The organism is Pantoea sp. PGP6 (genome assembly GCF_053474785.1).
On sequence record NZ_JBQBMA010000001.1, the window covers coordinates 3,588,471 to 3,646,141 of the forward strand.

Consider the following 57,671-nt stretch of genomic DNA (forward strand, 5'->3'; position numbering starts at 1 on the left):
TTCTCCAGCGCATTTTACTGGATCGATCCGCACGCCACGCTGATGGTGGTGATCGCCTACTTTGTGCTGAACATCCTGCATCAGATTCCGTCGCCGCTGCACTGGTCGCTGATGGCCGATGTCGACGACTATGGCGAATGGAAAACCGGCAAGCGCATCACCGGTATCAGCTTCTCCGGTAACCTGTTCTTTCTCAAAGTGGGACTGGCGGTCGCCGGGGCGATGGTTGGCTTCCTGTTGTCGATCTACGGCTACAATGCCGGGGCTAAACAGCAGTCGCCGGAAGCGATCAACGGCATCATGCTGCTGTTTACCGTGATTCCGGGCGTTGGCTATCTGATTACGGCGGGTGTGGTACGCCTGATGAAGGTCGACCGTAAAATGATGATCACTATCCAGCAGGATCTCGCGCTGCGCCGCGAAAATTTCCGAGACTTACAGACTACTCGCCCACGCGACGGCGTTGTCCCGCAAACCGGAGAAGTAAAATGACCGCTACCTGGCCTAATCCCTTTATTGAACAGCGCGCCGACCCGTTTATCCTGCGTCATGATCAGCAATACTATTTTATCGCCTCGGTGCCGGAATATGACCGGCTGGAGATCCGGCGTGCCGATACGCTGGCAGGCCTGCGCAGCGCTGAACCGGTGGTGGTATGGCGCAAACCGGACAGCGGCCCCTGCAGCGAGCTGATCTGGGCGCCGGAACTGCACGTTATTGATGGCCAGTGGGTGATCTACTTCGCCGCTGCTCCGACACGCGACATCAAAGATGGCCTGTTTCAGCACCGGATGTATGCGCTGGTGTGTGATGCCGCCGATCCGCTGCAGGGTGAATGGCAGCCGTGTCGTCGGGTATTCAGCCAGTTCGACAGTTTCTCGCTTGATGCCACGCACTTCGTGCATCAGGGTAAGAACTGGTATCTGTGGGCGCAGAAAGATCCGGCCATCCCGGGTAACTCCAACCTCTACCTGGCCGAGCTGCTCAATCCCTGGACACTGAAAGGCACGCCGGTGATGCTGAGCCGACCTGAATATGAATGGGAATGTGCCGGATTTAGCGTTAACGAAGGCGCGGCGGTAATCAGCCATGGCGATCGGCTGTTCGTGACCTACTCTGCCAGCGCCACCGATGAGAATTACTGTCTGGGTTTACTGTCGATTGCGATTGATGCCGATCCGCTCGACGTCACCGCCTGGCAGAAATCTGCTCGGCCGGTGTTTGTATCGAGCTGGGATAATCATCAGTATGGACCGGGCCATAACAGCTTTACCCAGGATGAGGCGGGACGCGACGTGCTGGTTTACCACGCGCGTAACTACACCGAAATTGAAGGCGATCCGTTATGGGATCCGAATCGCCATACCCGGCTGAAGTACTTTGACTGGCGGGCAGATGGCACACCTGACTTTGGCGTGCCGCCCGCCGATCACACCAGCGTGCCGTAGATCGTCAGCAACGCAACGGCCACCACCAGCACCAGCGACGTTCGTTTCGCTAACGCCACGGCAACCCGTGGCGTTTCCACTTTATCAGTGTGCGGATCGCGCGACAGCGAGAACTGGGCCAGGCTGGTCAGCACCTGATACTGCGAACGATGACGGTCGGTCAGCGAGGCAAACCATGCCGGCAACGCTTTCTCGCCGTGTCCCAGCAAGGCGTAGGCCACACCTGCCAGCCGCACCGGGATCCAGTCGAGCACATGCAGTATGCTATCCACGCCCGACTGCGCACGCGCCATCGGCGTGCCCTGTTTTGCCAGCCAGCCCTGCCAGGCGCGCAGGAATGCGTAACCCACCAGCAGCACCGGTCCCCATGCGCCGCCCACCACCAGCCAGAACATCGGCGCGAGGTAGAAGCGGAAGTTAATCCAGATTAGCGCATTCTGCAGTTCGCGCAGGAATTCACGCTCGCTGCACTCAACCGGCACACCGTGGATCAAGGTCAGCTCTGCCGCCATCGCCTGATGGGCTGCGGCATCATCGTGGCTGGCCGCCTTCAGATAGGTGTGATAGTGCAGACGGACCGATCCCGCGCCGATACATAACAGCCCAATGACGATCCAGAACAGCAGTTGCAGCACGCCAAACAGCAGGCCTTTCAGGCTCCAGACCACCAGCGCCGTCACGGCCATCGCCAGCACCGTCATCAGCAGGGTGCGCATCAGAGAGAAATGCTGACGACGACGAAAAAACGGCTCCAGCCGATGTTCGAGTTGCCAGTGCTCGCCCAGCTTAAACAGGCGCTCCCAGCCTAAAACCAATAACAAGGTAAACAACGTCATACTGACTCCGCAAAAATCACGATTTTTGCTGCGTTAACAGCTGCTTATAGTAGTCCCAGTCAAATGCAGGTCCGGGATCGGTTTTGCGCACCGGCGCGATATCACTGTGTCCGGTAATGCGCGCAGGCGTGATGGGATAGTGCTGCAACAACACCTGTGTAACCTGTTGCAGCGCCCGGTATTGCGCCTCGGTATAGGGTTGGTTATCCGTCCCTTCCAGTTCAATGCCAATCGAGAAGTCGTTGCAGTTTTCCCGGCCGTCGAACTGTGACACGCCCGCATGCCAGGCGCGTTTATCAAACGGCACATACTGTACAATCTCACCTTGCCGGCGAATCAGGCAGTGCGCTGCCACGCGCAGGCTGGCGATATCCGCAAAATAGGGATGAGCATCCGGCGGCAGCGTACCGGTGAACAGTTTGTCGATCCACGGACCGCCAAATTCGCCCGGCGGCAGACTAATATTGTGGATCACCAGCAGCGAAGGCGCCTCGTCGTCGGGTCGATCATTGCAATGCGGCGAGGGGACCTGACGCACCCCGGTCAGCCAGCCATGTTCAAGTTTCATGCTGCATTTCCTTGTTCAATCAGGCTGAGAATAGCATGAATAGTAAGGGTTTCTTGCGTCTTAATGCGTCATCAGGCCGCAGTCCGATCGGCTCTTGTTAAGGATACTAAACAAAATTCCGCTCATCACTGGTACGCTGCGGCGGTTCAGGCTATTGTGGACGCCTTACTCATCATCCCTTTTTGGAGTTGATCGCTTATGTCTTCGCGTGGTTATGATCCGGACAGTCGCCGCCAGGCGCTGATTAGACGCATTGAAGGTGACATCCCTGAGGCTGTCGCACGCGCTTTACAGGAAGATCTCGGCGGCGAAATTGACGCCGACCGTGATATCACCGCCCAGCTGTTACCTGCCGAAACGCAGGCTCATGCTCAGGTGATTACCCGTGAGGCGGGTGTTTTCTGTGGTAAACGCTGGGTTGAAGAAGTGTTTATTCAGCTTGGCTCGCACGCCACCCTGACCTGGCATGTAGAGGATGGCGATCGCATCGAGCCTGACCAGCCGCTGTTCGACATCGACGGTCCGGCGCGACTGTTGCTGACCGCTGAGCGTACCGCGCTCAATTTTGTCCAGACGCTTTCAGGCGTTGCCACCGAGGTCAGCCGCTATGTGGCGCTGCTGGCGAACAGCCAGACGCAGCTGCTGGACACGCGAAAAACCCTGCCCGGGCTGCGCACCGCCCTGAAATATGCCGTACTGTGCGGCGGCGGCAGTAACCATCGCCTCGGCCTGTCCGATGCCTATCTGATTAAAGAGAATCACATTATTGCCAGCGGATCGATCCGTCAGGCGGTAGAAAAGGCGCAGTGGCTGCAGCCGGATGTGCCGGTAGAAGTTGAAGTCGAATCGCTGGAGGAGCTGGACCAGGCGCTGGACGCAGCGGCGGATATCGTCATGCTGGATAACTTCAGCCTGGAGCAGATGCGGACGGCGGTGGAGCGTAATCAGGGTCGTGCGCTGCTGGAAGTCTCTGGCAACGTCACGGAAACCACTCTGCCTCAGATTGCGCAGACCGGCGTCGATTATGTCTCGGTAGGGGCGCTGACCAAGCATGTGCGCGCACTCGATTTGTCGATGCGTTTTCAGCAACAGTAAGACATTACGCCGTGTAACCGCACGGCGTTTTCTGCGATCCCGCTTCCATGACCCTTTCGGCTGTACTGCAAGCCACAAATATGTTCTCGCCCCCTTTTCCATTGTTTCATTCTGCGTCTGTGATTCTTCTGCCCGCCTTTTTAGTCTGACGTTTTCTTAATCAGGAGGCGATGTGATGAATTATCAAGGCGGATTTACGCTGGTTGAACTGATGATTGTGGTGGGTATCGTGGCGATCTTAAGCGCTATTGGCCTGCCCGCTTATCAAAACTATCTGCAGCGCGCGGCGCTCACCGACATGCTGCAAACCATGGTGCCGTACAAAACGGCAGTGGAACTCTGCGCCATGGAGCGCGGCGATCCGGCTCAGTGTCAGGCTGGCGAGCACGGTATTCCTGCCGTCAGAAGCTCACGCTACGTTTCTGCCCTTAGCGTGACCAAAGGCATCATCACCCTGACCGGTCAGGAAAATCTGAAGGGCTTAAGCGTGGAGATGCTACCGGTGTGGGACAGCACGGAAGGTAGCATCAGCTGGCAACGGAGCTGCACCAGCAGCAATATCAGCCTGCGTGACAACTGCCTTGCTCAGTTCCGCTTTGCCGATAAAGGGGCGAATGATGAACAAGCCTGATGCAGCGATTGCAGCATTATGCCAGCGCTATCGCGCTCTGGTGCTGCACCACGATGCCAGCCAGCTACGGGTTGCCGTAGCGGAAAGTGTGCCGCAGGGGCTGGCTGAAGCGCTTAACTTCGCCAGCCAGTGTCAGATTGAGATTGAGTGCTGGCCGCAGGCGCGCCTCGATCAGCTGCAGCATGCTGAAACGCCGCTGTCAGCCCGCGAAGATGCACCGGCAGAGTCAGCCGTTGAGGCAACGCAACAGATACTGCATCAGGCGCTGGAACGTCGCGCGTCTGACATTCACATTGAGCCCTGGCGGGAGGGTCTGCGGGTCAGGTTGCGGATTGACGGCGTCCTGCATCCGCTCTCCTCACTGCCCGCCACCCAGCCTGCGGCACTGCTGGCGCGCCTGAAAATTCTCGGCGGACTGGATATTGCCGAACGCCGGTTACCACAGGATGGTCAGTTCAGCCTGGAGATTGCGGGCAAACCGGCTTCTTTTCGCCTCGCCACGTTGCCGATCCATGGCGGTGAAAAAGCGGTGGTGCGACTGTTGCAGAGCGAAAGCGCGGCATTATCGCTGGATAAACTGGGGCTTCCTGCCGCCCAGTTACGCCTGTTGTGCTCAGCGCTGGCCCAGCCGCAGGGGCTGATCCTGGTGACCGGACCCACCGGCAGCGGCAAAACCTTTACGCTTTACAGCGGGCTGAGCGCGCTGAATACGCCAGACAAAAACCTGTGCAGCGTCGAAGACCCGATTGAAATCCCGCTGCCCGGCATCAATCAGACCCAGATTAACAGTAAAAGCGGGCTCGACTTCCATCGCGTACTGCGTGCGCTGTTGCGCCAGGATCCGGACGTGATCATGGTCGGCGAGATCCGCGATGCGGAAACCGCTGAAATAGCCGTTAAGGCCGCGCAGACCGGACACCTGGTACTCTCCACGCTGCATACCAATTCAACCGCCGAAACCCTGACCCGCTTACGCCAGATGGGTATTCCCGGCTATCTGCTGGGATCGGCGCTACGGCTGATCGTTGCGCAGCGTCTGGTACGGCGGCTCTGCCCGCACTGTCGTCAGCCGGCTCAGGCGGTGGCGCACTATCCTTCCGAACTCTGGCCCGGCACCCTGCAGACCTGGCGCGCGCCTGGCTGCGATCACTGCTTCTCAGGCTACTTTGGTCGGCTGGCGCTGTTTGAGCTGCTGCCGGTAAACGCCAGGCTGCAAAATGCCATTGCAGCAGAAATGCCGCTTGAAAATCTGCTCAGTCTGGCAAAACAGCAGGGGCTGCGTACCCTGCTTGCCTCCGGGCTGGAAGCGGTAAGCCGCGGTGACACCTCGCTGGAAGAGATGCAGCGTGTTATCGGGCTGGAAGATGGCTAATCCAGCGTTGTTTCGCTGGCAGGCGGTTGACAGCCAGGGCGCGCTACAAAGCGGTCAGCTACTGGCTCTCGACAGTGAGAATCTGCTGCTGATGCTGGCGCAGCGCGATCTGCTGCCGGTCAGCTGGAAATGCGAAAAGGTCTGGCGGCAGTCCGCCTGGACGTGGCAGCACAAAACCGATCTGATACGCCAGCTGGCAACTCTGCTTAAGGCGGGCTTACCGCTGGCGGAGAGTCTGATTCTGCTGGCTGAGGGACATCCGCACGCGGGCTGGCGGGCACTGATGCTGGCGTTGCATCATCGGGTTTTGAGCGGTCAGCCTTTTTCACAGGCGCTGCGTGAGTGGCCGCAAATCTTTCCGCCGCTCTATCCGGCCCTGATGGAGGTCGGCGAGCTGACCGGGCAGCTGGATGTCTGCTGCAGCGAACTGGCACAACAGCAGACCCGGCAGCAACAGCTGTGGCAACAGGTAGTAAAGGCGCTACGCTATCCACTGTTCATTCTGTTAGTCGCGATCGCTGTCAGCTGTGGCATGCTACTGTTCGTGCTGCCGGAATTTGTCACGGTGTATGCCTCGTTTGACGCACCGTTACCGGCGTTTACCGCTGCGGTGATGCAGCTTTCTGCCACGTTGCAGCAGTGGGGACTGTTGTTAGCCAGCGTGCTGCTGCTGGTACTGGTGGGCTGGCAACAGCTGCGGCGACGTTCAGCCAGCTGGCAGCGGCGGGAGCAGCGTTTTTTTCTCCGCATCCCGCTGCTTGCCGGACTATGGCGCGGTTCGCAGCTAACGCAGATTTACACCATCCTGCAGCTGACACAGCACGCCGGACTCACCCTGTTGCAGGGTCTTGCCGCTGTTGAGGTTACCCTCTCCTCCCTGCTGTGGCGGGAAGCGATTGCTGCGCTGCAACAGCATATCGCCGCAGGTAAACCGCTGCATCAGGCGCTGGCGCAGCATCCGCTATTTACTGCACTTTGTGGCCAGCTGATTCGCGTCGGTGAAGAAGCAGGGGCGTTAGATCTGATGCTGGCCCGACTGGCGGAATGGCATGAAGCAGAGACCCGTGAGCGTGCTGACACGCTTGCTGCCTCACTGGAGCCGATGATGATGGTGGTGATAGGTGGCATTGTCGGTACGCTGGTGATTGCGATGTATCTGCCGGTGTTCGGGCTGGGTGATGCGATGCATTAAGGGGCGCGTTATGCGCCCCTTAACATGAAATCAGGGGAGTAATTGATGAAGTCTGATCAGTGACACCGCATAAGTAGCTGTCGAGGCTGAGCATCAATGGGCCACTGCCGGTGCGTCAGTATCGGAAATATCATCAAGTGCCTGATTGTCATTGAATCTCCATCAGTCACTGTCGGCCACTCCCTGACCCTGAATCGCTGACAACCGGCAGCTAACTATCGGTTAAACACCCGGTTTTCCTGCTCAGTCACCCGGATAAAAGTGGTGCGCTTGGTCAGTTCCTTTAGACGCTCTGCCCCTACGTAGGTACAGGCTGAACGCAGGCCACCCAGAATGTCGCGTGCCGTATCAGCTACCGGACCACGTAATGGCAGCTTCACGGTTTTGCCTTCTGCTGCACGGTACTCCGCAACGCCACCTACGTGACGCTTCATTGCCGACTCCGAACTCATGCCGTAAAACAGCATGAAGCTTTCGCCATTCTCTTCGATGACCTTGCCTTCACATTCATCGTGCGCTGCCAGCATACCGCCCAGCATTACAAAGTCGGCACCGCCGCCAAAGGCTTTAGCAATATCACCCGGCACCGCACAGCCACCGTCACTGACAATCTGTCCACCCAGTCCGTGCGCCGCATCAGCGCACTCAATCACCGCCGAGAGCTGTGGGTAGCCCACGCCGGTCTTTACGCGCGTGGTGCAGACTGAGCCAGGGCCAATGCCCACTTTGACAATATCGGCACCAGACAGAATCAGCTCTTCCACCATTTCCCCGGTTACTACATTACCGGCACAGATCGTTTTGCCAGGAAACGCTTCGCGGGCACGCTGCAGAAAATCGACAAAATGCTGCGAGTAGCCGTTAGCCACATCAATGCAGATAAACTGTAATTTCTCTGACAAGGCCATAATGGCGTTCAGCTTGGTAAAGTCCGCTTCAGAGGTGCCGGTAGAGACCATCACCGCGTTCAGTACCGGCGCGGGCACACGCTGAATAAACGCTCGCCAGTCATCTACGCTGTAATGCTTATGCACCGCCGTCAGGATATTAAAGCTGGCCAGCGCTTCTGCCATCAGAAAGGTACCGACGGTATCCATATTGGCGGCAATGATTGGGACACCGCTCCAGCTCAGGCCGGAGTGCTTAAAGGTAAAACTGCGCTCCAGCTCAACCTGTGAGCGGCTTTTCAGCGTGGAACGTTTTGGGCGAATCAGAACGTCTTTAAAGCCCAGTTTCAAATCTTCTTCAATACGCATGTGTCATGTCCTGGTGAGTGGCAACGAACCGCAGTTCGCGAAGCCAGCACGGCTCCAGTGACCTTATGATACGCGCCTGCCGTCCGGCGACAAGACTGCGAATTTCACTTTATTTACGCTACAATCCGTAAAATTTAGCTGAGCATTATCGTTGTGATCTGGCCCGCATTTTTGCGTTACTGATCCAGACCATTAACATGAACCTGTGTCCAAAAGAGAAGTCAGATGGGAAATAGGCCCTACACCATAGCGCTGACAGGGGGAATCGGTAGCGGTAAAAGCTCGATTGCCAGACAGTTCGCTGCGCTCGGGGTCGACATTATCGATGCTGACCTGATTGCGCGCGAAGTGGTTGAGCCAGGGACGCCGGCTTTACAGGCGATTGAAGCACGTTACGGTGCCGCGATCCTGACCGAACAGGGCACCCTGGATCGCGCGCGGTTACGCGAGATTATTTTTCAGACGCCAGAAGAGAAAAGCTGGTTAAACGCGCTGCTGCATCCGCTGATTAACGCCCGCACCCAACAGTTGATCGCTGCCGCCTCTTCACCTTATGTGCTGTGGGTGGTGCCGTTACTGGTGGAAAATCAGTTACAGCACCAGGCTGACCGGGTACTGGTGATTGATGTCGACGAAGCGACACAGATAGCCCGGACTCAGCAACGCGACCAGCTTTCTCTCGCCCAGGTGCAACGTATTCTTGCGGCACAGGCCACGCGGCAGCAACGCCTCGCCTGTGCTGATGACATTATTGATAACAGTGGCGAGCCTGAAGATGCATTGCCACAGGTTGCCGAACTCCATCAGCGCTACCTCAGGCTGGCGGCAACGAAACAGGATTAACACCATGAGCACACCCGTTCTGTTTGAACATCCCCTGAATGAAAAAATGCGAACCTGGTTACGGGTTGAGTTTCTGATTAATCAGCTGGATGAGACCACCCCGCTGGATAAAACCGTTAACGCCCTGACCTTTTTTCGTCTGATCGGTGAACTGCTCGATATTTTCGAGCGGGGCGACATGCGTACCGAGTTGTTGAAAGAGCTGGAGCGCCAGCAGCAGAAATTGCGCGCCTGGGCTGATGTGCCTGGCGTAGATATGACGCTGGTAGATGCCCTGCGTGAAAAGTTAAAAATGCAGTCAACCCAGCTGATGAATGCGCCGCGGATGGGGCAGCAACTGCGGGAAGACCGTCTGATTGCGCTGGTGCGTCAGCGCCTGAGCATTCCTGGCGGCTGCTGCAGTTTTGATTTACCCGGCCTGCATATCTGGCTGCATTTACCCCAGGAAGCGCGTGATGCCCAGGTGGAAGCCTGGATGCAGACGCTGGTGCCGCTGCATCATGCGCTGGCGATGATCCTCGACCTGATCCGTCAGTCCGGGGCGTTTCGCAACCAGACCAGCCTGAATGGCTTTTATCAGGACAACGCTGAGGGTGCCGACCTGCTCCGCCTGCAGCTGTCGCTGGAGGATGCGCTTTACCCGCAGGTCTCCGGACATAAAAGCCGTTATGCCATTCGTTTTATGCCGCTTGATAGTGAGCGTGGTGAAGTACCAGCCCGACTCGACTTTCAACTGGCCTGTTGTTAGAGGTGAATATGCAGCAAGAAGTTATGACCGTCGCCTGTCCACAGTGCGGCAAAGATGTTATCTGGGATGAACTCAGCCCGTGGCGGCCGTTTTGCAGTAAGCGCTGCCAGCTGATTGATTTGGGTGAATGGGCCGCTGAAGAGAAACGTATTCCCAGCAGCGGTGATCTGAATGACAGCGATAACTGGAGCGAAGAAGACCATTAATTGCCGGATGGGGTGAGTCGCCCCATCCTGTCAAAACTCGCCGGCAATCAGGCGGGCAATCAGTTGATGATTCGCCGGAGGAAACTCTTCGGCGATCAGCGCCTGTTGATCAACCCAACGCTGCGGCTGCCCCTCCTTGCCCCACGGCTCTCCCTTCCAGCCTTCAACCAGGAAGAAATGCAGCGTTACCCGCAGATCTTCATAGCTATGATCAGCCTGACCAATCGGACGCGCTTCGGTGACCTCAATGCCGGTCTCTTCCTGCAACTCGCGAATCAGACCCTGTTCGGCGCTCTCACCCGCTTCAATCTTGCCGCCGGGAAACTCCCATTTATTGGCCATATAGGATGTCGCCGCGCGCTGGGCAAGGAAAATCTGTTTATCGGCATTGCGGATAATACCAACCGCGACCTGCAGGTGCTTCATGAAGAATATCCCGAAATTATTGGGTGAATGAGCAGTGAGTTTAAAACAGGGTGTGGCGGAAGTTAACCGCTTTAACCTGCTGCAACAACCAAACTCAGCGTCTGCCGCGGCCAGGCAGCAGCCAAAAAAAAGGAGCCAGTGGCTCCTTTTTCATCAGCGGTTAATCTCAGGCCAGGCGGCCGTGACACTGCTTATATTTTTTACCTGAACCACATGGGCAGGGATCGTTGCGTCCGACTTTGCGTTCACCACTCTGCTGCGCCAGCGCTTCGGCTGCCAGCGTCTCTTCCTCAACGTGGCTCAGTTGTTGCTGCTGAGCCAGACGTTCAGCCTCTTCGCGACGCTGCTGCTCCATCGCTTCAACTTCTTCCGGCATCCGCACCTGGACCTTGCTCAGGGTGCTGATCACTTCATATTTCAGTGACTCAAGCATGGCGGCAAACATAGCGAACGATTCACGTTTGTACTCCTGCTTCGGATCCTTCTGCGCATAGCCACGCAGATGGATGCCCTGACGCAGATAATCCATCGCCGCCAGATGCTCTTTCCACAGCGAATCCAGCGTCTGCAACATCACGCCTTTTTCGAAGTTACGCATCATCTCAGCACCAACCACCTCTTCTTTGGCGGCATAGTTCTCCATCGCATGGGTCATGATGCGCTCACGCAGCACTTCTTCATGCAGATCGGGCTCTTTATCCAGCCACTCCGCAATCGGCAGATTAAGATCGAAGTCAGTACGCAGGCGCTCTTCCAGCCCTGGTACATCCCACATCTCTTCCAGTGACTGCGGTGGAATATAGGTATCAATAGTCGCTTTGTAGACGTCATGACGGATGCTGTTGATGGTTTCGCTCACATCCGACACATCCAGCAGTTCGTTACGCTGGCTGTAGATGGCACGACGCTGATCGTTGGCCACATCATCATATTCCAGCAGCTGCTTACGAATATCGAAGTTACGGCTCTCAACTTTGCGCTGCGCATTGGCAATCGCTTTGGTCACCCACGGGTGCTCAATCGCTTCACCCGGCTTCATCCCCAGTTTGCGCATCATGTTAGAGACGCGATCCGAGGCGAAAATACGCATCAGCGCATCTTCCATCGACAGGTAGAAACGGGAAGAACCGGCGTCGCCCTGACGGCCAGCACGACCACGCAGCTGGTTATCGATACGGCGCGACTCGTGGCGCTCAGTACCCACGATGTGTAAACCGCCGGAGGCCAGTACCGCGTCATGGCGAATCTGCCATGCGGCTTTAATCTCTTCGATCTGTGCTTCGGTCGGGTTTTCCAGCTCGGCCACTTCGGCGTGCCAGCTGCCGCCCAGCATGATGTCAGTACCACGACCGGCCATGTTGGTGGCGATGGTGACCGCGCCCGGCTGACCTGCCTGTGCCACGATTTCCGCTTCGCGGGCGTGGAATTTGGCGTTCAGAACGTTGTGTTTGATACCGGCACGTGTCAGTTCGTTAGAGACCACTTCCGATTTCTCAATCGAGATGGTCCCGACCAGCACCGGCTGGCCGTTGGCGGTACGTTCACGAATATCTTCGATGATCGCGTCGATTTTCTCTTTCTCGGTCATATAGACCAGATCGGCCAGATCTTTACGCACCATTGGACGGTTAGTCGGTACCACAATGGTATCGAGCTTGTAGATAGAGCTGAATTCGAACGCTTCGGTATCCGCGGTCCCGGTCATACCGGCCAGCTTTTCGTAGATACGGAAGTAGTTCTGGAAAGTGATAGAGGCCAGCGTCTGGTTCTCGTTCTGGATCTCTACCCCTTCTTTGGCTTCAATCGCCTGATGCAGTCCGTCTGACCAGCGACGACCCTGCATGGTACGACCGGTGTGCTCATCAACAATCACCACTTCGCCATCTTTTACGATGTAATCCACATCGCGGGTAAACAGCGCATGGGCGCGCAGCGCCGCAGTAACGTGGTGCATCAGCATAATGTTGGTCGGTGAATAGAGTGATTCGCCGGCTTCCATAATGCCCTGGCTGACCAGCAGCTCTTCGACCTTAACCAGTCCACGTTCAGACATGTGCGCCTGACGGGCTTTTTCATCCACCCAGAAGTCGCCTTCACCCTGATGGGTTTCAGTGTCTTCTTTATCCTGACGAATCAGGTGCGGAATGATTTTGTTTACTTTGGTATAGAGCTCAGAACTGTCTTCCGCAGGTCCCGAAATGATCAGCGGGGTACGCGCTTCATCGATCAGGATGGAGTCAACTTCATCCACCAGTGCGTAGTGCAGTTTACGCTGCACGCGCTCTTCCGGGCTGAAGGCCATGTTGTCGCGCAGGTAATCGAAGCCATATTCGTTGTTGGTACCGTAAGTAATGTCAGCGGCGTAAGCTTCACGCTTCGCTACTGCAGGCAGACCCGACATGTTGATGCCGACGGTCAGACCGAGGAACTCAAACAACGGACGGTTATTCTCGGCATCACGCTGTGCCAGATAGTCGTTGACGGTAACGACGTGAACCCCTTTACCGGAGAGCGCATTCAGATAGGCTGGCAGCGTGGCGGTCAGGGTTTTACCTTCACCGGTACGCATCTCGGCGATGCAGCGATCGTTCAGTACCATGCCGCCGATCAGCTGGACGTCGAAGTGACGCATGCCGAACACGCGCTTACTCGCTTCACGCACGGTAGCAAAAGCTTCCGGGATCAGGCTTTCCAGCGTCTCGCCTTTTTTCAGGCGTTCACGGAACAGTTCGGTTTTGCCTTTCAGTTCATCATCAGAGAGCTTTTCAAAGTCCGGCTCCATCTTGTTGATGACATCCACCACTTTACGCATACGACGCAGAGTACGATCGTTACTGCTACCAAAAACCTTGGTTAACATTTTGATTAACATAGTAAATATATTCTCAATTCAGCCGAATCATTCCGGACTGCAAAATCTAAACAGAGTGAATAAAACCAAAAATATTAGCAGGACAATTGGGTGGGTCCGGCGCGGATGCCATGAACGCGGGCATGCCATTCAACCCATGAGCGGGTTACAGCCGTAAACAGCGGTGGAGTCGGGGTCGTCTGCGGCACAGCACGCAACGCAGAGTGTGACGTCAGTAAGTCATGCAGCGAATCGATCAGCGCCAGCTTTTGCGCCGCCAGCGGCAGAGTTTGTTGTTCCGCCTGCGCCTGGGGCGTTAGCGTGAAAGAGAGGTGTCGAATAACGGTGCGGATGGCGTGCTGGTGCCAGTAATCCACATTGAAGCTGGGGCGGCGTGCCGCTTCCTGCAGGCGAATCAGGTGATCAAACCGCGCGGCGTTGCCCATGAACAGGCTACTGGCCGGCGATTCAGATGAAGCATTGAGTTCAGAACTTTGCGCACAGGCAGGTAAGCCGAGACTGGCCGCGACCATCCCTAACAGGAGATGAGGCCAGAAATAGCGTCTACCTAATTGTCGCCAGCGCAGAAGAATTCCGATCACAACCTTTCCATCGCGCATGCTCTGTTGCGCTTCCGTTTTCGTTCGCCCGCCGCGAGCGGCAGCGGTATTCAGCCTGTAAAAGCGCCAGAGATAGTATCACTAATGTGGGGCATCCACACCTGGGATTAAAGTGGCGGTGCGAGAAATTGCGCGCGTTTGTTCAGCAATTCAGCAAAACGGACGGCGCGATGCGAGCAGGCTCGACATCAGCAGAGGCGGGGACCGGAGCAATAAAAAAACGGCTGGCGCCGCTGACCGGAGAGGGTGTCAGCATAACCAGCCGTTTCACGTTCTGAGGTGATTAAGCCAGAACCAGATTCGGTGCTTTGAATGCCAGCGGCAGTTCAGCTTCGTCTTCGAAGGTTGCCCATTCCCAGGCTTCCTGCTTAGCCAGAACCGCTTGCAGCAGCTTATTGTTCAGCGCATGACCCGATTTGAACGCCGTGAAGGCGCCAATGATATTGTGGCCACACATAAACAGGTCGCCGATAGCGTCCAGCATTTTGTGACGGACAAATTCGTCCTCAAAACGCAGGCCTTCTTCATTCAGTACGCGGAAATCATCCAGACCTATCGCACAATCTAAGCTACCGCCCAGGCACAGGCCTTTAGACTGCAGATATTCGATTTCACGCATAAAGCCAAATGTACGCGCCCGGCTGATTTGACGAACAAAGGCGTCAGCAGAGAAGTTCATCGCATAACGCTGCGAGCTGGAATCGATCGCCGGGTGTTTGAAGTCAATGGTGAAGTCGAGCGAGAAACCGTTGTACGGTTTGATCTCGGCCCATTTGTCACCCTCTTCCACACGCACGGTCTGCTTAACGCGCACAAATTTCTTCGCGCTGTTGAGCTGCTCAATGCCTGCATCCATCAGCAGATAGATAAACGGTGCTGCGCTGCCATCCATAATCGGGATTTCCGGTGCATCGACTTCAACAATGATGTTATCGATACCCAGACCCGCCAGGGCGGCATTAAGGTGTTCAACCGTTGAAATACGCACGCCTTCATCATTCACCAGGCAGGTACTCAGCATGGTGTCGCGCACGTATTTTGCATCAGCCGGAAAATCTACCGGTGGATTCAAGTCGGTGCGACGATAGATGACCCCGGTATTAGCCGACGCAGGGCGTAATGTCAGTGTGACTTTCTTGCCGGTATGTAAACCGACACCAGTCGCCTGAACAATACGTTTTAGTGTCCTTTGTTTGATCATCGTATTATCTCGCAATATTACCTTTCCGACCGCTAGTATACTTTACCAGCGGGCAGACACTTTAGCACAAAGAGCGGGGAAACCCAATTATAGGGTTAATCCTAGTCGGCCTGCTTACGCAAAAATGCCGGAATATCAAGGTAGTCTGGCTCTTTGTTTGACTGCGCAGCCTGGTCGTTAACCACTTTAGCTGCCGGTTTCTGCTCCTGCGGCAGCGGTGACATACCGTGCTGCTGATAGCGATGATCCATAACCGGCTGGCTGGCTGGCTTATTGGTCACCAGGGTGATTTCCGGACGTTTGTCCATGCCGATACCGGTTGCCACCACGGTGACGCGCAGTTCGTCATTCATTTCTGGATCCAGTGAAGTACCGATCACCACTGTCGCGTTGTCAGAGGCGAAGGCGCGGATAGTGTTACCCACGGTTTCGAACTCATCCAGACGCAGGTCGAAGCCAGCCGTGATGTTGACCAGCACGCCGCGCGCACCAGACAGGTCGATATCTTCCAGCAGTGGGCTGGAGATCGCCATTTCAGCCGCTTCTTCAGCGCGGTCTTCACCACAGGCAACGCCTGAACCCATCATGGCGTAACCCATTTCGGACATCACGGTACGCACGTCAGCAAAGTCGACGTTCATCAGACCCGGACGGGTAATCAGTTCGGCGATACCCTGAACCGCGCCTTTCAGCACGTCATTGGCTGCGCCAAAGGCGTCCAGCAGGGAGATACCGCGACCCAGAACTTTCAGCAGCTTATCGTTTGGAATAGTAATCAGTGAATCGACATGCTTAGAGAGTTCCGCGATCCCCTGCTCAGCAAACGCCATGCGTTTCTTGCCTTCGAAGTTGAACGGCTTGGTGACAACGGCCACGGTCAGGATACCCAGATCCTTCGCCACTTCCGCTACCACAGGCGCTGCACCGGTACCGGTACCGCCGCCCATGCCTGCTGCGATGAAGACCATGTCTGCCCCTTCCAGCGCAGAACGCAGTGCTTCGCGATCTTCTTCTGCAGAGTTACGGCCGACTTCCGGGTTCGCACCCGCACCCAGACCTTTGGTAATGTTATTACCGATCTGAATCGTCTGGCCGACAGCTGTTTTACGCAACGCTTGCGCGTCGGTATTCACAGCAAAGAATTCCACACCTTCGATACGCTCGCGTACCATGTGCTCTACGGCGTTGCCACCGCCACCGCCGACGCCGATGACTTTAATCACCGCGTCATTGGTTAATTCCATAGGTTCAAACATGATTTCTCTCCGTTATGTGCCTGTCGCCTGGAGATCACTAAAGAAAACAGCATGATCCCCTTTTACAAAAATTAAAACTCTTTTTTCAACCAACTATTGATGCGCTTGAACCAGTTGCCTACCGAAACCCGTTTTTCGGTCTCTGCATCGCCGTTCATGTGCGACTCTTTGCCGTAATGCAACAGTCCCACCGCGGTGGAGTAGTACGACTCCTGCGCATAGTCAGTTAAGCCGGTAATATTCAGCGGTTGTCCGATACGCACCTGCGTATGGAATACGCGTTGCGCACAGGCCGCCAGTCCTTCGATTTGCGCGGCACCGCCGGTCAGGACAATGCCCGCCGCAAGATGGTGCTTCACGCCCTGCTGACGCAGTTGTTCCTGTAACTGCAGAATCTCGTCATTGACCAGATTCAAAAGCTCGGTATAACGCGGCTCAATCACTTCGGCCAGCGTCTGACGCTGCAGGCTGCGCGGTGGACGTCCGCCCACGCTCGGCACTTCAACGTTCTCATCTTTGCCGACAATCGAGCCCAGCGCGCAACCGTGACGCACTTTGATCGCTTCCGCATCGGTTGGCGGTGTGCCAAATGCATAGGCGATGTCGCTGGTGACCACGTTGCCTGCATAAGGAATAACCTTAGTGTGCCGTAAAGCACCGCCGGTATATACGGCAATGTCCATTGTACCGCCACCGATGTCGACAACACAGACACCCAGCTCACGTTCGTCTTCGGTCAGAACCGCAAAACTGGATGCCAGGCCGGCAAAAATCAGTTGGTCAACTTTCAGGCCACATCGTTCAACGGCTTTAACAATATTTTTCGCCATATCGTTGTGACAGGTGATCAGATGCACTTTTGCCTGCATCCGCACCCCGGAAAGCCCGACCGGATTTTTGATCCCTTCCTGATAATCAATGGCGTATTCCTGAGGAATAACATGCAGGATGCGATGCTCGTCACGCACACGCACCGACTTAGCGGTATGCACTACGTTCTCTACATCATCCTGAGTCACTTCCTCTTCGGAAATCGGAACCATCCCGATTTCGTTCTGACAACTAATATGTTTGCCCGATAACGCAAGGTAGACGGAGGAAATCTGGCAATCTGCCATCAGCTCAGCCTGATCGATGGCGCGCTGTACGCATTTCACCACCGACTCAAGGTCATTCACGCCACCTTTATCCATACCGCGGGACGGGCAGCTGCCCACCCCAATAATATTGACCATACCATCGGGCAGAATTTCCCCAACCAGGGCGGCAACCTTCGCGGTGCCAATTTCGAGTCCAACTACCAGTTTTCTGTCCGTTGCCTTGATCATTGTTGTTTAGCCTGTGCCTGGTTCTGTTGCTGATTACTGTCCTGTGGCTCTATCACGACCGGCGTCCAGCCAACAGAGGCGCCCGAGTCGTATCGTAAATCCACGTAGCTGATACGTTTGCTCTCGTTCTGACCTTGCTGTTGCAGCACCGGGTAGAGCTCAATAAAGCGGTTCAGACGCTTCATGGTGTCGCTGCGCCCCAGTTCGATGCGCACATCGTCACTGGTAACCAGCTGCCATGAACGCCGGGCCGTCATCGACGCGACCTTCAGGGTAAACTTTCTGGCCTTCAGTACATCGTCCATGCTGTGATAACCCGCCAGCACCTCTTTCTCACTGCCTTCTGGTCCATACAGCATCGGCAGGGTTTCTTTGCCGATATGGTTAGCCGGGACGCTGAAGGAGACGCCATCCGCGTCAACCATATGCAGATCGTTCCAGCGCGCCACCGGGGTATATTCCACCAGATGGATCTTCAGCTCGTCCGGCCACTGTTTACGCACGCTGACCTGCTTAATCCACGGCAGCCTCTCTATCTGCTGCTGCAGAATATCCACGTCCTGCGACATGAACGTGCCCGGCGCGCCAAGTGACAGAATCGCCTGGCGAATGTCATCGTGGGTGGTGTAATGGGTTTGCCCGGTCACCACCAGTTTCGATAACGGCAGACGTGATGCATCGTTCATCCACTTCAGCACCACCAGCCCGCCAGAAATCATAATGCCTATCACGATCAGCAAAAAAACGATGCCGAACAGTCGGGCTCCGTTACTGCGCCCGGTGCGTATACGCTCCTGCGGTTCACGGTTTCGAACTCTCATCGCCGCCTGTGACATATCAGTCGGCCAACTCCAGAATATGCGCAACCAGCTGCGCGAAGCTCATGCCGGCCTGTTTCGCCGCCATCGGCACCAGGCTGTGGCTGGTCATTCCCGGTGAGGTATTGGCTTCCAGCAGCTGGAAATTGCCCGCACCATCGGTCATCACATCCACCCTGCCCCAGCCGCGACAGCCAAGCGCACGCCAGGCCGCCAGCACCAGTTGCTGTAATTCAGCTTCACGCGCCGGGCTCAGGTCGGCCGGACAGACGTACTGAGTATCGTCAGAAATATATTTTGCTTCATAGTCATAGAACTCGCTGGCGCTCTTTATTTCGATAGAGGGCAGGATGCGATCGCCCACAATCGCCACCGTGTACTCCGCGCCGCTGAGAAACGCCTCGACCAGCACGTTATCGTCGTGCTCAAAAGCGGTTGCCAGCGCGTCAGGCAAGGCGCTCAGCGCATTGACCCGGCTGATTCCCACGCTGGAACCTTCACAGGCAGGTTTGACGAATAACGGCAGTCCGAGCGCAGCAATGGCCGCTTCCGTCTCTGCATCCAGCCCGGCATCGAACTGCTGGCGCGTCAGCCAGACAAACTGCCCGGAAGGCAAACCGCGTCCCTGCCACAGCAGCTTGGTGCGCAGCTTGTCCATGGTGACCGCTGACGCCATCACGCCGCTGCCGGTGTAAGGCAGCTGCAGAAATTCCAGCACCGCCTGTAGCGTGCCATCTTCGCCGCCACGACCATGCAGAGCGATAAACGCTTTGGTAAAGCCCTGCTCTTTGAGCGTCAGTACCGACACATCGCGGGTGTCGACAGCGTGCGCGTCAATCCCGCTTTCACGTAGCCCGGCCAGCACCGCCTGACCAGACATCAGCGAAACCTCACGCTCGGCGGACGTCCCGCCCATCAATACTGCAACTTTGTCAGCCATGACGATCCTCCGCTTTACGTTCCGGCTGGAGCTTACAATCCGCCAGCTTGCGGGCAACCTTGCCGACGTTACCGGCACCCTGCACCAGAATCAGATCGTTGCCAGACAGCAGCGGTGCCAGCATTTCTGGCAATGCGTCATGCTCAGGCACCAGAATCGGATCAACCTTGCCGCGATTGCGAATCGCACGGCACAGCGAGCGACTGTCAGCACCAGGAATCGCCGTCTCGCCGGCAGAGTAGACATCCAGCATCAACAGGACATCGACCTGTGACAGCACGTTAGCGAAGTCATCAAACAGATCGCGGGTACGGGTATAGCGGTGCGGCTGAAATACCATCACCAGCTTTTTATCTGGCCAGCCGGCGCGTGCCGCTTTAATCGTCGCATCGACTTCGGTCGGATGATGACCATAATCATCCACCAGCATCGCACTGCCCACCTGACCGTTTACCGGTTCGGTCGGGAATTCACCCAACAGATCGAAACGGCGGCCGGTGCCCTGGAAACTCTCCAGCGCGGCCAGAATCGCATTGTCATCGATGCCCTCTTCGCTAGCCACGGCTACGGCCGCCGCCGCGTTCAGTGCGTTATGACGACCCGGCGCATTCAGGGTAATCTGCAGCAGCGGTTTATCCTGACGGACCAGCGTAAAGTGCCCTTGTGAGCCGCGCTGATGATAATTTTCAATGCGGAAGTCCGCATCATCACTGAAGCCGTAAGTGGTGATTTGACGTCCTACGCGCGGGATCAGGTCACGAATAACCACATCATCCACACACATCACTGCACGGCCATAAAACGGCAGGTTGTGCAGGAAATTAATAAAGGTCTGCTTCAGGTTCTCGAAGTCGCCCTGATAGGTATCCATATGGTCGGCTTCGATGTTGGTGACAATCGCCACCATCGGCTGCAGATGCAGGAACGACGCATCGCTCTCATCGGCTTCCGCAATCAGGTAACGACTGCTGCCCAGGCGCGCATGGGTACCTGCGGCTTTCACCAGACCGCCGTTAACAAAGGTCGGATCGAGACCGCCCTCTGCATAAATACTCGACACCATCGCCGTGGTGGTGGTTTTGCCATGGGTACCGGCAACGGCAATGCCATGACGGAAACGCATCAGTTCAGCCAGCATTTCGGCCCGGCGGATCACCGGGATGCGCTGCTCACGTGCAGCGACCAGCTCAGGGTTGTCCTGCGCAACGGCGCTGGAGACCACAACCACACTGGCGTCGGTCACATTCTCAGGGCGATGGTTGAAATAAATGGTGGCACCCAACGCAATCAGGTTCTGGGTCACCGGGTTAGGGGCCAGATCTGAACCGCTGATATGGTAGCCTTCATTTGCTAACACTTCGGCAATACCGCCCATGCCAGCACCGCCGATGCCGACAAAGTGGATGTGCCGGACGCGACGCATCTCGGGCACGATAGTTCGCAGTTTTGCCAATTGTTGTGTATTCATCGCTCTCAATTACCTGCTCTTTCAGTTTGTGCTCAACCCGAGCACGGGTCAGACGCGCTGACCGGAATGATTACTTTGCGGCGCGTGCCACTTCCTGCGCGACCCGCTCGGTCGCATCGGGGATCGCAACCTGACGGGCCTGTTCGGCCATCGTCAGTAATGTCGGGCGATCCCAGTGGCGCAGCAGATCCGCTACCGCCTCCGCCGTAAACTGCGGCTGCTCAAAAATTCGGGCCGCGCCCGCTTTCTCCAGCGGCAGCGCGTTCCAGTACTGCTGGCGATCCTTATGCTGAAACGGCACAAAAATCGCCGGTAAACCGGCAGCAGCCACTTCGCTCACCGTTAAGGCGCCGGAGCGACAGACCACCACATCAGCCCATGCGTAGGCTGCGGCCATATCATCAATAAACTCGGTCACCTTATGCTGGGTCTGACCGACCTGCTGATAGGCTTTTTCAACTACCGGCAAGCCGCCTTTCCCGGTCTGGTGCCACAGCGTGATCTGATCACCCAGTTCAGCGGCAACCTGCGGCAGCGTCTGGTTCAGCACCCGCGCACCCTGACTGCCACCAATCACCAGTACCCGTATCGGGCCACTGCGCTGGGCCAGACGTTCAGCCGGCAGCGGCAGCGCCAGCACATCGGTACGCACCGGATTGCCGACCACATCCGCCCGGGGAAACGCGCCGGGAAATGCCTGCAGCACTTTGGTGGCGATTTTCGCCAGCCACTTGTTGGTCAGGCCGGCAATGCCATTCTGCTCATGCAGCACCACCGGGATACCGCAACTCCAGGCCGCTAAGCCGCCCGGTCCGGAGACATAACCGCCCATCCCCAGTACTACATCCGGTTGCCAGGCTTTCATGATGCGACGCGCCTGACGCCATGCGTTGAAGATGCGCAGCGGAGCCAGCAGTAACGCCTTAACGCCTTTGCCGCGCAGTCCGCTGATGCGAATGAAATCGATGTCGATGCCGTGCTTCGGCACTAAATCCGCTTCCATACGGTCGGCAGTACCTAACCAGCGGACCTGCCAGCCCTGTTCCATCAGATGATGGGCAACAGCCAGACCGGGAAAGACATGCCCACCGGTTCCGCCTGCCATCACCATCAATCGCTTACTGCTCATCGACCACCTCGGGTAAACGCCTGCGCTTTCGCCAGGCGCGTTTCATAATCTATGCGTAACAAAAAGACGATGGCGGTCGACATAATAATCAGACTCGACCCGCCGTAACTGATCAGCGGCAGGGTCAGACCTTTAGTGGGCAGCATACCTGCTGCCGCGCCGACGTTAACCAGAGCCTGAAAGCTAAACCAGACACCAATTGAACAGGCCAGAAAGCCGGAAAAACGCTGATCCAGCTCCAGTGCACGGCGGCCAATCGACATCGCACGAAAAGCGACGAAGAATACCATTAACAGCGCCATAACCACACCGATGTAGCCGAGTTCTTCACCGATAATCGAGAAAATAAAGTCGGTGTGCGCTTCCGGCAGATATTCCAGTTTTTGCACCGAGTTACCCAGCCCCTGGCCCCAGAATTCACCGCGGCCAAATGCCATCAGCGACTGGGTCAGCTGGTAGCCGCTGCCGAACGGATCTTCCCACGGGTTCCAGAACGATGTGACGCGGCGCATACGGTACGGTTCGGCGATAATCAGCAGCACCACGGCAAAAATGCCGGAGCCGATGATGGCCAGGAACTGCCACAGTTTGGCACCGGCCAGGAAGAGCATGGCCAGCGTGGTGACGAACAGCACCACCACGGTACCGAGGTCCGGTTGCGCCAGCAGCAGTACTGCCAGCACCACCATCACGCCCATCGGCTTACAGAAGCCCCAGAAGTTGTTACGCACCTCTTCCACTTTGCGCACCAGATAGCTGGCGAGATAGCAAAACAGGGTAAGTTTAGATAACTCGGCTGGCTGGATACGCAGCGGTCCGAGGGCGATCCAGCGCGATGCACCGTTAACCGAACTGCCGACCACCAGTACAATCAGCAGCATGGCGACGGATGCCATTAACATCACGTTGCTGTAGCGCTGCCAGAAATCCATCGGCACCCGCAGCGTGACCAGCGCCATACCGACCGCCAGCGCGATATAAAACGCATCACGCTTGGCAAAATAGAACGGGTCATCATTGAGACGCTGACCAACCGGCATTGAGGCGGAAGTCACCATCACAAAACCAATCACTGCCAGGCCGAACGTCAGCCACAGCAGCGTGCGGTCATACAGCACCAGCGAGGTATCATCGCTTTCGCGCGATCCCATCACCCAATCTTTCAGACGACCCGAGAAGAACCGCGCCAGACCCGCGCCAGGAATATGCATCAGCTCAGCTCCTTCGCCAGTTGGGCGAACTGTTCGCCACGCTGTTCAAAGTTACGGAACTGATCAAGGCTGGCGCAGGCGGGTGACAACAGCACCATATCGCCTGACTTCAGCTGCGGGACGATCTGTTCCAGCGCCTGACGCAGGGTTTCGGTGCGCACCGCAATCTCCGGACGCAGCGAAGCCAGCGCATCGCCATCGCGGCCAAAGCAGTAGGTCCGCACGTTGTCACCCTGCAGATAAGGCGTCAGCGGTGAAAAATCGGCTGATTTACCGTCGCCGCCCAACAGCAGCCACAGGGTGCCGGTAACCTGCAGGCCATTCAGCGCCGCCTCGGTACTGCCCACGTTGGTGGCTTTGGAATCGTTGATCCAGCGCACGCCCTGATGCTCAAGCACCAGCTGGAAGCGATGCGCCAGACCATTAAACTGGGTTAATGCAGCCAGGCTGGAAGCGCGCGGCAGTCCTACTGCATCGGCCAGCGCCAGCGCCGCCAGCGCGTTGGTGTAGTTGTGTTGTCCCACCAGCTTCATTTCAGCGGTGTTCAGCACCTTCTCGCCTTTCACCCGCAGCCAGACATTGCCCTGCTGCTTATTAAGATGATAGTCACCGAAGTCAATGCCAAAGCTGACGCAACGCGCATCTGCGCCGCGTACCGGCATGGTCAGCGCGTCATCTGCATTGACGACGCACACCTTCGCATTTTCATAAATACGCAGTTTGGCAGCACGATACTGCTGCATGCCCAGCGGATAGCGATCCATATGATCTTCACTGACGTTAAGTACCGTCGCCGCTGCCGCTTTCAGGCTGTGAGTGGTTTCAAGCTGGAAGCTGGAAAGTTCCAGTACATAAAGTTGCGCCGGTGACTGCAACAGGCTGAGCGCCGGCAACCCGATATTGCCGCCCACGCCGACCTGCCAGCCGGCCGCTTTCGCCATCTCACCCACCAGCGTAGTCACGGTGCTTTTACCATTGGAGCCGGTAATCGCCACGATCGGCGCCTGGGCTTCACGGCAGAACAGCTCAATGTCGCCGACGATTTCAATGCCGGCTTCTATCGCTTCGCTCAGAATCGGATGGGCCAGCGCGACGCCTGGGCTGGCGACAATCAGGTCGGCATCCAGCAGCCAGTCACCGTTAATGCCACCCAGATGGCGTTCCACCTGCGCCGGCAATTTCTCCAGCCCCGGCGGCGACACACGGGTGTCCATCACGCGAGGCGTTACGCCCTGCGCTAAAAAGAAATCAACACAGGAGAGACCGGTCAGGCCTAACCCGATGATGACGACTTTTCTTCCCCGATAGTCAGCCATGATTAACGCACCTTCAGCGTGGCCAGGCCAATCAGCACCAGCATTAGCGAAATAATCCAGAAGCGCACAATGACGCGCGGTTCCGGCCAGCCCTTCAGTTCATAGTGGTGATGGATCGGCGCCATGCGGAAAATACGCTGGCCGCGCAACTTAAACGATCCCACCTGCAGGATCACCGACAGCGTTTCAACCACGAATACGCCACCCATGATCACCAGTAAAAACTCCTGACGCAGCAGCACCGCAATAGTGCCCAGTGCGCCGCCTAACGCCAGCGAACCCACATCGCCCATAAAGACCTGAGCCGGATAGGTGTTGAACCACAGGAACCCCAGCCCTGCCCCGACGATAGCGGTACAGACAATCACCAGCTCACCGGCATGACGCAAATAAGGAATGTGCAGATACTCGGCAAACTTCACGTTCCCGGTTGCCCAGGCCACCAGCGCGAAGCCAGCCGCCACAAATACCGTTGGCATAATTGCCAGCCCATCAAGGCCATCGGTCAGGTTGACGGCATTGCCGGTGCCGACAATCACAAAGTAGGCCAGCAGCACATAAAACAGCCCCAGCTGCGGCATGATGTCTTTGAAAAACGGCACCACCAGCTGCGTTGCGGGGGTATCCTTGCCGGCGACATACAGGGCAAACGCCACGCCGAGCGAAATCACCGACATCCAGAAATACTTCCAGCGGGCGATCAAGCCCTTAGTATCTTTGCGCACCACCTTGCGGTAGTCGTCGACAAAACCGATGATCCCGAAGCCGATCAGCACCACCAGCACGCACCAGACATACGGGTTTGACGGATAAGCCCACATCAACACCGAAATGGTGATTGAGGTGAGGATCATGATGCCGCCCATGGTCGGGGTGCCGCGCTTGCTGAAGTGCGATTCCGGGCCATCGTTACGGACTACCTGACCAATCTGCAATTTTTGCAGCCAGGCAATCAGGCGCGGCCCCATCCACAGGGAGATAAACAACGCGGTCAGCAGGCTGACAATGGCGCGAAACGTCAGATACGAAAAGACGTTAAAGCCCGAATAAAAAGCGACCAGATGCTCGGCCAGCCAAACTAACATGTTCCTTTCTCCTGTAAGCTCTGTACTACCTGCTCCATGGCGGCACTACGCGAACCTTTAATCAAGACAGTCATTTCTTTGTGTTCGGACAACAGCTGACGTAAACGTTCAGTCAGGGCGGTTTTATCGCTGAAATGTTCGCCAACGCCGCTGCTTTCGCTGATCAACTGGCTAACGTTCCCCACGCTCAGGACCTTATCGATACCGGCAGCACGCGCCGCCAGCCCGACTTCACGGTGACACTGTTCGGTCTCTTCACCCAGTTCCGCCATATCGCCAGTGACCATCACCCGATAACCCGGCATTTCTGACAGTACCTGCGCCGCAGCGGTCATCGATCCGACGTTAGCGTTATAGCTGTCATCCAGCAGCAACTGGTGCGCAGATAAACGTATCGGGAACAGGCGGCCCGGCACCGACTGCAGGGTTTTTAGCCCTTGCTGTATCGCACTCAGCGGAGCATCAACCGACAGCGCCAGAGCCGCCGCGGCCAGCGCGTTGGCGACGTTATGCCGTCCCGGCAGCGGCAGCGTAATCGCCACCTCACCGCGCGGCGTCACCATCACAAAGTGGGTGCCATCATGCGCAATGCTGATATCACGAGCAGAGAAGTCACATCCGGCCGCCTGCGGCGAGAAGCGCCACACCGTCTGGTCCTGCAGATACGTCTGCCAGTTCGGCCAGTCATTGCTATCCGCATTAAGGATCGCCGTACCGTTGGCGGGCAATCCCATAAATATTTCACCTTTGGCTTTAGCGACGCCTGCCAGCGAGCCAAATCCTTCCAGATGCGCCGCCGCCAGGTTGTTGACCAGCGCGCTCTCCGGCCGCACCAGATCGGTGGTGTACGCGATCTCGCCCTGATGATTAGCACCCAGCTCAATCACCGCATACTGATGCTCTCTGGTCAGACGCAGCAGCGTCATCGGGACGCCAAAATCGTTGTTAAGGTTACCGGCGGTATAGAGGGTTTCACCGCACTGGCGCAGGATCGCTGCGGTCATCTCTTTGACCGACGTTTTTCCGGATGAACCGGTCAGCGCTACGACCCGGGCTGTCGCCTGCTGGCGTACCCAGGCCGCCAGCTTGCCAAAGCCCAGTCGGGTATCTTCAACCACTACCTGCGGAACGGCGACAGGTAAATGCTTACTCACTAACAGCGCCTGCGCGCCGCTAGCAATTGCATCACCCACAAAGTCATGGGCATCAAAACGTTCGCCAACCAGCGCGATAAACAGGCTGCCTGCCGTTACCTTGCGGGTGTCCGTGGTGACGTCCGTCACGGTTAAATCACTGCCATACAGCGTGCCGCCGGTGATGTCAGCGAGCGTCTTTAAGGAAACCGGGATCATGCCGCGCCTCCCAGCAGCGCCGCTACCGTGGCACGATCGGAGTAATCCAGCCGGCGATTGCCGATAATCTGGTAGTCTTCGTGGCCTTTACCCGCCACCAGCACGATATCTTCCGGCTGCGCCTGCATGATGGTGTTGGTCACCGCCTGCGCACGCCCGGAGACGACGCGGGCGCGACCCGGGTCCAGCAGGCCGGTCAGGATATCTTTCACAATCGCCTGCGGATCTTCACTGCGCGGGTTGTCATCGGTGATCACCACCACATCGGCGAATTGCTCAGCGATGGCGCCCATTAACGGACGTTTGCCTTTATCACGATCGCCGCCGCAGCCAAACAGGCACCACAGTTTTCCTGTGCAGTGCAGGCGTGCGGCTTCCAGCGCTTTTTCCAGCGCATCCGGGGTGTGGGCATAATCAACCACTACCGTCGGTTTGCCATCAGCACTAAACACTTCCATCCGGCCGTTGACCGGCTGCAACTTCGGTGCTGCCTTGATCAGTGCGTCAAGCGGATAGTCAAGTGCCAGCAGCGTCGCCAGCGCCAGCAGTAAGTTGCTGACGTTGAACGCTCCCATCAGACGGCTGTCGATCTCGCCTTCGCCCCAGCTGGAGCTGAAACGGATGTGCGCGCCGTTATCGTGATACTGCACCGCGTCGGCTTTCAGCCAGCGGCCGTGGCAGCCAGGCTGTAAATTATTTTCCATCGTCACGGCAACGGCATCAGGCAGGCTGGCCAGCCAGCGACGGCCGACTTCATCATCGGCGTTCAGAATCGCCTGACCAACCTGATGCTCAGAGAACAGCAGCCATTTGGCGGACTCATAGCGCTGCATATCGCCGTGATAATCGAGGTGATCGCGGCTGAGATTGGTGAATACGGCGGCCGCAAACGGCAACGCCGCGACACGGTGCTGAACCAGGCCGTGTGAAGAAACCTCCATCGCGGTCAGTGTGGCACCTTGTTCCGCCAGATCGTGCAGCAGATGCTGAACATCGACCGCTGAGCCGGTGGTGTTTTCCGCCGGCACAAGCTGGCCGATCAATCCGTTGCCCACCGTCCCCATCACTGCACTGGTTTCGCCCAGCAGGTTGGCCCACTGCGCCAGCAACTGGGTGGTGGTGGTTTTTCCGTTGGTGCCGGTGACGCCGATCAACGTCTGTTTTTCGCCCGGCTGCTGATAGAAACGTCCGGCTAATGCCGACAGACGCTGATGCAGCTGCGTCAGATAGATAACCGGTACGCCGTGCATTTCACGGATTTCGCCGTCGGCCGCTTCCCCTTCGGCTTCGGCCACCACGGCGGCAACGCCTTGTGCAATCGCCTGCGGGATGAAACGGCGTCCATCGGCCTGATGGCCTGCAATAGCGACAAACAGATCGCCGGAAGCCGCGGTACGGCTATCCAGTGTCATGTCACGCAGTGGACGCGCCGGCGCGCCTGGCACCCAGGGGCCGAGTAAGTCGCGCAGGTTACGATCTGTCACTTGATTCCTCACTTCTGTTAGTCACCAACTCGTTCTTGTCATTGGTTGGTAACGCATCCGGCTCGATGTTCATGGTGCGCAGGACGCCGCCCATGATGGCACCAAACACCGGCGCAGAAACCGCACCACCGTAGTACTTGCCGGCCTGGGGATCGTTGATCACCACCACCAGCGCGAATCGAGGATGACTGGCAGGCGCGACGCCTGCGGTATAAGCAATGTATTTATTGACGTAGCGTCCATCCGGCCCGACTTTTTTAGCGGTACCGGTTTTGATGGCGATGCGATAGCCTTTAATCGCCGCTTTCACCCCGCCGCCGCCGGGCAGCGCCACGCTTTCCATCATGTGCATCACGGTTTTAACCAGTGACTCATCGAAAACGCGTTGTCCCGCGACAGGGGGATCGACCTTAGTGATCGACAGCGGACGGTTGATGCCGTAGCTGCCAATGGTTGCGTAGACTCGCGCTAACTGTAACGGCGTTACCATTAGCCCGTAGCCGAAAGAGAAGGTGGCCCTCTCTATGTCAGACCACCGTTGTTTTTGAGGGTATAAGCCACTGCTTTCCCCGACCAGCCCCAAATTGGTCGGTTTACCTAGCCCAAAGCGCGCGTAAGTATCTACCAGCGCTGAGGAAGGCATCGCTAACGCCAGACGTGAAACCCCGACGTTACTCGATTTCTGTAAGACCCCGGTCAGGGTCAGTTCGCTGTAGCGCGCCACGTCTTTGATCTCATGACCATTGACGCGGTACGGCACGGTATTCAGTACGCTATTCTCTTTGACCACACCGCGCTGCAGGGCGGTCATCACCACCATTGGCTTGACGGTAGAACCCGGCTCGAAGATGTCGGTGATGGCGCGGTTACGCATCAGATCTTTCGGCGTGTTGCTGAGGTTATTCGGGTTGTAAGCCGGGCTGTTGGCCATCGCCAGCACTTCGCCGGTATTCACATCTACCAGCACCGCAGTGCCCGATTCAGCTTTGTTAAAGGCGACGGCGTTGTTCAGTTCGCGATAGACCAGCGCCTGTAAACGCTCATCGATGCTCAGGGTCAGGTTATGCGCAGCGCGGCTATCCACCGAGGAGATATCTTCGATTACCCGACCAAATCGGTCTTTACGCACCGTTCGTTCGCCCGGTGCACCGGTCAGCCATTTATCAAAGCTTTTTTCGACCCCTTCGATACCCTGACCGTCGATATTGGTAAAACCAATCAGATGAGACGTGACCTGCCCCGCCGGGTAGTAACGGCGTGACTCTTCACGCAGATGGATACCAGGCAGTTTCAATTTTTTGACGTACTCGCCGATGGCCGGATTGACCTGGCGCGCCAGATAGACAAAGCGGCCTTTGGGATTGGCGTTAACCCGCGCGGCCAGCTGGTCGAGCGGAATCGAAAGCGCATCCGACAGCGCCTTCCAGCGGCTGTCCAGCGTTACGCCGCCGCCGGCATGCAGCTCTTTGGGATCGGCCCAGATAGCGTTGACCGGCACGCTCACTGCCAGCGGTCGTCCGGCGCGGTCGCTGATCATACCGCGCGACGTCGGCACCGCCTGAACGCGCAGCGAACGCAGATCGCCCTCTTTCACCAGCCTGTCAGGATTAATCACCTGCAGCCAGGCAACACGCGACAGTAATCCTCCCAGCGCCAGCAAAATACAGCCGCACAGCAACGCAAAACGCCAGCTTACAAAGCTGGCTTTATCTTCCGGTTTCTTCAACTTCAGCGTTCTGCCTGCGCCGCTCATTCGCTATCTGAGGTCCTTATTTCTGCACCACAATATTTTCTTGTGAAGGATCAACATGCTGCAATTGCAACTTCTCGGTTGCGATTCGTTCAACACGACTGTGATCGCCCAGGGCGTTCTCTTCCAGGATCAGGTTGCGCCATTCGATATCCAGCGCATCCCGCTCCAGTACCAGCTGTTCACGTTGCGCCGTCAGCAAGCGCGTTTTGTGCGTGGTGGTGACCACCAGTACCGCAGAAACCAGCACGGCGATCAGCAGCAACACCGGAATCTTGCCTTTCCGCAGCAGATCGCCGCCAATCACGCCAGGCAGGCTGTGGCGCTCATTACCGATCATGCGTCGGTCTTCTCCGCGATTCGTAGTACCGAGCTGCGCGCGCGTGGGTTCTCAGCCACTTCAGCCTCGCCCGGCGACAGTTTGCCCAGCAACTTCAGTTCTCGTCCGCCCAGCGCGCGTAACTGCTGTTCCGTCATTGGCAATCCAGCTGGCACCTGCGGCCCGCGGCTCTGATCGCGCATAAAGCGCTTCACCAGCCGATCTTCCAGTGAGTGGAAGCTGATGACCGACAGACGTCCCTGCGGTGCCAGCACCTCAACCGCGCCTTTCAGCGCAATGTCGATCTCTTCCAGTTCACTGTTGATCCAGATTCGAATCGCCTGGAAGCTGCGCGTCGCCGGATGCTTAAATTTATCTTTCACCGGCGTGGCGATGGCGATCACCTCAGCCAGCTCTTTGGTGCGTGTCATCGGCTGCTCGCGGTTGCGCTCAACAATGGCGCGGGCGATACGTTTGGCGAAACGCTCTTCGCCATAGGTCTTCAGCACGAAAGCGATGTCGGCTTCTTCAGCGTGGAGCAACCACTCAGCGGCGGAATGACCCCGCGACGGGTCCATTCGCATATCCAGTGGTCCGTCGCGCATAAAGGAGAAGCCGCGTTCGGCATCATCCAGCTGCGGCGACGACACGCCTAAATCCAGTAAAATGCCGTCAATTTTGCCGACTAATCCCCGTTCAGAAACGTACTCCGCCAGCGCGGAAAAAGGACCATGAATAATGGAGAAGCGCGGATCGGTGATCTCAGCGGCCGCGGCAATAGCTTGCGGGTCACGATCGATAGCGATGAGCTTTCCCTTCGCCCCAAGCTGCGAAAGAATTAAGCGCGAATGACCGCCACGACCGAATGTGCCGTCGATGTAAATCCCGTCTTCCCTGATATTGAGGCCGTTAACCGCCTCATCCAACAGCACGGTGGTATGTTTAAAATTTTCCTGCATAGCTATAGCGACAAGTCCTGCAACCGCTCAGATAAAGGCTCCTGAGCCGACTGTTCTGCGTCAATATCGTCCCTGACTTGTTGATACCAGGTCTGTTCATCCCACAGTTCAAACTTATTGAACTGTCCAACCAGCATCACTTCTTTGGTTAATTTAGCGTGTTGGCGAAGCGTATTCGCCAGCAACAAGCGCCCTGCATTATCCATCTGACACTCACTGGCATGGCCCAGTAACAGGCGCTGCACGCGGCGCTCAAGTGGATTCATACTGGATAAGCGGGCCAGCTTTTTTTCAATGATTTCCCATTCGGGCAGGGTATAAAGCAACAGGCATGGCTGGTGGAGGTCGATGGTACAGACCATCTGCCCCTGAGACTCGCTGTTCAGTAAATCGCGATATCGCGTTGGTACTGCGAGCCGCCCTTTACTGTCGAGATTGACTAACGTTGCTCCGCGGAACATGCCAGCCTTACCCCCCGCTCACCCATTTGCGCCACTTTATCCCACTTTTTACCACGAAACGAGTTTAAGGACCCGATGAAATCCTTGTCAAGCCGGAGCGGCAGTTGAATATCACTATTTGCAGACCGGTGAATTAGCGTCTGGCGACGTTATATTCAAATAAAAGGCAAAAATAAAAATTAAGCTGATGAATACCTGAATAAAAATAGCGGGCCGGGGAAAAACGGCTAAAAATGAAACAATGTAAAGCGCTAAATATTTATCGCAGTTTCTGAGACAGCGGCGGCATTTTAGGGGATTTCTTAAAGGAAGCCCAGCGGCTTCAGGCGGGACGGGAACAGAAGGTTTGTTGAAGTTGTAAACAAATAATAAAAAATAAAGCTTTTTGATTTGTTAGATTCAGTGAGCAGAATTTACGCTTTTTTACCTCCTCCCGCTATCAGAACCGCCAAAGGCCACAATTTAAAACAGGCGGGCAGCTTAATACTGCCCGTCACTCATTTAACTTTTCGGCTTAATTGTCCGCGACGGTATAAATTACGCCGGATGCGCGTTAACCCCGGTTTCGGTTTTCTCGGTTCGTCTAAGGAGGCTAAAACTAATTCCAGTACCCGCTCCGCCACGTCACGATGGCGCTGACCCACCGCCAGCACCGGACACTCAAGAAAGTCCAGTAATTCGTGGTCGCCAAAGGTCGCGATAGCCAGCTCGGTCGGGAGCCGTCCGTCACGTTTCAGCGTCACATCCATCACGCCCTGTAGCAGGCCAAACGACGTGGTGAACAGCGCCTCAGGCATCGGATGATCTTCAAGGTACTTTTCGAACAGCGCCGCAGCAGCGGTACGCTCAAAACTGTTGCAGTAGATGTAGTCGATTGGACGACTATCCTCTTTCCACGCGTCACGGAAGCCCATCTCACGCAGGAAACTGACCGACAGTTCGGGTAGCGCGCCGAGAAACAGCACATTTTTAACCTCGAGCTGACGTAATTCGGCGGCCAGCGTATAGGCATCATCCTGATCGGCACCCACCACGCTGGTGAAGTGCTCGCGATCGAGGGCGCGGTCTAAGGCGATGATGGGCAGAGGATCGTTGATCCAGCGCTGATAAAACGGATGCTCTGGCGGTAATGAAGTAGAAACGATGATCGCATCAACCTGCCGTTGCAGCAGATGCTCAATGCAGCGCATCTCATTATCCGGCTGATCTTCTGAACAGGCGATCAGCAACTGATAACCCCGCTGCCGTGCCTGACGCTCAAGATAATTCGCGATGCGGGTATAGCTGGTATTTTCCAGATCGGGAATGACTAAGCCAATGGAACGGGTGCGCCCGGCGCGCAGTCCGGCCGCCACTGCATTCGGGTGGTAATTGTGCTCACGCACCACCGCCATCACTTTCTCAACGGTTTTGTCGCTGACACGATACTGCCGCGCTTTGCCATTAATCACATAACTGGCCGTGGTACGCGACACGCCCGCCAGACGCGCAATTTCATCCAGTTTCACGATAACCCTCAATCAAAGCCGTTCGCACGACTAAAATAGCCGCAGTTAAGCTATGGACAACTCATGGTTATCATCTAACAGCAGAAAAGTGCGCGGAGCAACCGCTTTTCTGAATGTAACTGGTCTGGCGCATAAAAAATAAAAAAACCCGGCATTTCGCCGGGTTAGAGTCATCCTGAGTGATTACGCAAGGTGATTAACGCATGATGCGATCGCCACGCGACACCCCGACGATTCCGGAGCGTGCCACTTCGACAATCTCCGCCACATCGCGCACGGTATTCAGGAATGCGTCCAGTTTGTCGCTGGTGCCGGCAAGCTGAACCGTATACAGCGTCGGGGTCACATCAATAATCTGGCCCCGGAAGATTTCCGCATTGCGCTTCACCTCTTCCCGGCCGTAGCCGCTGGCCTGAATTTTCACCAGCATAATTTCACGCTCAACGTACGCGCCCTGCCCCAGTTCGGTCACGCGCAGCACATCAACCAGCTTGTGCAGCTGCTTCTCGATCTGCTCCAGCACCTTCTGATCGCCGACGGTCTGTATCGTCATTCGCGATAGCGTCGGATCGTCCGTTGGCGCAACGGTCAGGCTTTCGATGTTATAGCCACGCTGTGAGAACAGGCCGACCACGCGGGATAATGCGCCGGATTCGTTCTCCAGCAGAACCGATAAAATGCGACGCATAGTTATGTCCTCTCCGTTTTGCTTAACCACATCTCATCCATGCTGCCACCGCGAATCTGCATCGGATAAACGTGCTCACTGCCGTCGACGGTGACATCCACAAATACCAGCCGTCCCTGCGCCAGTGTTTCCAGCGCCAGCGTCAGCTTCTCTTCCAGCTCCGCCGGATGCTCAATGGCGATTCCGACATGCCCATAGGCTTCTGCCAGACGGACGAAATCAGGCAGCGATTCCATATAAGACTGGGAGTGGCGGCCGGAATAGATCATGTCCTGCCACTGTTTCACCATGCCGAGGAAACGGTTGTTAAGGTTCAGCACCAGCACCGGCAGATTGTACTGCAGCGCGGTCGACAGCTCCTGAATGTTCATCTGGATACTGCCGTCGCCGGTGACACAAATAACGGTTTCATCCGGCAACGCCATTTTCACGCCGAGCGCGGCAGGCAGGCCAAAGCCCATGGTGCCGAGACCGCCGGAGTTGATCCAGCGACGCGGCTTATCAAACTGGTAGTACAGCGCCGCAAACATCTGATGCTGACCGACGTCAGAGGTGACATAAGCGTCGCCTTTGGTCAGGCGGCAGATGGTTTCAATAACCGCCTGCGGCTTAATTTTTGCGCTGGTACGATCAAATTCCAGGCACTGACGGCTGCGCCAGCTTTCAATCGATTGCCACCAGTCACGCAGGCTGTCGAGCGGCTGTTTGCTGTCAGTCTGGGCCAGTAGCTCCAGCATCTGCTGCAGCACCTGGCGGGCATCGCCAACGATCGGGATATCGGCCGCCACCGTTTTTGAGATGGAGGTGGGATCAATATCAATGTGCATCACCGTGGCATCCGGGCAATATTTTGCCAGGTTGTTAGTGGTACGATCATCAAAGCGAACCCCAACGCCGAAAATCAGGTCGGCATTGTGCATGGTCATATTGGCTTCGTAGGTACCGTGCATCCCCAGCATGCCGACGCATTGACGGTGAGTACCAGGAAACGCGCCCAGCCCCATCAGCGAGGTGGTGACCGGGATGTTCAGGCTCTCCGCCAGCTGCAGCAGTTCCGCCTCACAGCCTGAGGTGATCGCGCCGCCACCGACGTAGATCACTGGCTTATGGGCTGCCAGCAGCGTATTCAATGCTCGTTTGATCTGCCCTTTGTGCCCCTGAATCGTTGGATTGTAAGAGCGCATGCTCACTTCTTCCGGCCAGTGATAAGGCAGTTTATTGGCCGGATTAAGAATGTCTTTTGGCAGATCGATCACCACCGGCCCCGGACGTCCGCTCGACGCCAGCCAGAACGCCTTTTTCAGCACGGTCGGGATCTCTTCGGTGTTTTTCACCAGGAAACTGTGTTTCACCACCGGACGGGAGATGCCGACCATGTCGCACTCCTGAAAGGCGTCATAGCCGATCAGCGACGAAGGCACCTGCCCCGACAGAATCACCAGCGGGATTGAATCCATATAGGCCGTGGCGATACCGGTAATCGCATTGGTGGCGCCGGGTCCGGACGTCACCAGCACCACGCCGACTTCGCCGGTCGCGCGCGCCAGGCCATCGGCCATGTGCACCGCGCCCTGTTCATGGCGCACCAGAACGTGGTCGATTCCCCCGACCGTTTGCAGCGCGTCGTAAATATCCAACACCGCGCCACCCGGATAACCGAATACCTGCTTAACGCCCTGATCGATTAACGAACGGACGACCATTTCGGCTCCTGACAACATCTCCATCTTCTGCCTCCAGGCGTGAGGGCCAGGCTGCGTTAACGCGCGTGGTGCGTTACGTCATCCAGGCACCTGCTTTGCCAATGTAAGATCAAAACCTTATGTTTATGCCCGCACGGCGGAAACGCGTTCCGCCCTGCGGATACAGAGAAATCTGTTGAGTTCATTGTTTTGAGAGTAGGACGATTACCATAACCGCAGTTAACCTGGCAGGCAAACCGCAAACTCGCGCAAATTAAACCGCGCCAACGTAAAGGCTCTGCGCGATAAGAAAGGGCTACGCGGAATACACTAATCACGTCGCACAACCGCAGAGGAAAATGCTGGCGATGAAATTATTTTCAGCGTGATCTAAGAAATAGCGAAAAGTTATTGCCGCTTACCGCAGCCCACAATTTGCTGTGGCATTTCTTTTCTGGCGTAATTAACCTTAAAATCATTAAAGTTCATACGATTATGCTGAAGCAGCGAAAATAAATCCGGTTACTCCGACTGAAAGATAAATTATAAAATCCTTTAATTTCAGTGAATTAATAAAATACAAAGCCACAGCCAGCCGCCACCGATCGTCTGTTTTAACCCGCGCCGCGTGCGCAGTTGTTCAATACGCTGGCTGGCCGATATCTGACAGAATATTTTCCTTATTTAGCCGCATAAATAGCCCTTCATTGAAGGTTGACATCCCACTGGGATTCCAGTACCAATATGTGCAGCACACAATTTTATGAGGTTTGAATCCATGTTTCGTTCTTCTCGCCTACTCGGTCTACTACTAAACGCATTCAGTTTGCGCGGTAGACTTGTGGGCGGAATCAAACACTGATTCAAACCTGCTGAAAGTTAAAAACCCGCGCCTGTCGCGGGTTTTTTTATGCTCGTTGCAAGGCAAGAAATGCATAAGGATGAATACGATGAGCCAGCAAGTCATTATTTTCGATACCACTCTGCGCGACGGTGAACAGGCATTACAGGCCAGCCTGAGTGTGAAAGAAAAATTGCAGATTGCGTTAGCGCTGGAGCGCATGGGCGTAGACGTGATGGAAGTCGGTTTTCCGGTTTCCTCACCCGGTGATTTTGAATCTGTACAAACCATTGCGCGGACCATCAAAAACAGCCGGGTTTGCGGCCTGGCGCGCTGTGTAGAAAAAGATATCGACGCCGCCTACGAGTCACTGCGCGTTGCTGACGCCTTCCGTATTCATACCTTTATCGCCACCTCACCGATGCACATCGCCACCAAACTGCGCAGCACGCTGCCCGAGGTCATTGAACGTGCAGTGAAGATGGTGAAACGCGCCCGTAACTACACCGACGACGTTGAGTTTTCCTGTGAAGACGGTGGCCGTACCCCGATTGACGATCTGTGCCGGATGGTTGAAGCGGCAATTAATGCCGGTGCTCGTACCATTAACATCCCGGATACCGTCGGCTATACCCTGCCGGGTGAATATGCCCACATCATCAGCCAGTTGATTCAGCGCGTACCGAACATCAATAAAGCGATTCTGTCAGTACATACCCATGATGACCTGGGCATGGCGACCGGTAATGCGCTGGCTGCGGTTCAGGCGGGCGCCCGCCAGGTTGAAGGCACGCTGAATGGATTGGGTGAACGTGCCGGTAACTGTGCGCTGGAAGAGGTGATCATGGCAATCAAAACCCGCCAGCAGATCATGAATGTCCACACCAATATCAATCATCAGGAAATCTACCGCACCAGCCAGATGGTCAGTCAGATCTGTAATATGCCGATCCCGGCTAACAAAGCAGTGGTCGGCTCAAACGCCTTTGCCCACTCCTCTGGTATTCACCAGGATGGCGTGCTGAAGAACCGCGAGAACTATGAAATCCTGACCCCTGAATCGATTGGCCTGCACAAAATCCAGCTCAACCTGACCTCTCGTTCTGGCCGCGCCGCGGTTAAACACCGTATGGAAGAGATGGGCTATGCAGAGCACGATTACAATCTGGACACCCTGTACGACGCCTTCCTGAAGCTGGCCGATAAAAAAGGTCAGGTATTTGATTACGACCTGGAAGCGCTGGCCTTCATCAATAAACAGAATGAAGAGCCGGAATATTTCCAGCTGAACGAATTCAACGTCCAGACCGGTTCGAGCATTACCGCCACGGCCTCGGTCAATCTGGGCTGCGGCGAGAGCACCAAATCAGATGCCGCCACCGGCAATGGTCCGGTTGACGCCGTTTATCAGGCGATCAATCGCATTACCCAGCTGGATGCAGAACTGGTTAACTACAAACTGACCGCGAAGGGCCACGGCGAAAATGCGCTGGGTCAGGTGGATATCGTGGTGAGCTACAACAACCGTAAATTCCACGGCGTCGGTCTGGCGACCGATATCGTCGAATCTTCTGCCAAAGCGATGGTTAACGCCCTGAATAACATCTGGCGTGCCAGACAGGTTGAACAAGAATTGCAGCGCAAATTTAAAGATCAGAAGGAAACGGTATAACTATGTCCAGCTCTTCCCATATTGCAGTTTTATCGGGTGACGGTATCGGCCCGGAAGTGATGGCGCAGGCAATGAAGGTGTTAGATGCGATTCGTCATCGCTTCGACATGCGCATCACTACCAGCGAATACGCGGTTGGAGGCATCGCCATCGATCAACACGGCGAGCCGTTACCGCCAGCTACCGTGGCAGGCTGTGAGCAGGCCGATGCTATTCTGTTCGGTTCGGTTGGCGGGCCAAAGTGGGAACACTTACCGCCGGCGTCTCAGCCTGAGCGCGGGGCGCTGTTGCCGTTGCGTAAACACTTCCGTCTGTTCAGCAATCTGCGTCCGGCTGCACTCTACAGTGGACTGGAAGCTTTTTGCCCGCTGCGCAGCGACATCGCCGCCCGCGGCTTCGACATTCTGTGCGTACGTGAACTGACTGGCGGCATCTACTTCGGCCAGCCGAAAGGCCGCGAAGGCAGCGGTCCGCACGAGCGGGCACTCGATACCGAGGTTTACCACCGTTTCGAAATCGAACGCATCGCCCGCATCGCGTTTGAGTCGGCGCGCAAACGTCGTCATAAAGTGACCTCAATCGATAAAGCCAACGTGTTGCAGACCTCGGTAATGTGGCGCGAGATCGTCAACGAGATTGCTAAAGATTATCCGGATGTACAGCTGAGCCACATGTATATCGACAATGCCACCATGCAGTTGATCAAAGATCCGTCGCAGTTTGACGTGCTGCTCTGCTCTAACCTGTTCGGTGACATTCTCTCTGATGAGTGCGCCATGATCACTGGCTCAATGGGCATGCTGCCTTCCGCCAGCCTGAATGAAGAGGGTTTTGGTCTGTTTGAACCGGCCGGTGGCTCTGCGCCAGACATTGCGGGCCAGAACATCGCCAACCCGGTGGCGCAGATCCTGTCACTGGCGTTGCTGTTACGTTACAGCCTGAATGCCGATGACGCCGCCGACAGCATTGAGCGCGCCATCAGCCGGGCGCTGGAAGAGGGCTACCGCACCAAAGATTTAGCCGGCGACGGCCCTGCGGTCAGCACCGATGAGATGGGCAGCATCATTGCCCGCTTTATCGCCGAGGAAAAATAAAATAATGAAAACCTTATACCAGAAGTTATTTGATGCACATGTCGTCCACGAAGCGCCAGATGAAACGCCATTACTCTACATCGATCGTCATCTGATCCATGAAGTGACCTCGCCACAGGCGTTTGATGGCCTGCGCGCGCACGGACGTAAAGTCCGTCAGCCTGAAAAAACCTTCGCCACCATGGATCACAACGTCTCAACCCAGACCAAAGATATCAACGCATCGGGTGAGATGGCGCGTATTCAGATGCAGGAGCTGATGAAAAACTGCGCCGAGTTTGGCGTCCAGCTGTATGACCTGAATCACCCGTTCCAGGGCATCGTTCACGTTATCGGTCCTGAGCAGGGTATGACCCTGCCGGGCATGACCATCGTCTGCGGCGACTCGCACACCGCCACACACGGCGCGTTTGGCTCGCTGGCCTTTGGTATCGGCACCTCAGAAGTCGAGCATGTGTTTGCCACCCAGACGCTGAAACAGGGTCGGGCGAAAACCATGAAGATTGAAGTGCTGGGCGAAGCCGCGACCGGCATCACCGCCAAAGATATCGTGCTGGCGATCATCGGCAAAACCGGCAGCGCGGGCGGTACCGGTTACGTAGTGGAGTTCTGCGGTCCGGCGATTGAAGCGCTGAGCATGGAAGGCCGTATGACCCTGTGCAATATGGCAATTGAGATGGGAGCGAAAGCGGGCCTGGTCGCGCCGGATGAGACCACATTCAACTACCTGAAAGGCCGTCAGTTCTCGCCAAAGGGTGAGAAATGGGAACAGGCTGTGGCCTACTGGCGTACCCTGAAGTCAGATGAAGGCGCGAAATTTGATGCAGTCGTCACTCTGCACGCAGAAGAGATCGCTCCTCAGGTCACCTGGGGTACCAATCCGGGCCAGGTGATTGCCGTCGATCAGGTGATCCCGAATCCCGCCTCGTTCGCCGATCCGGTCGAGCGTGCTTCAGCGGAGAAAGCGCTGGCCTACATGAATCTGCAACCGGGCATTAAACTGACCGATGTGGCGATTGATAAGGTGTTTATCGGCTCCTGCACCAACTCACGCATTGAGGATCTGCGCGCTGCCGCCGCCATCGCCAAAGGCCGCAAAGTCGCGCCTGGCGTGATTGCCATGGTGGTGCCAGGTTCCGGTCCGGTCAAAGCTCAGGCTGAAGCCGAAGGTCTGGATAAAATCTTCCTCGACGCTGGCTTTGAATGGCGTCTGCCCGGCTGTTCAATGTGTCTGGCGATGAATAATGACCGTCTGAACCCAGGCGAGCGTTGCGCCTCAACCAGCAACCGTAATTTTGAAGGTCGTCAGGGCCGCGGTGGCCGGACCCATTTAGTCAGCCCGGCGATGGCCGCCGCCGCCGCCGTTTCCGGCCATTTTGCCGATATCCGTCAACTGACGACAGGAGCTTAACCGATGGCGAATAAATTCACCCAGCACACCGGTATTGTTGCGCCACTGGATGCGGCTAACGTCGATACCGATGCCATTATTCCTAAGCAGTTTTTGCAGAAAGTAACCCGCACCGGTTTCGGCCAGCACCTGTTCCACGACTGGCGTTTTGAAGATGATGCCGGCACCGTACCGACGCCCGGTTTTGTGCTCAACAAGCCCGAGTTCAAAGGCACCAGCATCCTGCTGGCGCGTGAAAACTTCGGCTGCGGCTCATCACGTGAGCATGCGCCCTGGGCGCTGACCGATTTCGGTTTCCACGTGGTGATTGCGCCGAGCTTCGCGGACATTTTTTACGGCAACAGCTTCAATAACCAGCTGTTGCCGGTGAAATTAAGCGAACAGGAAGTGGATGAGATGTTTAAACTGGTGGCGGCGCAACCCGGCATTCGCTTTACGGTCGATCTGGAAGCTCAGACGGTCACTGCGGGTGATAAAGTCTATCCGTTCGAACTCGACAGCTTCCGCCGCCACTGCATGATTAACGGCCTCGACAGTATTGGCCTGACGCTGCAACACGAAGCGTCGATCTCGCAATATGAGCAGAACCAGCCCGCCTTCCTGCGCTGATTGAGTCAAAGCAGGGCGACATCGGGTCGCCCTGCTGTTACTGACAACCTCTGCTCTGCCCCAGTGGTTAGACCGAGCCTGCGAAGGGAACACGGTCAGATCGGAAAGTCGCGTAAACCATCCCTGACCGCTCGTCCCGCGCCTTCCTCCTTTGCCGGTGTTCTCTGCGAATAGAGCTTGTCAGCTGCGGTCCGGTTCACCCGGATTTGGGTTTATCAGCACAATGAGGGCGGCATCCTGTCGCCCTTCTTCTTTATACGTTGCGTACCCGCGCTGACATAATAAAAGCCGCTATCGCCAGCACAAATGCCAGCCAGTAGACCGCTTCATGTCCCAGCCGCTCACTTAACGTTCCCTGAATAACCCCAGCCAGAATCATGCCGGTCGAGATCGAGTTGGTGAACATCGTTGTCGCGGCACCTGGCCGCCCCGGCATTAAATCCTGGAACCACAACATTCCGATGCCAGCGATAATCCCGACAAACACCGCATTAAACAGCTGTAAAACCATCAGTGAGGTGCGCGAGTTGAACAGCACCAGCCCGAGATAAAACAGCACTCCTGCCGCCACCGCCAGCAGCATCAGCCGCCGCTTGCCCAGCCTGCGGGCGTAATGCCCGGCCAGCAGCATCACCGGAATCTCCAGCCCGGCCGCGGTCCCCATCAGCAAACCGGCCAGCTTTTCCGGCAATCCCAGCGTGGTACTGATGTAGAGCGGCATGTCGATGATGTACATGGTGTTGCAGGTCCACATGGTCACCGAGGCCAGAAACAGCAGCCGCACATCCCGGTCACGCCAGCCGCTTAACGGCAGACCACCGCTTTGCAGCAGCGGCTCAGCACGCGGCACCGACGGCAGGGTAAACCATACCAGTACGATGCAGATCAGGAACAGCGCCGCCGCCACCATAAACAGCGTCACGAAACCGTAGTTCAGCGCCAGGGCGAACGACAGCGGCGGTCCGATCACCCACGCCAGCGACAGCTGCGCACGCATCACCGAACTGAACATCACCGCTTCCCGCGCCGACTGGTCAGCATATTCACGCGCCAGCGCGAACAGCTGCGGCATCGACACGCTGGCTAAGGCAGACAATAGCACCCCGAGGGTAATCAGCGTCAGATAATGACGGGTAAAGGCAAACAGCAGCGCATTGACCAGCGCCATCAGGCAGCAGAACAGAATGATGTTGCGGCGATCGCCGACGCTGTCCGATCGCTTTGCCACCAGCATGCTTACCACAATACCGGCCACCGCATTGATAGTGAAAAAAAGCCCGACCCAGAATGGGCGGGCCTGCACCTCACGGGTCAGAAACAGGCTGAGGGTCGGTGCCTGCAATGCGCCCGCCACACCGAGCATGAACGAGGCGACCATAAAAGCGAGGTAAACCGGATTGATGCGGCGCTGCCGCGTTAACAGCGATTTCATACCGAAATCCCTTACAGGATGAACAGGGGAAGAGAAGAAGGGTAGACGATACCGTGCGGCATGAAAAAAGCCAGCAGAGATCATCTGCTGGCGGTGTAATTGCACCCTACTCAGAAAAGCATCCCGCTGAACAGCGGCATGAGGGTCGAACGCCATTCATAGCTGAATGCCTCCCGCTCTTCCCATAAAGCAAAGTTTGCCCTTAAAATGAGGCAAGAAAAACAGAGCGCTTTTCACCGGGAGTTCCTCTTTTATGTCCTCATCTCGCCTGAAGCAGCAGTTCATACGCCTGTGGCAAAGCTGCCAGGGTCAGACGCAGGAGATCACCCTGAGTGAACTGGCTGACCTGCTGCACTGTTCACGCCGTCATATGCGCAACTTACTCAACCGGATGCAGGCGGCTGGCTGGTTAATCTGGCAGGCCGAAGCCGGACGCGGTAAGCGCTCACAACTCACCTTCTGCTACACCGGACTGGCGCTACAGCAGCAGCGCGCTGAGGATCTGCTGGATCAGGATCGCATCGATCAGCTGGTGCAACTGGTCGGCGATAAGAATCAGGTCAGGCAGATGATTGGTGCTCACCTTGGCCGCAGTTTCCGTCAGGGAAAACACATTCTGCGGGTGCTTTACTACCGCCCGCTGCTGAATCTGCTGCCGGGCTCCGCCCTGCGCCGCTCCGAAACCCATATTGCCCGTCAGATTTTTAATGGCCTGACGCGCATAAATGAGGAAAACGGGGAAATTGAGGCCGATATTGCCCATCACTGGCAGCAGACTTCCCCGCTCCACTGGCGCTTCTTTCTGCGTCCGGCGATTCGCTTTCATCATGGCCGCGAACTGGAGATGGCCGATGTTATCGCCACGCTGGAACGTCAGCGTCAGCAGCCGCTGTTTTCCCATATTCAACAGCTCGACTCGCCCGCTCCGTGGACGCTGGATATCACCTTAAGCCAGCCCGACGACTGGTTACCCTGGTTGCTGGCCAGCGTCAGCGCGATGATCCTGCCACGCGAATGGCCCACGCAGCCTGACTTTGCCCGCCAGCCGATCGGCACCGGTCCTTACAGCGTGATCCGTAATCAGGAAAGTCAGCTGAAGATAGAAGCCTTTGATGATTACTTTGGCTTTCGCGCGCTGATTGATGACGTCTCTATCTGGGTATTGCCGGATATCAGCGATGAGCTGGTCTACGCGGGCGTGCGCCTGCAGGGCGACGGCGCGGATGAGATTCAGGAAGAGAGCCGGCTGGAAGAAGGCTGCTACTATTTGTTGTTCGATCAGCGTTCGGAAAAAGGCCGTGACGAGGCGATACGGCGCTGGGTCAGCTATCTGTTTAATCCTATCGCCCTGCTCAACCACGCCGGCGTCGGCTATCAGCGCTACTGGTTTCCGGCGTATGGTCTGCTGCCGCGCTGGCATCACCGCCGCGATCTGGCCCCGGTCGAAAAGCCGCCCGGCCTGACTCATCTGACGCTCACCTGGTACAGCCAGCACGTTGAGCACGAAGGGATCGCTAATGCATTACGTCCGCTGCTGGCGCAGCACGGCGTCACGCTGGAGACGCGCGAGGTCAGTTACGAATGCTGGCATCAGGGCGACGCCGACAGCGACATCTGGCTCGGCAGCGTGAACTTCACACTGCCATTGGCCTGGTCGCTGTTCGCCCAGCTGTATGAGGTCCCGCTGCTGCATCACTGCCTGCCGATCGACTGGCACGCTGATGCCGCCCGCTGGCGTGAAAAAACGCTGCCGCTGGCCGAATGGAGCAAGCGGTTAGTGGAAGAGGCCGGTCTGCATCCGCTGTTCCATCACTGGCTGCTGCTTGAAGGTCAGCGCAGCATGCGCGGCGTGCGGATGAATACCCTCGGCTGGTTCGATTTTAAATCTGCCTGGTTTGCGCCGCCCGCGCTGTAACGCTTTCGCGCTGACGCTGAAATGACTAGAATGTGACGTTCTCAACGGGGTGCCGCCTGCTGACCGCAAACGGCTGAGAGAGACCCGTCGAACCTGATTCGGTTAATACCGACGTAGGGATTTGAGAGACCTGCTGCTCAGATCCTTTGCGACTCATCCCCTATTCTCCTGAAGGAGCGCAAAGTGTTTAACAAAGTTCTGCCACTGCTGCTGTTACTTTCCACCCCGGTACTGGCTGCCAAACCGGTTCTGACGGTTTACACCTACGACTCCTTCTCCGCTGACTGGGGCCCCGGTCCGGCGGTCAAAAAAGCCTTTGAAGCCCAGTGCGATTGCGAACTGAAATTTGTCACGCTGGAAGATGGCGTGTCGCTGCTGAATCGCGTGCGAATGGAAGGCAAAAACAGCAAAGCGGATGTGGTGCTGGGACTGGATAACAATCTGGTGCAGGCGGCGCAAAAAACCGGTCTGTTTGCCGCCAGCAAGGTTGATACCGCACAGCTGACGCTGCCGGGCGGCTGGCACGACAGCACCTTTGTTCCGTTTGATTATGGCTATTTCGCCTTCGTCTATGACAAAACCCGTCTGAAAAATCCGCCGAAAAGCCTGAAAGAGCTGGTAGAGAGCCCGGAAAAATGGCGGGTCATCTATGAAGATCCGCGTACCAGTACTCCGGGATTAGGTCTGCTGCTGTGGATGCAGAAAGTCTATGGCGATCGGGCCCCGCAGGCATGGCAAAAGCTGGCGCAGAAAACCGTGACGGTAACCAAGGGCTGGAGTGAAGCCTACGGTCTGTTCCTGAAAGGCGAAGGCGATCTGGTGCTGAGCTATACCACCTCGCCGGCCTATCACATTATCGAAGAGAAAAAAGAGAACTACGCCGCCGCACCGTTTGCCGAAGGCCACTATCTGCAGGTCGAGGTTGCTGCGCAGTTAGCCAGCAGTAAACAGCCGAAACTGGCGCAGCAGTTCATGCAGTTTATGGTCTCGCCGGCGTTCCAGAACACCATCCCGACCGGCAACTGGATGTATCCGGTGATCGATACCACCCTGCCTGCTGGCTTCGCCACGCTGCAGGTGCCCGCCACCGCGCTGCACTATTCGCCGGAAGAGGTAGCCAGCCAGCGCTCTGGCTGGATTAGTCAGTGGCAACGCGCCGTCAGCCGCTAATGCCGCGCTGGCTGATCCCCGGTTCGCTCGCCACGCTGCTGTTAATCAGCGTGGCGCTGTTCGCCTTTATCTCACTGTGGAATGCCGCGCCGGTCACCGACTGGCGTAGCGTGCTGCTGGATGAGTACCTGCAGCACGTTGTGGCGTTCTCCTTTGGTCAGGCGCTGCTCTCCGCCCTGCTGTCGCTGCTGCCTGCGGTGCCGCTGGCGCGCGCCCTCTATCGCCGCCGCTTTCCCGGCCGTCAGCTGTTGCTGCGTCTGTGCGCCATGACGCTGGTGCTGCCGGTGCTGGTGGCGGTGTTCGGCCTGCTGACGGTTTATGGCCGCGTCGGCTGGCTGGCACAGTTGTGTCAGTGGTTGGGCATCGACTATCACTTCTCGCCCTATGGATTGCAGGGCATTTTGCTGGCGCATGTCTTTTTTAACCTGCCGCTAGCTACGCGCCTGATGCTACAGGCGCTGGAGAGCATACCGGCGGAGCAGCGTCAGCTGGCCGCACAGCTTGATCTGCGCGGCTGGCACCACTTTCGCCTGCTGGAATGGCCGTGGTTGCGTCGTCAGCTGCTGCCGACCGGCGCGCTCATCTTTATGCTCTGCTTCGCCAGCTTCGCCACCGTGCTGTCGCTGGGCGGCGGCCCCCAGGCCACCACCATTGAACTGGCGATCTTTCAGGCACTCAGCTACGACTACGATCCCGGTCGCGCCGCATTGCTGGCGCTGATTCAGCTCAGCTGTTGCCTGACGCTGGTGCTGCTCAGCCAGCGATTCAGTAAAGCGATACCCGCCGGCACCAGCCAGCTGCACGGCTGGCGCGATCCGCAGGATTCGCGTCTGGCCCGGCTAACGGATGGGTTGCTGATTCTGCTGGCGTTACTGCTGCTGCTGCCGCCGCTGGCGGCGGTAGTGGTGGATGGCTTGCACGGCGGACTGCGCGGCGCACTGGCCCAGCCAGCGTTGTGGCAGGCGACCCTGACCTCATTGCGCATCGCGGTCGGTGCCGGCCTGCTGTGCGTGATACTGACGCTGATGCTGCTGTGGAGCAGTCGCGAATTGCGTCTGCGTCAGCGCCCGCTCGCCGCACAGCTGATCGACACCAGCGGCATGCTAATTCTGGCGATGCCCGGCATCGTGCTGGCGACCGGCTTCTTTCTGCTGTTTAACGCCACCGTTGGCCTGCCGGCGTCGGCAGACGGGCTGGTGATCTTCACTAATGCGCTGATCGCCATTCCCTATGCGCTGAAAGTGCTGGAAAACCCGATGCGTGACGTCGCCGAGCGCTACGGCAGGCTATGCGATTCACTGGATATCCACGGCTGGAACCGGCTGCGGTTGATAGAACTGCGTGCGCTGAAACGTCCGCTGGCACAGGCGCTGGCGTTTGCCTGCGTGCTGTCGATCGGTGATTTTGGCGTGGTGGCGCTGTTTGGCAATGCCGACTTCCGCACCCTGCCGTTCTACCTTTATCAACAGATCGGTGCCTATCGCGGTGCCGACGGTGCAGTGACCGCTCTGCTGCTGCTGCTGCTCTGTTTGTTGCTGTTCACCCTGATGGAAAAATTACCGGGCCGCCATGCTGACACTGAATAACCTTACTTACCTTTATCAGCATCTGCCGATGCGCTTCAGCCTGCACGCCGAACGTGGCGAGCGGCTGGCGATCCTCGGGCCAAGCGGTGCCGGAAAAAGTACGCTACTCAGCCTGATCGCCGGTTTTCTGCCGATCCGCCAGGGCACGCTGATGATTGATGGTCAGGATCATAGCCACAGCGTGCCAGCCAGACGGCCGGTATCGATGCTGTTTCAGGAGAACAATCTGTTTCCGCACCTCAGCGTGCAGCAGAACATGGCGCTGGGCTTGCACCCGGGATTGAAGCTCAACGCGGAGCAGCGCCAGCAGCTTGCTGCGCTAGCCGAACAGGTGGGATTAGGCGATCTGCTGGCGCGACTGCCGGGCGAATTGTCGGGGGGCCAGCGTCAGCGGGTGGCGCTGGCACGCTGTCTGCTGCGCGATCGCCCGGTGCTGCTGCTGGATGAGCCCTTTTCGGCGCTGGATCCGGCGCTGCGCAGCGAAATGCTGCAGCTGGTGCGCTCGGTGTGCGAAGCCCGCAGCATCGCGCTGCTGATGGTGTCGCACAGTCTGGAAGATGCGCAACAGATCGCGCCGCGCAGCGTGGTAATTGTTGATGGACGGGTTTACTGGGACGGCGAGACCCGACAGTTGCTGTCGGGCGAGACGCGGGAGGCTGATGTCCTGGGCATCCCGCGCCGCTAACCGGTGATTATTCGAAAAAGACCTGCCACAGCAGATGACGGAAAATCGGCATCATCGGATGGAACTGAATGCCGACCAGGGCGGCGATGGCGATCACCAGCCCCAGCGGTCCCAGCCAGCGCAGTCGTTCCGGCGGCAGCCAGGCGGTCGCCCAATCCTGACTCTTGCCGCTGCGCCACCAGCGCCAGCCTAACCAGCCGCCCAGCCACACCACTATCGCTGCCGTCAGCAGCAGCCACTTAAAGTTACCGCCCTGCGCCGCCTCGGGCACATCGACTGCCACACCAGCCAGAATGCCAGGCAGCAGATAGAGCGGTGGCCACAGCAGGCAGCCAATCAGATTCGGCGGCAGGAATTTACGTACCGGCAATTCCAGCATACCGGCCGCCAGTGGGATCAGCGGGCGCGTCGGGCCGACAAAGCGTCCGACCAGAATGGTAAACATACTGTGCTGATGCAGCGCGTGTTCGGTTTTATCCAGCAGCCCTTTGTACTTTTGCAGATACTTCCAGCGATGCAGCGGTCCCTGAAATTTCCAGCCGATACCGTAAGAGACCCAGTCGCCAATCAGGCAACCGGCAAACCCGGCCGCCCAGGCCGGATAGAGACCAATTTGTCCGCTCCCGACCAGCGCGCCCAGACTCGCCATCAGCACGGTTCCCGGCAGCAACAGCCCGACCAGCGCCAGTGATTCCAGAAAAGTGACCAGCGCAACCGCAAACAGCGCCCACTCCAGCGACTGCGTAAACAGGTGTTGAACCCAGGCTTCCATAAACTTCCTTAGAAAAAGCAGAAGGCTGGATTGTCCTGAGCCAGCCGCACAGCGTCAAGGCAAGAATTGTAGGACAATATTGACAAAAGCCAACCGCGGGAACTGTATAAATATCCATGTTATACTGAGCGGGTTTTATCACCGTTCAAAAATCCTGAGTCTGGAGACGATGTGAATAGGCCCCGCGCAGGTTTTCTGCTTACCCGCCACTGGCGCGACACCCCGCAAGGCAGTGAAATTGTTCTCTGGCTCGCCACCGATCAGGGTGCCCAGCGCGTGGTGCTGCCGGCTCAGGAGTCGGTCGCGTTTATTCCGCGTGAGTTTCAGTCTCAGGTCAGTGAGCTGCTGAAAGATGAACGTCAGCTGCGCATCCAGCCGCTTGAACTGAAAGATTTCCGCCAGCGCCCGGTAGCCGGGATCTACTGCCGGCAGAATCGCCAGCTGCAACGCATCGAAAAGCTGCTGCGCGAACAGGGCATCCCGATCTATGAAGCCGATATCCGCCCGCCCGAGCGCTACCTGATGGAGCGCTTTATTACCGCGCCGGTCTGGTTTGACGGCGAGCCGCAGGGCGACAGCGTGGTAAATGCCCGGCTGAAACCGCATCCCGATTATCGGCCGCCGCTCAAGTGGGTTTCGCTGGACATTGAAACCACCCAACATGGCGAGCTTTACTGCATCGGGCTGGAGGGTTGCGGCCAGCGCCAGGTCTATATGCTGGGTCCGCCCAACGGCGATGCCAGCGCGCTCGATTTTGAGCTGATCTATCTGGAGACGCGTCCGCAGCTGCTTGAGGCGCTGAACCAGTGGTTCGCGCAGCACGACCCCGATGTGATCATTGGCTGGAACGTGGTGCAGTTTGATCTGCGGGTATTGCAGAAACATGCCGATCGCTACGCTATTCCGCTGCGTCTGGGCCGTCAGCAGACGACGCTGGAGTGGCGTGAGCACGGCTTTAAGCCCGGCATATTTTTCGCCCAACTCAGCGGCCGGCTGATCATTGACGGCATCGATGCGCTGAAATCCGCCTTCTGGGATTTCCCGTCATTCAGTCTGGAATCGGTGTCGCAGCAACTGTTGGGAGAAGGCAAGGCGATCGATAACCCGTGGCAGCGCATGGAGGAGATCAACTGGCGCTTCGCCAATGATAAACCGGCTCTGGCGCGCTATAACCTGAAAGACTGCGAGCTGGTCACCCGGATTTTCCACAAAACGGCGATTATGCCGTTTCTGCTGGAGCGTGCGGCGGTGAATGGCCTGGCGGTCGATCGTCACGGCGGCTCCGTCGCGGCATTCAGCCATCTCTATATTCCGCGGATGCACCGCAGCGGATTTGTCGCGCCGAACCTCGGCGATGTGGCCCCGGAAGCCAGTCCCGGCGGTTACGTGATGGATTCGCGTCCGGGACTCTACGACTCGGTGCTGGTGCTGGATTACAAAAGCCTCTATCCGTCGATTATCCGTACCTTTCTGATCGATCCGGTTGGCCTGGTGGAAGGGCTGGCGCATCCTGACGATGCTGATTCGGTGGCCGGCTTTCGCGAAGCGCGCTTTTCCCGTCATACCCACTGCCTGCCCGCCATCGTTGAGCAGATCTGGCTGGGCCGCGAAGCCGCCAAACAGCAGGGCAACCAGCCGCTGTCGCAGGCGCTGAAGATTATCATGAACGCCTTTTATGGCGTGCTCGGCACCAGCGCCTGCCGCTTTTTCGATCCACGGCTCGCCTCTTCGATTACCCTGCGTGGCCATGCCATTATGCAGCAGACCCGCACGCTGATTGAGGAAGAAGGCTACGATGTGATTTACGGCGATACTGACTCGACCTTCGTCTGGCTGAAATCCGCCCACAGCGAGCAGGACGCCGCCGCGATTGGTCAGCAGCTGACGCAAAAAGTAAACGCCTGGTGGCGTGACCATCTGCAGCAGACTCAGGGGCTGACCAGCGCACTGGAGCTGGAGTATGAAAATCACTTCTGCCGTTTCCTGATGCCCACCATCCGTGGCGCCGAACAGGGCAGTAAAAAACGCTATGCCGGACTGATCCGCGAAGCGGCGGGCGAACGTATGGTGTTTAAGGGACTGGAATCCGTTCGCACCGACTGGACGCCGCTGGCACAGCAGTTTCAGCAGCAGCTCTACAGCCGTATTTTTCGCCGTGAGCCGTGGCAGGACTATATTCGCACCACCGTAGCGCAGCTGCTGGCCGGCGAACTCGACGATCAGCTGATTTATAAGAAACGTCTGCGCCGTCCGCTGATAGAGTATGAACGAAATGTGCCGCCGCACGTGCGCGCCGCCCGGCTGGCGGATGAGCAGAATCGCAAATTAAACCGGCCGCTGCAGTACCAGAAGGGGGGCCGGATTCGTTACGTGATGGCGACGGCTGGCCCGGAGCCGCTGGAGGCTCGCACCACGCCGCTGGATTATGATCACTACGTCAGTAAGCAGTTACAACCGGTTGCCGACGGCATTTTACCCTTCGTCGGAGGGGATTTTGCTACACTGATTACCGGGCAGTTGGGTCTTTTTTGACAGGTGACGAATGCCCTGCCATCCAGTACCATAGCGCCCTTCCTGAAACTCACCGCGCTAAGAGAGACTCTCCAGACCTTTTCGTTTGGATGAAATGCTATTGCCTGAGTATCCGGGAACACCTTCAAAAACGTTAAAAATTCGAGCTAAAAATATATGGTTTTTACATTAGGTCAGCGCTGGATTAGTGATACGGAAAGTGAACTGGGACTGGGCACGGTGGTGGCGGTCGATACCCGCATGATCACCCTGCTGTTCCCGGCCACCGGGGAAAACCGCCTCTACGCCCGCAACGATTCGCCTGTTACCCGCGTCATCTTCAATCCGGGTGACACCATCACCAGTCATGAAGGCTGGCAGATGCGCGTCGATGAAGTACGCAACGAAAATGACCTGATGACCTATATCGGCACGCGTCTTGATACCGATGAAAGCGACGTGATGCTGCGCGAAGTGATGCTCGACAGCAAGCTGGTCTTCAGCAAGCCGCAGGATCGCCTGTTTGCCGGCCAGCTCGACCGGATGGATCGTTTCGCCCTGCGTTTCCGCGCCCGCAAATACCAGAGTGAGCAATATCGTCTGCCGATCAGCGGCTTGCGCGGTATGCGCACCAACCTGATCCCGCATCAGCTGCATATCGCCCATGATGTGGGCCGTCGCCACGCGCCACGCGTGCTGCTGGCGGATGAAGTCGGTCTCGGGAAAACCATTGAAGCCGGGATGATCATTCAGCAGCAGCTGCTGGCTGGACGTGCCGACCGCGTGTTAATCGTGGTGCCGGAGACCCTGCAGCATCAGTGGCTGGTCGAGATGCTGCGCCGTTTCAACCTGCGTTTCGCGCTGTTTGATGACGATCGCTATACCGAAGCCCAGCACGACAGCGATAACCCGTTTGAAACCGAACAGTTAATTATCTGTTCACTCGACTTTGTGCGCCGTAACAAGCAGCGTCTTGAGCTGCTGGCCGATGCCGAGTGGGATCTGCTGGTGGTGGATGAAGCGCATCATCTGGCGTGGTCAGAAGGCCAGCCGAGCCGTGAATATCAGGTGATTGAACAGCTGGCGGAAAAAACCGCCGGGGTACTGCTGCTGACCGCGACCCCGGAACAGCTGGGCATGGAGAGTCACTTCGCCCGCCTGCGCCTGCTCGATCCTAACCGCTTCCACGACTTTGCCGCTTTTGTTGAAGAACAGCAGCATTTCCGCCCGATCGCCGATGCGGTGACCTCGCTGCTGGCTGACCAGCCCATCTCACAGGATGAGATGAACCGGATTAACGATCTGGTCGGCGAGCAGGACATTGAACCGCTGCTGCAGGTTGCTAACAGCGATCGCGACGGCAAGCAGGACGCGCGCCAGGAACTGATTTCAATGCTGATGGATCGCCACGGCACCAGCCGTGTGCTGTTCCGTAACACCCGTAACGGCGTCAAAGGCTTCCCGAAACGCGAACTGCACCAGATTCGTCTGCCGCTGCCGGCGCAGTATCAGACCGCAATTAAAGTCTCCGGCATTATGGGTGCCCGCAAAAGCGCAGAAGAACGCGCGCGTGACCTGCTCTATCCGGAACAGATTTATCAGGAATTTGAAGGCGACAGCGGCACCTGGTGGAACTTCGATCCGCGCGTGGAGTGGCTGATGGGTTATCTCACCAGCAACCGCAAAGAGAAAGTACTGGTGATCTGCGCCAAAGCCGCCACCGCACTCCAGCTGGAGCAGGTGCTGCGTGAGCGCGAAGGTATCCGGGCGGCGGTGTTCCATGAAGGTCTGTCGATCATTGAACGTGACCGTGCCGCCGCGTGGTTCGCCTCAGAAGAGAACGGCGCTCAGGTGCTGCTCTGCTCGGAGATTGGTTCTGAAGGCCGTAACTTCCAGTTTGCCAGCCGTCTGGTGATGTTTGATCTGCCGTTCAACCCGGATCTGCTGGAGCAGCGTATCGGGCGTCTTGATCGTATCGGTCAGGCGCACGATATCCAGATTCTGGTGCCGTGGCTGGAGAAGACCGCGCAGGCGGTGTTACTGCGCTGGTATCACGAAGGGCTGGATGCGTTTGAACATACCTGCCCGACCGGCCGGACCATTTATGACAGCGTGCATTCACAGCTGATCGACTATCTGGCCGCACCAGAAAACAGTGACGGCTTCGATGCCTTTATCACTGACTGCCGTAAGCAACACGATGCCCTGAAACTGCAGCTGGAACAGGGACGCGATCGCCTGCTGGAGCTGAACTCCAACGGCGGCGACGCTGCTCAGGCGCTGGCTAACGCCATCGGCGAGCAGGACAACGATACCGGTCTGGTGAACTTCGCGCTCAACCTGTTTGATATCGTCGGTATCAATCAGGAAGATCGCAGCGATAACCTGATCGTGCTGACGCCGTCCGATCACATGCTGGTGCCCGATTTTCCCGGCCTGCCGGAAGATGGCTGTACCATCACCTTTAACCGCGACCAGGCGCTGTCACGCGAAGATACCCAGTTCATTACCTGGGAACATCCGCTGATCCGTAACGGTCTCGATCTGATCCTGTCGGGCGACACCGGCAGCAGCGCTATCTCGCTGCTGAAGAACAAGGCGCTACCGGTCGGTACGCTGCTGGTCGAACTGATCTACGTGGTCGAAGCGCAGGCACCGAAGCATTTGCAGCTGACCCGCTTCCTGCCGCCGACGCCCATTCGTCTGCTGCTGGACCGTAACGGCACTAACCTTGCGGGCAAGGTGGAGTTCGAAAGCTTTAACCGTCAGCTGAATGCCGTCAATCGTCACACCGGCAGCAAGCTGGTTAACGCGGTACAGCAGGATGTGCATGCCATTCTGACCCAGGGTGAAGAGAAAGTGGTCAGCGAAGCGCGCGCAGTGATTGATGCTGCCCGTGCCGAGGCGAACGAGAAGCTGGGGGCGGAACTGGCCCGTCTTGACGCGCTGAAAGCGGTTAATCCGAACATCCGTGAGGATGAAATTGAGGCGCTGGAAAGTAACCGTCAGCAGGTGCTGGAAAGTCTCGATCAGGCTAACTGGCGTCTCGACGCGCTGCGCCTGATTGTGGTGACTCACCAGTAAGCTCAGGGGCCGGGATGAATCTGGCCGCAACTGAGAAACTCAGGATGCAGGGAAAGGAAAGCGTCCCGCGCCATAAATGGTGCGGGCCGGGCCTGTCAGGGATGACAGCTTTTGCGCCTTTCCGATCTGCCCGTGTTTCCTGCGCTGGCACGCTATCACAGCTAATCGGGCCAGACTTTGTAAACAATCTCAGCCGCAGGCCCCTTATTTTTGGAAAGAACCATGGAACCCTACAATCCACCGCGTGAACCCTGGCTGCACATTCTCTATCAGGATGCGCACATCATGGTGGTTAACAAACCCAGCGGCCTGCTTTCGGTGCCCGGCCGGCTGGACGAACATAAAGATAGCGTGATGACACGCATCCAGCGTGATTACCCGCAGGCGGAATCGGTGCACCGGCTGGATATGGCCACCAGCGGCGTGATTGTGGTGGCACTGAACAAAGCCGCAGAACGCGAGCTGAAACGGCAGTTTCGTGAGCGTGAACCCGCAAAGACCTATGTGGCCTGCGTCTGGGGCTATCCGGCCGCGGAGAAGGGAGTGGTTGATTTGCCGCTGATTTGTGACTGGCCAAACCGTCCAAAGCAAAAAGTCTGCTTCGAGACCGGCAAAGCCGCGCAGACCGAATATCAGGTGCTGGAGTACCGGGCTGATAACAGCGCACGCGTATCGCTCAAACCGATTACCGGCCGTTCACACCAGCTGCGGGTACACATGCTGGCGCTGGGCCATCCGATTCTGGGCGACAATTTTTATGCTCATCCTGAGGCTAAAGCGATGGCGCCGCGCCTGTTGCTGCACGCCGAGTCACTGACGATTACCCATCCCGCATTCGGTAACGCCATGACCTTCCGTCAGCCCGCCGACTTTTAATCTCAGTCTGACCTTGCGCCCGTGACGTCTGCCCCAGGGCAAAACGTCACGGTAACCTGGATTTATTTAAAGCCTTTTTCTTTGCGGATCAGGTCATAAGCGGCCTGAATTTCCTGCGCTTTCTGCTTGGCCATCTCCATCATCTCCGGCGGCAGGCCTTTCGCCACCAGCTTATCCGGATGGTGTTCACTCATCAATTTACGGTAAGCGCGTTTGATGGTGGTGGCGTCATCGCTGCTCTTCACGCCCAGCACGCTACAGGCATCTTCCAGCGTCGGTCCGCGTCGCGCCTGCTGGAAACCGCCCGCAGAACGCTGGCCGCCGCCAAATTGCTGACCGCCTTCCATCATCCGCAGGAACTGATCGAACTGACCGCGTGAAATTCCCAGCTCTTCCGCAATCACATACAGCACCTGGCGCTCATTAGGATGCAGCGAACCGTCCGCGAAGGCGGCCTGAATCTGAATCTCAAGGAACATCCGAATCAGGTCAAAGCGGCCGAAACAGGCGCTACGCAATTCACGCAGTTTGCTGCGCAGCGGATAATCGGCCTCTTTACCCTCACGAAACGCCCGCTGAGCAGCGGTACGTGACTCCCCGTGCAGCTGCATCCGCTCCATTAATAGCGAGGCAATCTGGATATCCGCTTCGGTGACGCGCCCTTTTGACTTGGTCAGATGGCCCATCACCTGAAAGGTGGTGCTGAAAAACAGCGTCTGTCGGGTTTGATTATTTGAGAAGTAAGCCTTGCCTTGTGCGCCGCGAACTTTGTCAATCATATGGCCAATGATCAAACCGATCACAATACCCCAAAAGCCTGCGCCGGAAAGTAAACCCAGTGCCAGACCCACAACTTTTCCCCAGTAGCGCATAAACTCCTCAATTCGCCATGCTTGCGGCTGAAAATTGCATTATCATACCTGTCATTTATCTCAGCGCCTAACGGCAACGCGGACAGAAAAGGATTAACACTGGCACAACGCCGGGCAGTAAGTTAGTCTCTGACCCGATTGTCGGCATGATGCCAGTTTTCATGGAATTCTCGATACCGCGTATGAAAAAACATATACCTACCCTGCTGGCCACTCTGATCGGCTCAGCCATTAGCCAGCAAGCCTTTGCCGACGATTTAATGTCGCAGTGTATGTTAGGCGTGCCGAGTTATAACCGCCCGCTGGTCAGTGGCGACACTAACCAGCTGCCGGTGACCATTCACTCCGACGCCGCAAAAGGGAATTACCCTAACGATGCGGTCTTCACCGGCAATGTGAATATTGAACAGGGCAACAGCCGGATGCAGGCTGATGAAGTACAACTTCATCAGCGTCAGCAGGAGGGCCAGACTACGCCGGTGCGTACCGTCGATGCCCTCGGTAATGTGCACTACGACGACAATCAGGTCATCCTGAAAGGTCCGAAAGCCTGGTCAAACCTCAACAGCAAAGATACCAACGTCTGGAATGGCGACTACCAGATGGTGGATCGTCAGGGACGCGGTAACGCCGACCAGATGAAGCTGCGCGGCAACAACCGCTACACCATTCTGGAAAACGGCAGCTTTACTTCCTGCCTGCCGGGCTCGAACAGCTGGAGCGTGGTGGGATCGGAAGTGATCCAGGATCGGGAAGAAGAAGTGGCGGAAATCTGGAATGCCCGCTTCAAACTCGGTTCGGTACCGGTGTTCTATAGCCCCTATCTGCAGTTACCGATCGGCGATCGTCGTCGCTCTGGTTTCCTGATCCCGAATGCAAAATATGGCAGCAACAACGGCTTTGAGTTCGTGCTGCCCTATTACTGGAACATTGCGCCTCAGGCCGATGCCACCATTACGCCGCACTACATGAGCAAGCGCGGCATGCAGTTCGAAAACGAATTCCGTTATCTGACGGTGGCAGGCGCGGGCCTGGTCGAATTCGACTATCTGGGCTCGGACAAACAGTACGATAACGACAAAGCGGTGCGTGGC

General features: G+C 57.0%; 50 protein-coding genes and 1 riboswitch (2 of these 51 cut by a window edge). Of the genes, 22 read left to right on the top strand and 28 right to left on the bottom strand.

The annotated features are described in order from the left end of the window. On the top strand, positions 1-492 hold the 3' end of the coding sequence (locus ACLIBF_RS17515) for a glycoside-pentoside-hexuronide (GPH):cation symporter (RefSeq protein ID WP_031376691.1). Its footprint begins 921 nt before the window's first position; 492 of the gene's 1,413 nt are visible here — the last part of the coding sequence; its start codon lies beyond the left edge, outside the window; its stop codon occupies positions 490-492. Then, positions 489-1,448, top strand: coding sequence for a glycoside hydrolase family 43 protein (locus ACLIBF_RS17520; RefSeq protein ID WP_279810065.1), 960 nt, complete (start codon positions 489-491; stop codon positions 1,446-1,448). The genes ACLIBF_RS17515 and ACLIBF_RS17520 overlap by 4 nt, the downstream gene beginning before the upstream one ends. On the opposite strand, the gene ampE is transcribed toward ACLIBF_RS17520, so the two are convergent. Both ampE and ampD read right to left on the bottom strand, forming a co-directional pair. Beyond that, on the bottom strand, positions 1,430-2,284 hold the full coding sequence (ampE, locus tag ACLIBF_RS17525; RefSeq protein ID WP_046289190.1) for a beta-lactamase regulator AmpE: 855 nt from the start codon (positions 2,282-2,284) through the stop codon (positions 1,430-1,432). The two genes, ACLIBF_RS17520 and ampE, sit on opposite strands and share 19 nt — an antisense overlap. Positions 2,285-2,300: 16 nt before the next feature. Further along, positions 2,301-2,852 carry a 1,6-anhydro-N-acetylmuramyl-L-alanine amidase AmpD gene (gene ampD / locus ACLIBF_RS17530; protein ID WP_089561383.1) on the bottom strand — a complete coding sequence of 184 codons (552 nt, stop codon included), beginning with the start codon at positions 2,850-2,852 and terminating at the stop codon, positions 2,301-2,303. Between the two features lie 198 nt (positions 2,853-3,050). Here ampD and nadC point away from each other — a divergent pair, with 198 nt between their 5' ends. From nadC to hofC, 4 genes are all read left to right on the top strand, one after another. After that, positions 3,051-3,947 (top strand): carboxylating nicotinate-nucleotide diphosphorylase, encoded by an 897-nt coding sequence (nadC, locus tag ACLIBF_RS17535; RefSeq protein WP_031376694.1) that lies wholly within the window; start codon positions 3,051-3,053, stop codon positions 3,945-3,947. A 175-nt stretch (positions 3,948-4,122) separates the two neighbouring features. After that, a complete protein-coding gene (ppdD, locus tag ACLIBF_RS17540; RefSeq protein WP_031376695.1) occupies positions 4,123-4,578 on the top strand; it encodes a prepilin peptidase-dependent pilin in 456 nt (151 codons plus the stop codon). Beyond that, the gene (gene gspE / locus ACLIBF_RS17545) at positions 4,565-5,950 is read left to right on the top strand and encodes a type II secretion system protein GspE (protein WP_069728426.1); all 1,386 of its coding nucleotides are present in this window, start codon (positions 4,565-4,567) and stop codon (positions 5,948-5,950) included. Before ppdD ends, gspE begins: the two co-directional genes overlap by 14 nt. Then, positions 5,943-7,142: a protein transport protein HofC gene (hofC, locus tag ACLIBF_RS17550; protein ID WP_279810066.1), complete on the top strand. Its 1,200-nt coding sequence runs from the start codon at positions 5,943-5,945 to the stop codon at positions 7,140-7,142. Before gspE ends, hofC begins: the two co-directional genes overlap by 8 nt. A gap of 215 nt (positions 7,143-7,357) precedes the next feature. Here hofC and ACLIBF_RS17555 read toward each other — a convergent pair whose 3' ends face one another. After that, on the bottom strand, positions 7,358-8,398 hold the full coding sequence (locus ACLIBF_RS17555; protein ID WP_159222710.1) for a GMP reductase: 1,041 nt from the start codon (positions 8,396-8,398) through the stop codon (positions 7,358-7,360). Positions 8,399-8,623: 225 nt separating this feature from the next. On the opposite strand from ACLIBF_RS17555, the gene coaE reads away from it, so the two are divergent. From coaE to yacG, 3 genes are read left to right on the top strand one after another with little or no spacing between them, the layout of a single operon-like run. Next, entirely contained in the window at positions 8,624-9,241 is a 618-nt protein-coding gene (gene coaE, locus ACLIBF_RS17560; protein ID WP_069728428.1) for a dephospho-CoA kinase, read from the top strand. A gap of 4 nt (positions 9,242-9,245) precedes the next feature. Further along, complete coding sequence (gene zapD / locus ACLIBF_RS17565) at positions 9,246-9,989, top strand: cell division protein ZapD (RefSeq protein WP_046289189.1); 744 nt, start codon at positions 9,246-9,248, stop codon at positions 9,987-9,989. An 8-nt stretch (positions 9,990-9,997) separates the two neighbouring features. After that, positions 9,998-10,195, top strand: coding sequence for a DNA gyrase inhibitor YacG (yacG, locus tag ACLIBF_RS17570; RefSeq protein ID WP_031376700.1), 198 nt, complete (start codon positions 9,998-10,000; stop codon positions 10,193-10,195). A 30-nt stretch (positions 10,196-10,225) separates the two neighbouring features. Here the strand turns inward: yacG and mutT are convergent, their stop codons facing one another. The 22 genes from mutT to ilvI form a co-directional block, all read right to left on the bottom strand. After that, a complete protein-coding gene (gene mutT / locus ACLIBF_RS17575; protein ID WP_031376701.1) occupies positions 10,226-10,621 on the bottom strand; it encodes an 8-oxo-dGTP diphosphatase MutT in 396 nt (131 codons plus the stop codon). Between the two features lie 166 nt (positions 10,622-10,787). Then, on the bottom strand, positions 10,788-13,493 hold the full coding sequence (secA, locus tag ACLIBF_RS17580) for a preprotein translocase subunit SecA (protein WP_031376702.1): 2,706 nt from the start codon (positions 13,491-13,493) through the stop codon (positions 10,788-10,790). A gap of 74 nt (positions 13,494-13,567) precedes the next feature. After that, positions 13,568-14,074 (bottom strand): secA translation cis-regulator SecM, encoded by a 507-nt coding sequence (gene secM / locus ACLIBF_RS17585; protein ID WP_341802483.1) that lies wholly within the window; start codon positions 14,072-14,074, stop codon positions 13,568-13,570. A 301-nt stretch (positions 14,075-14,375) separates the two neighbouring features. Further along, positions 14,376-15,293 carry a UDP-3-O-acyl-N-acetylglucosamine deacetylase gene (gene lpxC, locus ACLIBF_RS17590; RefSeq protein WP_031376704.1) on the bottom strand — a complete coding sequence of 306 codons (918 nt, stop codon included), beginning with the start codon at positions 15,291-15,293 and terminating at the stop codon, positions 14,376-14,378. 101 nt (positions 15,294-15,394) lie between these two features. Next, the gene (gene ftsZ / locus ACLIBF_RS17595; RefSeq protein WP_009092127.1) at positions 15,395-16,549 is read right to left on the bottom strand and encodes a cell division protein FtsZ; all 1,155 of its coding nucleotides are present in this window, start codon (positions 16,547-16,549) and stop codon (positions 15,395-15,397) included. 71 nt (positions 16,550-16,620) lie between these two features. Then, positions 16,621-17,877 (bottom strand): cell division protein FtsA, encoded by a 1,257-nt coding sequence (gene ftsA / locus ACLIBF_RS17600; RefSeq protein WP_003854739.1) that lies wholly within the window; start codon positions 17,875-17,877, stop codon positions 16,621-16,623. After that, the gene (gene ftsQ, locus ACLIBF_RS17605) at positions 17,874-18,713 is read right to left on the bottom strand and encodes a cell division protein FtsQ (protein ID WP_279810068.1); all 840 of its coding nucleotides are present in this window, start codon (positions 18,711-18,713) and stop codon (positions 17,874-17,876) included. Before ftsQ ends, ftsA begins: the two co-directional genes overlap by 4 nt. A 1-nt stretch (position 18,714) precedes the next feature. Further along, the gene (locus ACLIBF_RS17610; protein WP_031375973.1) at positions 18,715-19,635 is read right to left on the bottom strand and encodes a D-alanine--D-alanine ligase; all 921 of its coding nucleotides are present in this window, start codon (positions 19,633-19,635) and stop codon (positions 18,715-18,717) included. Further along, on the bottom strand, positions 19,628-21,103 hold the full coding sequence (gene murC / locus ACLIBF_RS17615; protein ID WP_031375974.1) for a UDP-N-acetylmuramate--L-alanine ligase: 1,476 nt from the start codon (positions 21,101-21,103) through the stop codon (positions 19,628-19,630). The genes ACLIBF_RS17610 and murC overlap by 8 nt, the downstream gene beginning before the upstream one ends. A gap of 70 nt (positions 21,104-21,173) precedes the next feature. Beyond that, on the bottom strand, positions 21,174-22,232 hold the full coding sequence (murG, locus tag ACLIBF_RS17620; protein WP_031375975.1) for an undecaprenyldiphospho-muramoylpentapeptide beta-N-acetylglucosaminyltransferase: 1,059 nt from the start codon (positions 22,230-22,232) through the stop codon (positions 21,174-21,176). Beyond that, on the bottom strand, positions 22,229-23,443 hold the full coding sequence (gene ftsW, locus ACLIBF_RS17625) for a cell division protein FtsW (RefSeq protein WP_031375976.1): 1,215 nt from the start codon (positions 23,441-23,443) through the stop codon (positions 22,229-22,231). Before ftsW ends, murG begins: the two co-directional genes overlap by 4 nt. Next, positions 23,443-24,759: a UDP-N-acetylmuramoyl-L-alanine--D-glutamate ligase gene (murD, locus tag ACLIBF_RS17630; protein ID WP_089561377.1), complete on the bottom strand. Its 1,317-nt coding sequence runs from the start codon at positions 24,757-24,759 to the stop codon at positions 23,443-23,445. The genes ftsW and murD overlap by 1 nt, the downstream gene beginning before the upstream one ends. A gap of 2 nt (positions 24,760-24,761) precedes the next feature. Further along, a complete protein-coding gene (gene mraY, locus ACLIBF_RS17635; protein ID WP_031375978.1) occupies positions 24,762-25,844 on the bottom strand; it encodes a phospho-N-acetylmuramoyl-pentapeptide-transferase in 1,083 nt (360 codons plus the stop codon). Then, on the bottom strand, positions 25,838-27,196 hold the full coding sequence (gene murF, locus ACLIBF_RS17640; RefSeq protein WP_069728432.1) for a UDP-N-acetylmuramoyl-tripeptide--D-alanyl-D-alanine ligase: 1,359 nt from the start codon (positions 27,194-27,196) through the stop codon (positions 25,838-25,840). The genes mraY and murF overlap by 7 nt, the downstream gene beginning before the upstream one ends. Further along, positions 27,193-28,680: a UDP-N-acetylmuramoyl-L-alanyl-D-glutamate--2,6-diaminopimelate ligase gene (gene murE / locus ACLIBF_RS17645; protein ID WP_279810070.1), complete on the bottom strand. Its 1,488-nt coding sequence runs from the start codon at positions 28,678-28,680 to the stop codon at positions 27,193-27,195. Before murE ends, murF begins: the two co-directional genes overlap by 4 nt. Then, the gene (locus ACLIBF_RS17650) at positions 28,667-30,433 is read right to left on the bottom strand and encodes a peptidoglycan glycosyltransferase FtsI (RefSeq protein WP_031375981.1); all 1,767 of its coding nucleotides are present in this window, start codon (positions 30,431-30,433) and stop codon (positions 28,667-28,669) included. Before ACLIBF_RS17650 ends, murE begins: the two co-directional genes overlap by 14 nt. 16 nt (positions 30,434-30,449) lie before the next feature. After that, a complete protein-coding gene (ftsL, locus tag ACLIBF_RS17655) occupies positions 30,450-30,770 on the bottom strand; it encodes a cell division protein FtsL (RefSeq protein WP_031375982.1) in 321 nt (106 codons plus the stop codon). Then, the gene (rsmH, locus tag ACLIBF_RS17660; protein ID WP_031375983.1) at positions 30,767-31,708 is read right to left on the bottom strand and encodes a 16S rRNA (cytosine(1402)-N(4))-methyltransferase RsmH; all 942 of its coding nucleotides are present in this window, start codon (positions 31,706-31,708) and stop codon (positions 30,767-30,769) included. Before rsmH ends, ftsL begins: the two co-directional genes overlap by 4 nt. Before the next feature lie 2 nt (positions 31,709-31,710). Beyond that, complete coding sequence (gene mraZ, locus ACLIBF_RS17665) at positions 31,711-32,169, bottom strand: division/cell wall cluster transcriptional repressor MraZ (protein ID WP_069728434.1); 459 nt, start codon at positions 32,167-32,169, stop codon at positions 31,711-31,713. A gap of 497 nt (positions 32,170-32,666) precedes the next feature. Then, on the bottom strand, positions 32,667-33,677 hold the full coding sequence (gene cra / locus ACLIBF_RS17670) for a catabolite repressor/activator (protein WP_031375985.1): 1,011 nt from the start codon (positions 33,675-33,677) through the stop codon (positions 32,667-32,669). Positions 33,678-33,873: 196 nt separating this feature from the next. Then, positions 33,874-34,365, bottom strand: a complete 492-nt coding sequence (ilvN, locus tag ACLIBF_RS17675; protein WP_010253849.1) for an acetolactate synthase small subunit — start codon at positions 34,363-34,365, stop codon at positions 33,874-33,876. A gap of 2 nt (positions 34,366-34,367) precedes the next feature. Continuing rightward, positions 34,368-36,092 carry an acetolactate synthase 3 large subunit gene (gene ilvI / locus ACLIBF_RS17680; RefSeq protein WP_031375986.1) on the bottom strand — a complete coding sequence of 575 codons (1,725 nt, stop codon included), beginning with the start codon at positions 36,090-36,092 and terminating at the stop codon, positions 34,368-34,370. 733 nt (positions 36,093-36,825) lie between these two features. Between ilvI and leuL the strand changes: the two genes are divergently transcribed. From leuL to leuD, 5 genes are all read left to right on the top strand, one after another. Next, positions 36,826-36,909, top strand: coding sequence for a leu operon leader peptide (leuL, locus tag ACLIBF_RS17685; protein ID WP_122983613.1), 84 nt, complete (start codon positions 36,826-36,828; stop codon positions 36,907-36,909). 88 nt (positions 36,910-36,997) lie between these two features. Next, positions 36,998-38,560 (top strand): 2-isopropylmalate synthase, encoded by a 1,563-nt coding sequence (leuA, locus tag ACLIBF_RS17690; RefSeq protein ID WP_279810074.1) that lies wholly within the window; start codon positions 36,998-37,000, stop codon positions 38,558-38,560. A 2-nt stretch (positions 38,561-38,562) separates the two neighbouring features. Then, positions 38,563-39,654 carry a 3-isopropylmalate dehydrogenase gene (gene leuB, locus ACLIBF_RS17695; protein WP_279810075.1) on the top strand — a complete coding sequence of 364 codons (1,092 nt, stop codon included), beginning with the start codon at positions 38,563-38,565 and terminating at the stop codon, positions 39,652-39,654. A gap of 4 nt (positions 39,655-39,658) precedes the next feature. Then, positions 39,659-41,065 carry a 3-isopropylmalate dehydratase large subunit gene (leuC, locus tag ACLIBF_RS17700; RefSeq protein ID WP_069728436.1) on the top strand — a complete coding sequence of 469 codons (1,407 nt, stop codon included), beginning with the start codon at positions 39,659-39,661 and terminating at the stop codon, positions 41,063-41,065. 3 nt (positions 41,066-41,068) lie between these two features. Next, the gene (gene leuD / locus ACLIBF_RS17705; protein ID WP_069728437.1) at positions 41,069-41,674 is read left to right on the top strand and encodes a 3-isopropylmalate dehydratase small subunit; all 606 of its coding nucleotides are present in this window, start codon (positions 41,069-41,071) and stop codon (positions 41,672-41,674) included. Positions 41,675-41,927: 253 nt separating this feature from the next. Here the strand turns inward: leuD and ACLIBF_RS17710 are convergent, their stop codons facing one another. Next, complete coding sequence (locus tag ACLIBF_RS17710) at positions 41,928-43,106, bottom strand: MFS transporter (protein WP_031375989.1); 1,179 nt, start codon at positions 43,104-43,106, stop codon at positions 41,928-41,930. Between the two features lie 253 nt (positions 43,107-43,359). Here ACLIBF_RS17710 and sgrR point away from each other — a divergent pair, with 253 nt between their 5' ends. From sgrR to thiQ, 4 genes are all read left to right on the top strand, one after another. After that, positions 43,360-45,021 carry an HTH-type transcriptional regulator SgrR gene (sgrR, locus tag ACLIBF_RS17715; protein WP_046289186.1) on the top strand — a complete coding sequence of 554 codons (1,662 nt, stop codon included), beginning with the start codon at positions 43,360-43,362 and terminating at the stop codon, positions 45,019-45,021. A 35-nt stretch (positions 45,022-45,056) separates the two neighbouring features. Beyond that, positions 45,057-45,159, top strand: a riboswitch (TPP riboswitch). 45 nt (positions 45,160-45,204) lie between these two features. Further along, positions 45,205-46,191 carry a thiamine ABC transporter substrate binding subunit gene (gene thiB, locus ACLIBF_RS17720; RefSeq protein ID WP_046289185.1) on the top strand — a complete coding sequence of 329 codons (987 nt, stop codon included), beginning with the start codon at positions 45,205-45,207 and terminating at the stop codon, positions 46,189-46,191. Then, positions 46,167-47,777 (top strand): thiamine/thiamine pyrophosphate ABC transporter permease ThiP, encoded by a 1,611-nt coding sequence (gene thiP / locus ACLIBF_RS17725; RefSeq protein ID WP_031375990.1) that lies wholly within the window; start codon positions 46,167-46,169, stop codon positions 47,775-47,777. The genes thiB and thiP overlap by 25 nt, the downstream gene beginning before the upstream one ends. Further along, complete coding sequence (gene thiQ / locus ACLIBF_RS17730) at positions 47,761-48,462, top strand: thiamine ABC transporter ATP-binding protein ThiQ (protein WP_069728438.1); 702 nt, start codon at positions 47,761-47,763, stop codon at positions 48,460-48,462. The genes thiP and thiQ overlap by 17 nt, the downstream gene beginning before the upstream one ends. 7 nt (positions 48,463-48,469) lie before the next feature. On the opposite strand, the gene ACLIBF_RS17735 is transcribed toward thiQ, so the two are convergent. Then, on the bottom strand, positions 48,470-49,234 hold the full coding sequence (locus ACLIBF_RS17735; RefSeq protein WP_031375992.1) for a DedA family protein: 765 nt from the start codon (positions 49,232-49,234) through the stop codon (positions 48,470-48,472). A 171-nt stretch (positions 49,235-49,405) separates the two neighbouring features. Between ACLIBF_RS17735 and polB the strand changes: the two genes are divergently transcribed. The 3 genes from polB to rluA all read left to right on the top strand — a co-directional run bounded on the left by polB (position 49,406) and on the right by rluA (position 55,705). Beyond that, complete coding sequence (gene polB, locus ACLIBF_RS17740) at positions 49,406-51,766, top strand: DNA polymerase II (protein ID WP_159222716.1); 2,361 nt, start codon at positions 49,406-49,408, stop codon at positions 51,764-51,766. A 156-nt stretch (positions 51,767-51,922) separates the two neighbouring features. Further along, positions 51,923-54,829 (top strand): RNA polymerase-associated protein RapA, encoded by a 2,907-nt coding sequence (rapA, locus tag ACLIBF_RS17745; protein ID WP_031375994.1) that lies wholly within the window; start codon positions 51,923-51,925, stop codon positions 54,827-54,829. A gap of 222 nt (positions 54,830-55,051) precedes the next feature. Continuing rightward, a complete protein-coding gene (rluA, locus tag ACLIBF_RS17750; RefSeq protein WP_031375995.1) occupies positions 55,052-55,705 on the top strand; it encodes a bifunctional tRNA pseudouridine(32) synthase/23S rRNA pseudouridine(746) synthase RluA in 654 nt (217 codons plus the stop codon). A gap of 62 nt (positions 55,706-55,767) precedes the next feature. Here the strand turns inward: rluA and djlA are convergent, their stop codons facing one another. Next, positions 55,768-56,577: a co-chaperone DjlA gene (gene djlA, locus ACLIBF_RS17755; RefSeq protein ID WP_279810078.1), complete on the bottom strand. Its 810-nt coding sequence runs from the start codon at positions 56,575-56,577 to the stop codon at positions 55,768-55,770. 182 nt (positions 56,578-56,759) lie between these two features. Here djlA and lptD point away from each other — a divergent pair, with 182 nt between their 5' ends. Then, positions 56,760-57,671, top strand: partial view of an LPS assembly protein LptD gene (gene lptD, locus ACLIBF_RS17760; RefSeq protein ID WP_046289184.1) — the start only. 1,461 nt of this gene lie beyond the right edge of the window; the window shows 912 of its 2,373 coding nt (coding positions 1-912); its start codon is at positions 56,760-56,762; its stop codon lies beyond the right edge, outside the window.

What these genes read in the sequence shown, in the direction of transcription:
- secA (WP_031376702.1), bottom strand. Translation starts at nt 13,493, where the DNA reads ATGTTAATCAAAATGTTAACCAAGGTTTTTGGTAGCAGTAACGATCGT.
- ACLIBF_RS17610 (WP_031375973.1), bottom strand. Translation starts at nt 19,635, where the DNA reads ATGGCTGACAAAGTTGCAGTATTGATGGGCGGGACGTCCGCCGAGCGT.
- zapD (WP_046289189.1), top strand. Translation starts at nt 9,246, where the DNA reads ATGAGCACACCCGTTCTGTTTGAACATCCCCTGAATGAAAAAATGCGA.
- mutT (WP_031376701.1), bottom strand. Translation starts at nt 10,621, where the DNA reads ATGAAGCACCTGCAGGTCGCGGTTGGTATTATCCGCAATGCCGATAAA.
- djlA (WP_279810078.1), bottom strand. Translation starts at nt 56,577, where the DNA reads ATGCGCTACTGGGGAAAAGTTGTGGGTCTGGCACTGGGTTTACTTTCC.
- leuB (WP_279810075.1), top strand. Translation starts at nt 38,563, where the DNA reads ATGTCCAGCTCTTCCCATATTGCAGTTTTATCGGGTGACGGTATCGGC.
- murC (WP_031375974.1), bottom strand. Translation starts at nt 21,103, where the DNA reads ATGAATACACAACAATTGGCAAAACTGCGAACTATCGTGCCCGAGATG.
- murG (WP_031375975.1), bottom strand. Translation starts at nt 22,232, where the DNA reads ATGAGCAGTAAGCGATTGATGGTGATGGCAGGCGGAACCGGTGGGCAT.
- ftsZ (WP_009092127.1), bottom strand. Translation starts at nt 16,549, where the DNA reads ATGTTTGAACCTATGGAATTAACCAATGACGCGGTGATTAAAGTCATC.
- rapA (WP_031375994.1), top strand. Translation starts at nt 51,923, where the DNA reads ATGGTTTTTACATTAGGTCAGCGCTGGATTAGTGATACGGAAAGTGAA.
- mraY (WP_031375978.1), bottom strand. Translation starts at nt 25,844, where the DNA reads ATGTTAGTTTGGCTGGCCGAGCATCTGGTCGCTTTTTATTCGGGCTTT.
- leuA (WP_279810074.1), top strand. Translation starts at nt 36,998, where the DNA reads ATGAGCCAGCAAGTCATTATTTTCGATACCACTCTGCGCGACGGTGAA.
- ACLIBF_RS17650 (WP_031375981.1), bottom strand. Translation starts at nt 30,433, where the DNA reads ATGAGCGGCGCAGGCAGAACGCTGAAGTTGAAGAAACCGGAAGATAAA.
- leuD (WP_069728437.1), top strand. Translation starts at nt 41,069, where the DNA reads ATGGCGAATAAATTCACCCAGCACACCGGTATTGTTGCGCCACTGGAT.
- ilvN (WP_010253849.1), bottom strand. Translation starts at nt 34,365, where the DNA reads ATGCGTCGCATTTTATCGGTTCTGCTGGAGAACGAATCCGGCGCATTA.
- hofC (WP_279810066.1), top strand. Translation starts at nt 5,943, where the DNA reads ATGGCTAATCCAGCGTTGTTTCGCTGGCAGGCGGTTGACAGCCAGGGC.
- murD (WP_089561377.1), bottom strand. Translation starts at nt 24,759, where the DNA reads ATGGCTGACTATCGGGGAAGAAAAGTCGTCATCATCGGGTTAGGCCTG.
- sgrR (WP_046289186.1), top strand. Translation starts at nt 43,360, where the DNA reads ATGTCCTCATCTCGCCTGAAGCAGCAGTTCATACGCCTGTGGCAAAGC.
- rsmH (WP_031375983.1), bottom strand. Translation starts at nt 31,708, where the DNA reads ATGCAGGAAAATTTTAAACATACCACCGTGCTGTTGGATGAGGCGGTT.
- ftsW (WP_031375976.1), bottom strand. Translation starts at nt 23,443, where the DNA reads ATGCATATTCCTGGCGCGGGTCTGGCGCGGTTCTTCTCGGGTCGTCTG.
- ppdD (WP_031376695.1), top strand. Translation starts at nt 4,123, where the DNA reads ATGAATTATCAAGGCGGATTTACGCTGGTTGAACTGATGATTGTGGTG.
- gspE (WP_069728426.1), top strand. Translation starts at nt 4,565, where the DNA reads ATGAACAAGCCTGATGCAGCGATTGCAGCATTATGCCAGCGCTATCGC.
- ACLIBF_RS17710 (WP_031375989.1), bottom strand. Translation starts at nt 43,106, where the DNA reads ATGAAATCGCTGTTAACGCGGCAGCGCCGCATCAATCCGGTTTACCTC.
- leuC (WP_069728436.1), top strand. Translation starts at nt 39,659, where the DNA reads ATGAAAACCTTATACCAGAAGTTATTTGATGCACATGTCGTCCACGAA.
- yacG (WP_031376700.1), top strand. Translation starts at nt 9,998, where the DNA reads ATGCAGCAAGAAGTTATGACCGTCGCCTGTCCACAGTGCGGCAAAGAT.
- leuL (WP_122983613.1), top strand. Translation starts at nt 36,826, where the DNA reads ATGTTTCGTTCTTCTCGCCTACTCGGTCTACTACTAAACGCATTCAGT.
- mraZ (WP_069728434.1), bottom strand. Translation starts at nt 32,169, where the DNA reads ATGTTCCGCGGAGCAACGTTAGTCAATCTCGACAGTAAAGGGCGGCTC.
- thiQ (WP_069728438.1), top strand. Translation starts at nt 47,761, where the DNA reads ATGCTGACACTGAATAACCTTACTTACCTTTATCAGCATCTGCCGATG.
- ampD (WP_089561383.1), bottom strand. Translation starts at nt 2,852, where the DNA reads ATGAAACTTGAACATGGCTGGCTGACCGGGGTGCGTCAGGTCCCCTCG.
- ACLIBF_RS17555 (WP_159222710.1), bottom strand. Translation starts at nt 8,398, where the DNA reads ATGCGTATTGAAGAAGATTTGAAACTGGGCTTTAAAGACGTTCTGATT.
- nadC (WP_031376694.1), top strand. Translation starts at nt 3,051, where the DNA reads ATGTCTTCGCGTGGTTATGATCCGGACAGTCGCCGCCAGGCGCTGATT.
- ilvI (WP_031375986.1), bottom strand. Translation starts at nt 36,092, where the DNA reads ATGGAGATGTTGTCAGGAGCCGAAATGGTCGTCCGTTCGTTAATCGAT.
- ACLIBF_RS17735 (WP_031375992.1), bottom strand. Translation starts at nt 49,234, where the DNA reads ATGGAAGCCTGGGTTCAACACCTGTTTACGCAGTCGCTGGAGTGGGCG.
- ampE (WP_046289190.1), bottom strand. Translation starts at nt 2,284, where the DNA reads ATGACGTTGTTTACCTTGTTATTGGTTTTAGGCTGGGAGCGCCTGTTT.
- ACLIBF_RS17520 (WP_279810065.1), top strand. Translation starts at nt 489, where the DNA reads ATGACCGCTACCTGGCCTAATCCCTTTATTGAACAGCGCGCCGACCCG.
- lpxC (WP_031376704.1), bottom strand. Translation starts at nt 15,293, where the DNA reads ATGATCAAACAAAGGACACTAAAACGTATTGTTCAGGCGACTGGTGTC.
- ftsA (WP_003854739.1), bottom strand. Translation starts at nt 17,877, where the DNA reads ATGATCAAGGCAACGGACAGAAAACTGGTAGTTGGACTCGAAATTGGC.
- coaE (WP_069728428.1), top strand. Translation starts at nt 8,624, where the DNA reads ATGGGAAATAGGCCCTACACCATAGCGCTGACAGGGGGAATCGGTAGC.
- ftsQ (WP_279810068.1), bottom strand. Translation starts at nt 18,713, where the DNA reads ATGTCACAGGCGGCGATGAGAGTTCGAAACCGTGAACCGCAGGAGCGT.
- ftsL (WP_031375982.1), bottom strand. Translation starts at nt 30,770, where the DNA reads ATGATCGGTAATGAGCGCCACAGCCTGCCTGGCGTGATTGGCGGCGAT.
- rluA (WP_031375995.1), top strand. Translation starts at nt 55,052, where the DNA reads ATGGAACCCTACAATCCACCGCGTGAACCCTGGCTGCACATTCTCTAT.
- murF (WP_069728432.1), bottom strand. Translation starts at nt 27,196, where the DNA reads ATGATCCCGGTTTCCTTAAAGACGCTCGCTGACATCACCGGCGGCACG.